Source organism: Gordonia otitidis NBRC 100426, assembly GCF_000248075.1.
GTDB lineage: Bacteria > Actinomycetota > Actinomycetes > Mycobacteriales > Mycobacteriaceae > Gordonia > Gordonia otitidis.
Window position 1 is genome coordinate 1 of record NZ_BAFB01000033.1, and the last position, 44,813, is coordinate 44,813.

At 66.2% G+C, this 44,813-nt stretch carries 40 protein-coding genes and 1 pseudogene; 30 read left to right on the forward strand and 11 right to left on the reverse strand.

The genetic code is table 11. The annotated features are described in order from the left end of the window. From GOOTI_RS03370 to GOOTI_RS03380, 3 genes are all read right to left on the reverse strand, one after another. The coding region (locus GOOTI_RS03370) for a quinone-dependent dihydroorotate dehydrogenase (protein WP_007237154.1) at window positions 1-942 on the reverse strand (942 nt) is incomplete at its 3' end. After that, entirely contained in the window at window positions 936-1,244 is a 309-nt protein-coding gene (locus GOOTI_RS03375; RefSeq protein WP_007237155.1) for a DUF5703 family protein, read from the reverse strand. The genes GOOTI_RS03375 and GOOTI_RS03370, both read right to left, overlap by 7 nt. Continuing rightward, complete coding sequence (locus tag GOOTI_RS03380) at window positions 1,244-2,365, reverse strand: YncE family protein (RefSeq protein ID WP_007237156.1); 1,122 nt, start codon at window positions 2,363-2,365, stop codon at window positions 1,244-1,246. Before GOOTI_RS03380 ends, GOOTI_RS03375 begins: the two co-directional genes overlap by 1 nt. A 148-nt stretch (window positions 2,366-2,513) precedes the next feature. Between GOOTI_RS03380 and GOOTI_RS03385 the strand changes: the two genes are divergently transcribed. From GOOTI_RS03385 to GOOTI_RS03410, 6 genes are read left to right on the forward strand one after another with little or no spacing between them, the layout of a single operon-like run. Then, window positions 2,514-3,356, forward strand: a complete 843-nt coding sequence (locus GOOTI_RS03385; RefSeq protein ID WP_007237157.1) for an undecaprenyl-diphosphate phosphatase — start codon at window positions 2,514-2,516, stop codon at window positions 3,354-3,356. 43 nt (window positions 3,357-3,399) lie between these two features. Further along, entirely contained in the window at window positions 3,400-4,290 is an 891-nt protein-coding gene (locus GOOTI_RS03390; protein WP_007237158.1) for an MSMEG_4193 family putative phosphomutase, read from the forward strand. Beyond that, window positions 4,290-4,994 (forward strand): DUF3090 domain-containing protein, encoded by a 705-nt coding sequence (locus GOOTI_RS03395; protein ID WP_007237159.1) that lies wholly within the window; start codon window positions 4,290-4,292, stop codon window positions 4,992-4,994. Before GOOTI_RS03390 ends, GOOTI_RS03395 begins: the two co-directional genes overlap by 1 nt. A 5-nt stretch (window positions 4,995-4,999) precedes the next feature. Further along, window positions 5,000-5,854: an SCO1664 family protein gene (locus GOOTI_RS03400; RefSeq protein ID WP_007237160.1), complete on the forward strand. Its 855-nt coding sequence runs from the start codon at window positions 5,000-5,002 to the stop codon at window positions 5,852-5,854. A 54-nt stretch (window positions 5,855-5,908) separates the two neighbouring features. Further along, window positions 5,909-7,162, forward strand: coding sequence for a cysteine--1-D-myo-inosityl 2-amino-2-deoxy-alpha-D-glucopyranoside ligase (gene mshC / locus GOOTI_RS03405; RefSeq protein WP_007237161.1), 1,254 nt, complete (start codon window positions 5,909-5,911; stop codon window positions 7,160-7,162). Window positions 7,163-7,210: 48 nt separating this feature from the next. Then, a complete protein-coding gene (locus GOOTI_RS03410; protein WP_005173561.1) occupies window positions 7,211-7,519 on the forward strand; it encodes a hypothetical protein in 309 nt (102 codons plus the stop codon). 10 nt (window positions 7,520-7,529) lie between these two features. Here the strand turns inward: GOOTI_RS03410 and GOOTI_RS03415 are convergent, their stop codons facing one another. Further along, window positions 7,530-8,408 carry a PAC2 family protein gene (locus GOOTI_RS03415; protein WP_007237162.1) on the reverse strand — a complete coding sequence of 293 codons (879 nt, stop codon included), beginning with the start codon at window positions 8,406-8,408 and terminating at the stop codon, window positions 7,530-7,532. A 51-nt stretch (window positions 8,409-8,459) separates the two neighbouring features. Here GOOTI_RS03415 and metH point away from each other — a divergent pair, with 51 nt between their 5' ends. After that, on the forward strand, window positions 8,460-12,071 hold the full coding sequence (gene metH / locus GOOTI_RS03420; protein WP_007237163.1) for a methionine synthase: 3,612 nt from the start codon (window positions 8,460-8,462) through the stop codon (window positions 12,069-12,071). 24 nt (window positions 12,072-12,095) lie between these two features. On the opposite strand, the gene GOOTI_RS03425 is transcribed toward metH, so the two are convergent. Beyond that, the gene (locus GOOTI_RS03425) at window positions 12,096-13,034 is read right to left on the reverse strand and encodes a manganese-dependent inorganic pyrophosphatase (RefSeq protein WP_007237164.1); all 939 of its coding nucleotides are present in this window, start codon (window positions 13,032-13,034) and stop codon (window positions 12,096-12,098) included. A 372-nt stretch (window positions 13,035-13,406) separates the two neighbouring features. On the opposite strand from GOOTI_RS03425, the gene GOOTI_RS03430 reads away from it, so the two are divergent. The 4 genes from GOOTI_RS03430 (at window position 13,407) to hisG (ending at window position 16,681) form a co-directional block, all read left to right on the forward strand. Further along, window positions 13,407-14,633, forward strand: a complete 1,227-nt coding sequence (locus GOOTI_RS03430; protein ID WP_373279011.1) for a putative hexosyltransferase — start codon at window positions 13,407-13,409, stop codon at window positions 14,631-14,633. A 138-nt stretch (window positions 14,634-14,771) separates the two neighbouring features. Further along, entirely contained in the window at window positions 14,772-15,440 is a 669-nt protein-coding gene (locus GOOTI_RS03435) for an HAD family hydrolase (protein ID WP_039993279.1), read from the forward strand. Between the two features lie 57 nt (window positions 15,441-15,497). Then, window positions 15,498-15,761: a phosphoribosyl-ATP diphosphatase gene (locus GOOTI_RS03440; protein WP_007237167.1), complete on the forward strand. Its 264-nt coding sequence runs from the start codon at window positions 15,498-15,500 to the stop codon at window positions 15,759-15,761. 74 nt (window positions 15,762-15,835) lie between these two features. Then, window positions 15,836-16,681 (forward strand): ATP phosphoribosyltransferase, encoded by an 846-nt coding sequence (hisG, locus tag GOOTI_RS03445; RefSeq protein ID WP_007237168.1) that lies wholly within the window; start codon window positions 15,836-15,838, stop codon window positions 16,679-16,681. Between the two features lie 50 nt (window positions 16,682-16,731). Here the strand turns inward: hisG and GOOTI_RS03450 are convergent, their stop codons facing one another. Next, the gene (locus GOOTI_RS03450; protein WP_039993281.1) at window positions 16,732-17,574 is read right to left on the reverse strand and encodes a thioesterase family protein; all 843 of its coding nucleotides are present in this window, start codon (window positions 17,572-17,574) and stop codon (window positions 16,732-16,734) included. Window positions 17,575-17,726: 152 nt separating this feature from the next. On the opposite strand from GOOTI_RS03450, the gene GOOTI_RS03455 reads away from it, so the two are divergent. Next, the gene (locus tag GOOTI_RS03455; RefSeq protein WP_373279010.1) at window positions 17,727-19,391 is read left to right on the forward strand and encodes an alpha/beta hydrolase family protein; all 1,665 of its coding nucleotides are present in this window, start codon (window positions 17,727-17,729) and stop codon (window positions 19,389-19,391) included. Window positions 19,392-19,423: 32 nt separating this feature from the next. Here GOOTI_RS03455 and GOOTI_RS03460 read toward each other — a convergent pair whose 3' ends face one another. Beyond that, window positions 19,424-20,425 carry a RecB family exonuclease gene (locus GOOTI_RS03460; RefSeq protein WP_007237171.1) on the reverse strand — a complete coding sequence of 334 codons (1,002 nt, stop codon included), beginning with the start codon at window positions 20,423-20,425 and terminating at the stop codon, window positions 19,424-19,426. A 114-nt stretch (window positions 20,426-20,539) separates the two neighbouring features. Here GOOTI_RS03460 and GOOTI_RS03465 point away from each other — a divergent pair, with 114 nt between their 5' ends. Beyond that, window positions 20,540-21,370 carry a tRNA (adenine-N1)-methyltransferase gene (locus tag GOOTI_RS03465; protein WP_007237172.1) on the forward strand — a complete coding sequence of 277 codons (831 nt, stop codon included), beginning with the start codon at window positions 20,540-20,542 and terminating at the stop codon, window positions 21,368-21,370. Window positions 21,371-21,539: 169 nt separating this feature from the next. Then, complete coding sequence (arc, locus tag GOOTI_RS03470; protein WP_007237173.1) at window positions 21,540-23,336, forward strand: proteasome ATPase; 1,797 nt, start codon at window positions 21,540-21,542, stop codon at window positions 23,334-23,336. Between the two features lie 72 nt (window positions 23,337-23,408). On the opposite strand, the gene glgP is transcribed toward arc, so the two are convergent. Further along, window positions 23,409-25,982: an alpha-glucan family phosphorylase gene (gene glgP, locus GOOTI_RS03475; protein ID WP_007237174.1), complete on the reverse strand. Its 2,574-nt coding sequence runs from the start codon at window positions 25,980-25,982 to the stop codon at window positions 23,409-23,411. 91 nt (window positions 25,983-26,073) lie between these two features. Between glgP and dop the strand changes: the two genes are divergently transcribed. From dop to GOOTI_RS03530, 11 genes are all read left to right on the forward strand, one after another. Further along, window positions 26,074-27,573 (forward strand): depupylase/deamidase Dop, encoded by a 1,500-nt coding sequence (gene dop, locus GOOTI_RS03480; protein ID WP_007237175.1) that lies wholly within the window; start codon window positions 26,074-26,076, stop codon window positions 27,571-27,573. A 208-nt stretch (window positions 27,574-27,781) separates the two neighbouring features. After that, window positions 27,782-27,973 (forward strand): ubiquitin-like protein Pup, encoded by a 192-nt coding sequence (locus tag GOOTI_RS03485; RefSeq protein WP_039993290.1) that lies wholly within the window; start codon window positions 27,782-27,784, stop codon window positions 27,971-27,973. Beyond that, window positions 27,970-28,851 (forward strand): proteasome subunit beta, encoded by an 882-nt coding sequence (prcB, locus tag GOOTI_RS03490; protein ID WP_007237177.1) that lies wholly within the window; start codon window positions 27,970-27,972, stop codon window positions 28,849-28,851. The genes GOOTI_RS03485 and prcB overlap by 4 nt, the downstream gene beginning before the upstream one ends. Then, entirely contained in the window at window positions 28,848-29,639 is a 792-nt protein-coding gene (gene prcA, locus GOOTI_RS03495; protein ID WP_007237178.1) for a proteasome subunit alpha, read from the forward strand. The genes prcB and prcA overlap by 4 nt, the downstream gene beginning before the upstream one ends. 44 nt (window positions 29,640-29,683) lie before the next feature. Further along, entirely contained in the window at window positions 29,684-31,042 is a 1,359-nt protein-coding gene (pafA, locus tag GOOTI_RS03500; RefSeq protein ID WP_039993282.1) for a Pup--protein ligase, read from the forward strand. A 16-nt stretch (window positions 31,043-31,058) separates the two neighbouring features. Continuing rightward, window positions 31,059-32,048, forward strand: coding sequence for a helix-turn-helix transcriptional regulator (locus tag GOOTI_RS03505; protein ID WP_007237180.1), 990 nt, complete (start codon window positions 31,059-31,061; stop codon window positions 32,046-32,048). Then, a complete protein-coding gene (locus GOOTI_RS03510) occupies window positions 32,045-33,010 on the forward strand; it encodes a helix-turn-helix transcriptional regulator (RefSeq protein WP_007237181.1) in 966 nt (321 codons plus the stop codon). Before GOOTI_RS03505 ends, GOOTI_RS03510 begins: the two co-directional genes overlap by 4 nt. A gap of 157 nt (window positions 33,011-33,167) precedes the next feature. After that, a complete protein-coding gene (gene tatA, locus GOOTI_RS03515; RefSeq protein WP_007237182.1) occupies window positions 33,168-33,458 on the forward strand; it encodes a Sec-independent protein translocase subunit TatA in 291 nt (96 codons plus the stop codon). A 20-nt stretch (window positions 33,459-33,478) separates the two neighbouring features. Continuing rightward, window positions 33,479-34,459, forward strand: a complete 981-nt coding sequence (gene tatC / locus GOOTI_RS03520; protein WP_007237183.1) for a twin-arginine translocase subunit TatC — start codon at window positions 33,479-33,481, stop codon at window positions 34,457-34,459. Window positions 34,460-34,464: 5 nt separating this feature from the next. Beyond that, window positions 34,465-37,278, forward strand: coding sequence for a DEAD/DEAH box helicase (locus tag GOOTI_RS03525; RefSeq protein WP_007237184.1), 2,814 nt, complete (start codon window positions 34,465-34,467; stop codon window positions 37,276-37,278). A 181-nt stretch (window positions 37,279-37,459) separates the two neighbouring features. Further along, window positions 37,460-38,329 carry a DUF4333 domain-containing protein gene (locus GOOTI_RS03530; RefSeq protein WP_039993283.1) on the forward strand — a complete coding sequence of 290 codons (870 nt, stop codon included), beginning with the start codon at window positions 37,460-37,462 and terminating at the stop codon, window positions 38,327-38,329. Here GOOTI_RS03530 and GOOTI_RS03535 read toward each other — a convergent pair whose 3' ends face one another. Then, a complete protein-coding gene (locus tag GOOTI_RS03535; RefSeq protein ID WP_007237187.1) occupies window positions 38,330-39,295 on the reverse strand; it encodes a 5'-3' exonuclease in 966 nt (321 codons plus the stop codon). Window positions 39,296-39,308: 13 nt separating this feature from the next. On the opposite strand from GOOTI_RS03535, the gene GOOTI_RS03540 reads away from it, so the two are divergent. Further along, window positions 39,309-40,469: a M24 family metallopeptidase gene (locus tag GOOTI_RS03540; protein ID WP_051997850.1), complete on the forward strand. Its 1,161-nt coding sequence runs from the start codon at window positions 39,309-39,311 to the stop codon at window positions 40,467-40,469. A gap of 43 nt (window positions 40,470-40,512) precedes the next feature. Here the strand turns inward: GOOTI_RS03540 and GOOTI_RS03545 are convergent, their stop codons facing one another. Further along, window positions 40,513-40,917 (reverse strand): PPOX class F420-dependent oxidoreductase, encoded by a 405-nt coding sequence (locus GOOTI_RS03545; RefSeq protein WP_007237189.1) that lies wholly within the window; start codon window positions 40,915-40,917, stop codon window positions 40,513-40,515. A gap of 79 nt (window positions 40,918-40,996) precedes the next feature. Between GOOTI_RS03545 and dprE2 the strand changes: the two genes are divergently transcribed. The 4 genes from dprE2 to GOOTI_RS03565 are packed head-to-tail and all read left to right on the forward strand — an operon-like array spanning window position 40,997 to window position 44,578. Continuing rightward, on the forward strand, window positions 40,997-41,773 hold the full coding sequence (gene dprE2, locus GOOTI_RS03550; protein WP_039993292.1) for a decaprenylphospho-beta-D-erythro-pentofuranosid-2-ulose 2-reductase: 777 nt from the start codon (window positions 40,997-40,999) through the stop codon (window positions 41,771-41,773). Next, window positions 41,770-43,002, forward strand: a complete 1,233-nt coding sequence (locus tag GOOTI_RS03555) for a bifunctional cobalt-precorrin-7 (C(5))-methyltransferase/cobalt-precorrin-6B (C(15))-methyltransferase (protein WP_007237191.1) — start codon at window positions 41,770-41,772, stop codon at window positions 43,000-43,002. The genes dprE2 and GOOTI_RS03555 overlap by 4 nt, the downstream gene beginning before the upstream one ends. Then, window positions 42,999-43,820 carry a precorrin-4 C(11)-methyltransferase gene (gene cobM, locus GOOTI_RS03560; protein ID WP_007237192.1) on the forward strand — a complete coding sequence of 274 codons (822 nt, stop codon included), beginning with the start codon at window positions 42,999-43,001 and terminating at the stop codon, window positions 43,818-43,820. Before GOOTI_RS03555 ends, cobM begins: the two co-directional genes overlap by 4 nt. Then, window positions 43,817-44,578 carry a cobalt-precorrin-6A reductase gene (locus GOOTI_RS03565; RefSeq protein WP_007237193.1) on the forward strand — a complete coding sequence of 254 codons (762 nt, stop codon included), beginning with the start codon at window positions 43,817-43,819 and terminating at the stop codon, window positions 44,576-44,578. Before cobM ends, GOOTI_RS03565 begins: the two co-directional genes overlap by 4 nt. On the opposite strand, the pseudogene GOOTI_RS03570 reads toward GOOTI_RS03565, so the two are convergent. Next, window positions 44,566-44,813, reverse strand: a pseudogene (locus GOOTI_RS03570) (ATP-binding protein); the annotation flags it as partial. The gene GOOTI_RS03565 and the pseudogene GOOTI_RS03570 sit on opposite strands and share 13 nt — an antisense overlap.

The following is a 44,813-nucleotide window of genomic DNA, read 5'->3' on the forward strand; positions in this document are numbered from 1 at the left end:
CCATGCCTGATCAGTCGTCTCGATACCGCCGACACTGATCAGAGCCAGTTTGCCGCCGACACGAGAGTACAAGCGCCGGAGCACCTCCAGCGACCGATCTGCCAGCGGAGCGCCGGACAGTCCGCCCGCACCCATGGCAGCCACCTCGTCGGCGGGTGTGCGTAGTCCCTCGCGTGAGATCGTCGTGTTCGTGGCGACGATGCCCGCGAGTCCCAACTCGACCGCCAGGTCGGCAACCGCGTCGATGTCGTCGTCGGCCAGGTCGGGTGCGATCTTGACGAGCACGGGTACGGAGACCTCGTCGAGCACCGCCGAGAGAATGGGCCGCAGCGAGTCGACTGCCTGTAGGTCTCGCAGACCGGGTGTGTTGGGTGAACTCACGTTGACGACGACGAAATCGGCGTGCGGGCCGAGCAGGCGCGCAGACGTGCGGTAGTCCTCGACGGCACCGTCGAGCGGGACCACCTTGGTCTTGCCGATGTTGGCGCCTATCGGGACCGTGATGCCACGCGCACGCGACGCCGCGAGGTTGTCGGCGGCGGCACGCGCACCGGGATTGTTGAAGCCCATGCGGTTGATCAGCGCATGGTCGGCCGGTAGCCGGAACAGTCTCGGCGGCGGATTGCCCGGCTGCGGCTGACCGGTCACCGTTCCGACCTCGGCGTACCCGAAGCCCAGTAGTCCCCAGGCATCGGCCGCCGCAGCTGACTTGTCGAAGCCTGCCGCGAGACCGAGGGGCGCCGGGAAATCGACCCCGAAGACCTTGTGACGCAACACCGGATCACGATCGACGAACAGTCGTGCGCACAGCGCTCGGGTGAGGCCGACTCTCGTCGCCGCCCGGATCGACGCCATGATGATGGAGTGGATACGTTCCGGGTCGAGCAGGAACATCGCTCTCAGCGCGAGCGGATACACCGCTCGATTCACTCGGGTCAGCACGCCTGCGCACTCCCGTCGGCCAGGTGGTCGCCTCCGCGCCGGCGTGGCGGTTTCTTGCGGCGCAGCAACACCTTTCGCGTTCCATCGGAATAGAGCCGCACCCGAGAGAGTTCCCAACCACCGAACTCTGCCTCGAGTGACAGGCGCATCGACGCGGTGACCCGGGTGACGTCGGGCGGGAGCTTGATCAACATCGATTCGTAGTCCTCCGACGACACCTCCCATCCGCGTGGGTATCGAGCCCCGATGCGGGCACTGGTGCGGTGATGCTGGGGTAGGCGGTGATGACCGGGCACTGACATCAGCGGCCCCCCTCGCCGACCGTCGGAGACGGACTGCTCACAGGATTCCCCCCGGTGTACGGCGGTTCGACGACCTGGACGCCGCCGTCTCTGGTCGACAGGACGTAGACGGCTCCGGTCGTGTCGTCGACGGCGAGCGCATCGGGCTGGGCGACAGCCGCGAAGCGATGCTTCTCGACGGGCTCTCCACCGGCAAGGTCATACGCCACCACCTCGTTGTTCGCCGTCGTCGACACCCACAGGAGGTTGCGGGTGTCGTCGTAGTCTACGGCGTAGGGCCCGTGGGGCACGGGATAGCGAAAGCGCATCACCAGCGGGGATCCGAAGAATCCGATGATCTCGTCGTCGCGGGTGTTCGACACCAGGATTCGTCCGTAGTGGTCGACGGTGGCCTCGGTCGCACCGTTGCCCGCGCGCAGCGCAGCGCCGAATTCGCCGTTCGAGATGTCGACCGGCGTGACCGACGATTGCGCCTTGTCGAGGACGACGACCTGCTCGCCGGGCAGATCGGCTCCGGCGGGGGAGACCGTGATGTCATCGACGCCCACGAACCCGCCGATGTCACGGATCTGCTTGAAATCCTGGCCGAAGACGACGAGGTGACCGTTGCCGGCACCGACGAGGATCTGACCGGAATGCGTCCGGGCCAGCGCTGTCGGCTCCGCGACCGACGTCGGGGAAGTGGAGACGACGCCGTCTGCCCCGATCCGCACCAACGTCTCGGGTCCTGCGCCGACGAATCCGCCGTCGCCCACCCCGATGATCCTCGTCAACCGGGGTGTGCGGATCGTCGTCGATTCGCCGCCGATCGCATCGGTCGACAACTGCAACACCGACGTTCCGTCCGCACCGAGGACGGCCAGAGACTTGCCCGAGTGCGCGAGGACTGTGCTCCGCGCTGGAGTCGGGACGACGGATCCCGCCGGCGGGGCGGCGGGGCCGGCGGGCGCCGCACTGGCGGTCGCAGGGGCGACGGTCTCGGCCTTCTGTGCCGCGTCGTCCTTCGACGACCCACAGCCGACCAGCGACATCGTCGTGGCCAGCGCGACGACGATGACACCGAGCGTCACCGGGTGGCGGCGACCATCGGTCGTGTTCTCGGAGAGCCGGGGTGAGCGCATGTGACCATCTTGCGGGACGGACATCCGACGTCCGCCGAGAGGTCGGCGTCGTCGTTCATCACATCACAGTCCCTCGGCGACACGCGGTCGTGCTGCACGGAGCATCGTCGCCAGCCCACGGCCGGACGGGGCGGTAGCATCGTCGCCCGTGACCGAGACCATGACCTGGGCCCAATCGATCGTGCTGGGTGTCATCCAGGGCCTCACCGAGTTCCTTCCCATCTCGTCGTCGGCGCACCTGCGCATCGCATCGGAGTTGATGTTCGGTGGCGACGCGGGAGCGTCGTTCACGGCGGTGATCCAGCTCGGGACCGAGGCGGCGGTGCTGGTGTTCTTCGCCAAGGACATAGCCAGGATCATCACCGCATGGTTCCGGGGGTTGTTCAACGAACACGAACGCAACCTGGATTACCGGATCGGTTGGTACGTGATCTTCGCGACCATCCCGATCGGCATCATCGGCTTCTTGCTGAAGGACGAGATCCGCACCGCGGCACGCAACCTGTGGGTGACCGCGATCGTGTTGATCGTGTTCTCGGGGGTGTTCTGGCTCGCCGAACGCGTCGCGACACAGTCGCGCTCGATCGAGCAGCTCACGCTGCGCGACGGGCTGGTCATGGGCCTGGCCCAGTGCCTGGCACTCGTGCCCGGCGTGTCACGCTCGGGCGCCACGGCCAGCGCAGGCCTGTTCCTCGGGCTGGAGCGCGAAGCCGCGTTCCGTTTCTCGTTCCTGCTCGCGATCCCTGCCGTGCTCGCCTCGGGACTTTTCAGTCTCCCCGACGCCTTTCACCCCTCGGGCGACGGCATGGAGGCGACCGGAGCGCAACTGGCGGTGGCCACGCTGATCTCCTTCGTCGTCGGCTACATCTCCATCGCGTGGTTGTTGCGTTTCGTCAGCGGTCACTCGCTGAACTGGTTCGGCGTCTACCGCGTTGCCCTCGGACTCGTCGTGATCGCGCTGCTGTCAGCCGGCGTCATCAGCGCGACCTGACCTGCGCTGTGCCCCGGCGGGTGCAAGTGCCTATGGTTGAGGGATGACCGTGATCCTGGTTCGCCATGGCCGGTCGGTTGCCAATACCTCGGGCGTACTCGCCGGCCGCACGCCGGGTGTCGCCCTCGACGACAAGGGACGCGCACAGGCGGCGGAACTGGTGCATCGGCTCGGCTCGGCCGCCGCGCAGATCACCGCGGTGGCCCGCTCACCGTTGCAGCGGTGCGGCGAAACGGTCGCACCGTTGCTCGCCGCCATCGCCGAGCAGACCGGCCGTCAGGTCCCCGAGGTGATCGTCGACGATCTCGCAGAGGTCGACTACGGCAGTTGGACCAACCGATCGATCAAAGACCTGCTTTCCGAACCGCTGTGGAAGGTCGTGCAACAGCACCCCTCCGCCGCGGTCTTTCCCGACGGGGAGGGTCTGTCGCAGGTGCAGGCCCGCGCGGTGGCCGCGATTCGCAGACTCGACCGAGAACTCGGCGGGCCGGACGGATCCGGGGTGTGGGTGGCCTGCTCGCACGGCGACGTGATCAAGTCGATCATCTCCGATGCGATGGGTGCCCACCTCGACACCTTCCAACGAATCGTCATCGAGCCCGCGTCGATCAGCATCGTCCGCTACGGCGCCACTCGTCCGTACGTCCAGACCGTCAACAACACCGCGGTGATCTCCATACCCGCGCCCCCGCCGAAGAAGAGCGACGATGACGCGACCGTAGGCGGCGACAGGGGAGTCGACGATCCGACAGCCGCCACACCGGCCACACCGGGTACCCCCGCCTCTGACAACCCGCCCGTAGAGGGCGTGTCGGCGACGGCCACCACCGCCGAATCCGACCGCGACCGTCGACGGCAACGTGCCGAGACCAGCAACTTCTGCGCAGGCTCCGGTCGGGCGCGGATAATGAACACACGAGAAAAGGAGGTGTGATGTCTCGAGCGATCCATGTGTTCCGCAGCCCGGACCGGTTTGTCGCCGGTACCGTCGGGCAACCGGGCGACCGGACGTTCTACCTCCAGGCAGTCCACGAGGCCCGCATCATCAGCGTTCTCCTCGAAAAGCAGCAGGTGCAGATCCTCGCCGACCGAATCGGTGCTCTCCTCGAGGAGATACACCGCCGTTTCGGCACCCCGATTCCGCCGCCGTCGGACCGTGTCGGCGACCTCAGCCCGCTGGTGATGCCCGTCGACGCCGAGTTCCGCGTCGGAACGATGGGGCTCGGATGGGACGCGGAATCCGAGGCCGTCGTCGTCGAGTTGCTCGCGATCACCGAGGGTGAATTCGACGAGAGCGTCGTCCTCGACGACACCGACGAAGGTCCCGACGCGGTCCGCGTGTTCCTCACCACCGAGGCCGCACGCGAGTTCGCTGCGCACTCGTCACGCGTCATTTCCGCAGGCAGGCCGCCATGCCCCCTGTGCGCTGAACCGCTCGATCCCGCAGGCCACCTCTGTGTTCGCACGAACGGTTACAAGCGTGACGCGGAACTGAGCAAGTCGATCGAATTCGTCGACCCCGAGGTGTTCCGCGATCTGTCGCTCGGGGACGACAGCGGCCTCTACGACTCCGACGCCGAGGGAGAGGGACCCGATACCGACGACGGACCGGAACCCGACGGACCGGGACGGGACTGACGGGTATGTCGGCGGGGGAAGCCGCTGAGGTGCCCGAGGGGAGCGGCGCCGCGTCCGACGAGGTCATTCGCGACGGCGACCTGGTGATCGTGGGACGCATCCCGACGGCGAGCAACGCGACGCTCGTGTGCGACGCGACGCTCGGCGACACCGAGGTGCGGTGCGTGTACAAGCCGATCCGTGGAGAGGTGCCACTCTGGGATTTCCCGGACGGCACCCTGGCGGGCCGCGAGGTGGCCGCGTACCTGGTGTCCGAGGCGCTCGGGTGGCACACGATCCCCACCACGGTCATGCGTGACGGCCCGCTCGGACCCGGAATGGTCCAGCGGTGGATCGACACGCCCGATCCCGACCCGGGAGACCTTCCCGTGGCTCGGATCGACCTCGTCGACCTCTGCCCTCCCGATGCCGTGCCCGAGAACTATCGGCGCATCCTGCGGGCACTCGACCCCGTGGGCGACCAGGTGGTCCTCGTGCACGCCGACGATCCACGCCTGCTGCGCATGGCGGTGCTCGACGTCATCCTCAACAACGCCGACCGCAAGGGCGGGCACGTTCTCGAAGGACTCGACGGCAACGTATACGGAGTCGACCACGGTATCTGCCTGCACTCCGACGACAAGCTGCGCACCGTGCTGTGGGGATGGGCCGGCGAACCGGTGCCCGGTCATCTGATCGCCGACATAGTCGGGCTGGCCGAGGCGTTGGAGTCCGACGATTCGCAGTTGCGGCAGGCGCTCGCGGATCACATCACCGACGACGAGATCGACGCACTCGAGCTACGAGCCATCATCCTGGCGGAGTCGGGGCGGCTGCCGCTTCCGCCACCTCACCGTCCCATCCCGTGGCCCCCGTTCTGACGGCGCGCAACCCCTGTTCGGTTGGCATCCATACGGGCCAATACAGTGGGAGACATGCAATCGTGGCCTGAACCGGCTGTGCCCACCGTCGAGGGATCCGGACCTGCACTCCGCCTCTACGACACCTCGAGCCGCGCCGTGCGACCTGTCTCGCCCGGCAAGATCGCGACCATGTACGTCTGCGGCATCACGCCTTATGACGCAACACATCTGGGTCACGCGGCCACCTACCTCACCTTCGATGTCGTCAATCGGGTGTTGCGCGATCAGGGCCACGACGTGCACTACGTACAGAACATCACCGACGTCGACGACCCGCTCTTCGAGCGTGCCGCACGCGACGGTGTCGACTGGCGTGCACTCGGCTCGGAGCAGATCCAGCTCTTCCGCGACGACATGACCGCACTGCGCGTCCTACCACCGCGTGACTACATCGGAGCGATGGAGTCGGTCGACGAGGTCGTCGAGATGGTGGGCAAGCTGCTGGCATCGGGTGCGGCGTACGTCGTCGACGACCAGGAGTTCCCCGACGTCTACTTCCGCGCCGACGCCACCGAACAGTTCGGCTACGAGTCGGGCTACGACCGGGAGACGATGGAGCGGTTTTTCGCCGAACGGGGCGGCGACCCGGACCGGCCGGGCAAGCGTGATCGACTCGATCCGGTGCTGTGGCGGGCCAAGCGTCCGGACGAGCCGTCGTGGGAGTCGCCGTTCGGACCGGGACGTCCCGGCTGGCACGTCGAATGCTCGGCTATCGCCCTCAACCGTCTCGGCATCGAGTTCGACATCCAGGGCGGCGGAAACGACCTGATCTTCCCGCACCACGAATTCTCTGCGGCGCATGGTGAGGCGTACACCGGTGAGCGACGCTTCGCGCGCCACTATGTGCACACCGGCATGGTCGGACTCTACGGCGAGAAGATGTCGAAGAGTCGGGGGAACCTGGTGTTCGTGTCGGTCCTACGTCGCGCCGGCGAGAACCCGGCCGCCATCCGGTTGGCGTTGCTCGCCGAGCACTATCGCGCCGACCGCATGTGGAGCGACGCGGTTCTCGACGAGGGACGAGCCCGTCTGGGTCGCTGGCAGGCGGCCACGTCGGCCGAGACCGGACCCGACGCCGCACCGGTCATCGCTCGTGTGCGTGAGCATCTCGCCGACGACCTCGATACACCGAAGGCACTCGCGGCGGTCGACGGATGGTGTCGGGATGTCGAACAGGGGATCGGCTCGTCGACGTCGGCTCCCGGCGCCATCGACGATGCCGTCACGGCGCTGCTCGGCGTCGAATTACGCGACCGGACACGATGATCCGACTCGATTCGAACACCCGCGGCGACGCTTAGTAGAGTTCTCCGGGTGGCCCGCGTTCAGGAGATCCGACCCAGCACCGAATCCGGCGTGTACACCGTGATCACCCGGACCTCGACGTATCTGCTCGACTTCAACGACATGACTCTGCTGCGAGCTCCCGGAGTGGGTGGCACCGACAGCGAGGAGTGGGCGGTCAGCAGATTACGGCGCGACTCCGAGGACATCCCGTTGCTGGGCGTGAAGTCGTGCCGGGTGGGTGAGTCCGCCCAGTTCTGGGTACGAGCCGCCGACGATCCCGACGTGCGCACCTGGCGCATCACGACCCCGGTCGTCTCCATCGAACGGATCGACTGACGGCAGTGGGTCAGGCCCCGAAGGGTCCCGGCCGACGTCGCTTGAGGTAGCGCTCGAACTCGGCGGCCAGCGCGTCGCCGTCGATCTTCGCCATCGCCTCGTCCGTGTCGAGTTCGGCGTCGCCGCGCTCCTCGAGACCGCGAACGTACTCGGCGATCTCCTCGTCGTCCTCGGTCATCTCGGTGACCGCCTGCTCCCACTCCTCGGCCTGCTCCGGCAATGTGCCGAGCGGAACCTCGATGTCGAGGACCTCTTCGACCCTGTTCAACAGAGCGACCGTCGCCTTCGGATTCGGCGGAGTCGAGACGTAGTGGGGCACCGCGGCCCAGAACGAGACCGCGGGGAGTCCGGCCTGCACGAACAGATCCTGCAGCACGCCGGTGATCCCGGTCGGTCCCTCGTAGCGGCTCTCGGCCAGGTTGTATCTCTCCGCCGCGTCGCTGCTGTACGCACTGCCGGTGACCGGCACGGGTCGGGTGTGGGGGGTGTCGGCGAGCAGAGCACCGAGCATCACCGTGGTCTCCACACCGAGCTCGTGCGCGAGGTCGACGATCTCCGCGCAGAAGGCGCGCCAGCGCATGTTGGGTTCGATGCCGCGCACGAGTACGATGTCACGGTCAGCGCCCTCAGGGCTGCAGTAGGAGATCGACGTCGTCGGCCAGTCGATGCGACGGGTCACACCGTCGATCTGCTTCACCGTGGGCCGATTGACCTGGAAGTCGTAGTAGTCGTCGGCGTCGATGTCGACAAGGGGGCGTGCATCCCAGGTCAGCGCGAGGTGCTCGACAGCACTGCTGGCCGCATCTCCTGCGTCGTTCCAGCCCTCGAAGGCAGCCAGCAGGATCGGCCGGCGCAACCGGGGAAGGTTCGACAACTGCTCTGCGTTCACCGAACCAGCCTACGACCTGACCACAACAGAGAGCGAACTACGCTGAGAACCATGTCCGACCCCACCCGCACCGACAGCGACTTCGACACGACGTTCCTCACGGACATGTCGCGTCGCGTACTCATCGGCGACGGGGCCATGGGCACCATGTTGCAGGCCGCGGATCTCACGCTCGACGATTTCAACAACCTCGAGGGCTGCAACGAGATCCTCAACGACACGCGCCCCGATGTGCTCGCAGACATCCACCGCGCGTACTTCGAGGCCGGAGCCGACGCGGTCGAGACCAACACGTTCGGGTGCAATCTCTCGAACCTCGGCGACTACGACATCGCCGACCGCATTCGCGAGCTCTCGTTCAAGGGCACGTCCATCGCCCGCGGCGTCGCCGACGAGATGGGTCCGTCGAGCGACGGGACCGGGCGCTATGTACTCGGTTCCATCGGTCCCGGTACCAAGCTGCCGAGTCTGCGCCACACCACGTTCGACGTCATCCGCGACGCCTACTTCGAATGTGTCGCAGGCATGCTCGACGGCGGAGCCGACGCGATACTCGTGGAGACGTCGCAGGATCTGCTGCAGGTCAAGGCCGCGGTCGTGGCTGCGAAGCGCGCGATGGCTGAGCTCGGTCGTCGCATCCCGATCATCTCGCACGTCACCGTCGAGACGACGGGCACCATGCTGCTCGGCTCCGAGATCGGCGCAGCACTGACCGCGATCGAACCACTCGGTGTCGACATGATCGGCCTCAACTGCGCTACCGGTCCCGCGGAGATGAGCGAGCATCTGCGGTATCTGTCGCGTCATGCCCGTATTCCCGTGTCGGTCATGCCCAATGCCGGTCTGCCGGAACTAGGTCCCAACGGCGCCGTCTACCCGCTGCAGCCACACGAGCTCGCGGAGTCGTTGGCGACCTTCGTCGGCGAGTTCGGCCTGTCGTTCGTCGGCGGATGTTGCGGTACGACGCCCGATCACATCCGCGAGGTCGCCGCCGCGGTCTCCGAGGTGACGAAGGCCAGGCGGACGCCGCAACACGAATCCGAGACGTCGTCGCTGTACACGGCTGTGCCGTTCGATCAGGATGCCAGCTTCCTGGTCATCGGTGAGCGGACCAACTCCAATGGATCCAAGGCGTTCCGGGAGGCGATGATCGCCGAGGACTACCAGCGCTGCCTCGACATCGCCAAGGACCAGACCCGCGACGGCGCGCACATGCTCGACCTGAACGTCGACTACGTCGGTCGGGACGGTTCTGCCGACATGACCGCACTCGCCAGTCGCTTCGCGACGTCGTCGACGCTGCCGATCATGCTCGACTCGACCGAACCGGAGGTGATCCGGGCAGGTCTGGAGACCCTCGGTGGTCGCTGCGCGGTCAACTCGGTGAACTACGAGGACGGCGATGGACCCGACTCGCGGTTCGCGCGCATCATGCGACTCGTCGTCGAACACGGGGCCGCGGTGGTCGCGCTGACCATCGACGAGGAAGGTCAGGCGCGTACCGCCGACTGGAAGGTCCGTGTGGCGGAACGCCTCATCGCCGACATCACCGGCAACTGGGGACTCTCCGAAGAGGACATCATCCTCGACACGTTGACCTTCCCGATCTCGACAGGCCAGGAAGAAGTCCGCAAGGACGGGATCGAGACCATCGAGGCGATCCGTCGTCTGCACGAGTCCCACCCGGACGTGCACTTCACCCTCGGTATCTCCAACATCTCCTTCGGCCTCAATCCCGCTGCGCGCCAGGTGCTCAACTCGGTGTTCCTGCACGAGTGTGTTCAGGCAGGTCTTGATACCGCGATCGTCCATGCGTCGAAGATCCTGCCGATGGCGCGCATCCCGGAGGAACAGCGTGAGGTTGCACTCGACCTCGTCTACGACCGCCGACGACCGCGCGGGACGAACGGGGAGGACGACCCGGGATACGATCCGCTCCAGAAGCTCATGGAGCTGTTCGAAGGCGTCTCGGCGGCGTCGGCGCGCGAGTCGCGTGCAGCCGAGCTGGCGAAGCTACCACTGTTCGAGCGGCTCGAGCGGCGCATCGTCGACGGTGAACGCAATGGGCTCGAGGCCGACCTCGACGAGGCGATGACGCAGAAGCCGCCACTGGAGATCATCAACGAGACCCTGCTGTCGGGCATGAAGACCGTCGGCGAGCTCTTCGGTTCCGGCCAGATGCAGTTGCCGTTCGTGCTGCAATCCGCAGAGGTGATGAAAACCGCTGTCGCGCATCTCGAACCACACATGGAGGCAACGGGCGAGGACGGCAAGGGTCGTATCGTGCTCGCGACCGTGAAGGGCGACGTCCACGACATCGGCAAGAATCTCGTCGACATCATCCTGAGCAACAACGGGTACGAGGTCGTCAACATCGGTATCAAGCAACCGATCTCGACAATCCTCGAAGTGGCCGAGGACAAGCGCGCCGATGTGATCGGCATGTCCGGTCTACTCGTGAAGTCGACGGTCGTGATGAAGGAGAACCTCGAGGAGATCAACGCCCGAGGACTCGCCGACAACTATCCGGTGCTGCTCGGCGGAGCGGCTCTGACGCGCTCCTACGTCGAGAACGATCTCTCGGACACCTACGAGGGCGACGTGCACTATGCGCGAGACGCCTTCGAGGGTCTGCGGTTGATGGATGACATCATGGCGCTCAAACGCGGCGGGGGATCGGTGCCGGAGAGCGCCGACTCGATTGCAGCCGCCCAGAAGGCCGCCGAACGCAAGGCACGCCACGAACGCTCGAAGCGCATCGCCGCCAAACGCAAGGCCGCCGAGACGCCCGTTGAGATACCCGCACGCTCCGACGTGGCCGCCGACAACGATGTCCCGACCCCGCCGTTCTGGGGGACGCGCATCATCAAGGGCGTGCCGGTCGCCGACTACCGCCAGCTGCTCGACGAGCGTGCACTCTTCCTCGGTCAGTGGGGATTGCGTGGCGCGCGCGGCGGCAACGGGCCGTCGTACGAGGAACTCGTCGAGACCGAAGGCCGGCCCAGGCTGCGGTACTGGATCGACAGGCTCTCGACGGAGGGGATCCTCCAGCACGCCGCCGTCGTCTACGGGTACTTCCCGGCCGTCAGCGAGGGCGACACCGTACATGTATTGACCGAGCCGCGTCCGGATGTGCCTGTCCGGCACAGCTTTTCGTTTCCTCGTCAGCAGCGGCCGAAGTTCCTGTGCATCGCCGACTTCATCCGCTCGCGTGAGGACGCGATCACCACAGGACAGGTCGACGTCCTGCCGTTCCAGCTCGTCACGATGGGACAGCCGATCGCCGACTTCGCCAACAAGCTCTTCGCCGACGACGCCTACCGCGACTACCTCGAGGTACACGGAATCGGCGTGCAGCTGACCGAGGCGCTGGCCGAATACTGGCACCAGCGGGTGCGCAGCGAACTGATGGTGGGCGACCGGTCACTGGGTACCGAGGACCCCGACGCCGCGCAGGGCTTCTTCGACCTCGAATACCGCGGAGCGCGTTTCTCGTTCGGTTACGGCGCCTGCCCGAATCTCGAGGACCGCGCGACGATGATGGAACTGCTCGAGCCGGAGCGGATCGGGGTCGAACTGTCGGAGGAGTTGCAGTTGCATCCCGAGCAGTCGACAGACGCGTTCGTGCTGCATCACCCGGAGGCGAAGTACTTCAACGTGTGAGTGCGCTCAGGCTGACCATCGGCGCTACGTGGCGCGCAGTACCTCGGTCAGCTGCGGGACGATCTGCTTCTTCCTGGACACGATCCCGGGCGCTTTGGCGTGGCCGTCGTGAACCGTCACGCCGAGCGCCTTCTCCACGGCGTCTACGGGTGCGCCGACGACGAGCAGGTCGGAGTCGACCTTCAGCACGTCGGTGAGGAGCAGGAGGAACAGGTCGTATCCCTCGTGCTGCGCTTCGGTGTTCATCGCGGCGAGGAACTCGTCGCGGCGGGCGAGCAGGGCGTCGACGTCGACGGTGTTGATCTGTGCCACACGGACGGTCGTCGACCCCATGGTGTAACTCTTCGCATCGCGGTCGATGAGTTCGGCTGCCGACGCGTCCCCGACGTCGGAGCCCGCGCGCAGCAGCTCGGTGCCGTAGGTGTCGAGATCGATCCCTGCGCGGTCGGCGAGTGCTGTGGCCGCGCGGCGGTCGAGGTCGGTGGTGGTGGGCGAGTGCAGCAGCAGCGTGTCGGAGATGATCGCCGACACCATCAACCCGGCGATGTCCGGGGGCGGCTGCAAAGAGTTCTCGCCGAACATGCGGGACAGGATGGTGCAGGTGCAGCCGACGGGTTCAGCCCGAAACCACAGGGGCGCTGCGGTCTCGAAATTGGCGATCCGGTGGTGATCGACGACCTTGGTGATGGTGACGTCGTCGATGTCTGCCACGCTCTGCTGGCGTTCGTTGTGGTCGACGAGGATGACCTCATCCACGTCGGGCCGCGCGCGCTCGATCACGCGCGGCGCCACCACACCGAAACGGTCCAGTGCGTGACGGGTTTCGGCCCCCGGTGAGCCGAGCGCCACCGCTTCGATGTCGAGCGCGGAATCGAGTGAGCGTTCGAGATGCGCCATCGTGATGGCCGAGGCGATGGCATCGGTGTCGGGGTTACGGTGACCGAAGACGAAGACCTTCGACATGGTTCCTCCTGGTCTACTCGGTGTGCCGCCCTCGACACTACGGCCTCGTGAGCCCCCGGGTCCCGCGATCACGCGCCACATCCGACCGGGAAGAAGCGACATCGCGGCCCGGTACGACTACGGCATGGTCATCTCGGCCGAATCCGACAGCGCGCTCCCACCGGCTTCCCAGGTTCGCCGAGCATCGTTGTCGTCGTGTCGTTGACTCTCACTCCTGCAGGCCCAGACCGCTCAGTCCCGGACACCGCCCTCGATGTCGAGCATTCGCGAGGTACCCGCCGCCCGACGCCGCGATGGGCGCGGTGGGCGATCCTCACGCTCGTGTTCATCGTTGGTCTCGGCGTGCGGTGGTACTTCCTCGACCGTCAGACAATGGACTATCCGAACTTTCTGAGCCGGTGGTACGACACCCTCGACCAGCGAGGATTCGGAGCCTTTCGTGAGCAGTTCGCCGACTACAACTATCCGTATCTGTATCTGATCTGGGGCCTCACGATCCTTCATGTGCCATCCCTGATCGGCATCAAGGCGCTCTCGATCACCTTCGACGTCGTGCTGGCGGCGCTCGCATACCGGATCGTTGCTCTCCGCACCGACCGATTCTCGTTGCGCGCGTTGGCCTTCGGCATCGTGTTTCTCCTGCCGTCGGTGATCATGAACAGCGCCTGGTGGGGTCAGGCCGACGCCATCTACACCGCATGCGTGGTGGCCGGGATCTACTTCCTGCTCCGAGCGCAGTCCGGCGGGGCCCGGCGCGGCGAGCCAGGCCATCGTGCCTATGTGTGGAACTTTGTCTTCGCGTGCGCCTGCTTCGGACTCGCACTCGGGTTCAAGCTCCAGGCGGTGTTTGTGTTCCCGGTACTGCTGTGGTTGCTGATCCGTCGTCGACTTCCGTGGTCTTCGTTGCTCGCTGTCCCCGTCGTGTATCTGCTGCTCGACGTGCCCGCGGTACTCGCCGGAGCATCGTGGTCCACGGCGTTGTCGGTGTATCTGAATCAGGCGGGCTCCTACAAGCAACTCACGCTCGGTGCGGCTAATCTCTATCAGCTCATTCCGATCTCCGGCGATGCCACGTGGCTGGCTCACCTCGGTGTCGGACTGGCAGCACTGGTGGTGGTCGGGTTCCTTGTGTGGTCGGTGTGGCGGAAGCCTTCCGTCACCCCCACGTCGATTCTCGTGGTGGCGACGGCGAGCGCAGCGATCGTGCCCTTCCTGCTACCCGCCATGCACGACCGCTATTTCTTCACCGTCGAGATCCTCAGCGTCGTTGCCGCGTTCTTCCTACCGCTGTGGTTCGTCGCGATTCCGGTGCTGATCCAGGCGTCGGCCATCGGTGTCTACCACTCGTCGCTCACCGGCGACCAGGGTCGGGGCATGGGGTTCGGCGGACAGCACGGGTTCGGGGGACGACAAGATGACGCGGGCGCGCCGAGCGGTGGCCCGGGCGGCCACGGCGGTCGGGGAGCCGACGGCTACACCTCGGGACGCGGCGATGCCGCACTGACCGTGTACGCATCCTTCATGGCTGGAGCCGTCATGGGCCTGATCTACACGGCTGTGCGCGTCGTCGGTGTTCGGCCCGGCAATCGCGCGCACTGACCCTCGATGGTCACTCCCACCGACTCCGCCGACCGTGTCGGGGCGCCTCGCGCGCCAGTGGGCCGCGGGTGCGTGCGGGGGAGTGAGCCGCCTCACCCGGATTCGCACTCGGCAGGCGCGGTCGGGAATGATGCCCATGTGACGAGCCAACCCGTTTTGCCTGCTGCGGTCCTCTGGGATATGGACGGCACCCTGCTCGATTCCGAGAAGCTGTGGGATGTGGCCGTCGCCGAACTCTCGGACCGGCACGGGTACGCGATGACCCCGGAACTGAGGGAGTCGACACTCGGCAACTCGATGACCGACGCGCTGACCAAGGTCTTCGACGCCTCCGGTGTCCCGCTCGACGCACGCGACTACGCCGCCGACGAGCGGTGGTTGCTCGACCGCGTCGCCGAACTGTTCGCCGACGACCTGCCCTGGCGACCGGGTGCGCAGGAGGCGTTGACCACGATCGCCGACGCGGGTATCCCGATGGCGCTGGTCACCAACACCGTTCGCGAGCTCACCGACCAGGCGCTCGACACCATCGGGCGGCACTTCTTCGCGGTCACCGTGTGCGGCGACGAGGTCGAACACGGCAAACCGGCACCCGACCCGTATCTGCGCGCCGCACGACTGCTCGGCGTCGACGCGAGTAGGTGTGTCGCCGTGGAGGATTCACCCACGGGCACCCAGTCGGCCACCGCGGCGGGCTGCACGGCGATCGTCGTGCCATCGGCCGCCGACGTTCCGCTGGGCCGTCGTCGTCAGTTCCGGGACAGCCTCGACGGCCTGACACTCGGTGATCTCGGAATAGGGGAATAGGCCGTTGCGCGGTCCCGTGACACGAACGTCCGGCGACACATGGGAGGATGGACACCCGTGAAGACCTTCGATGAGTTGTTCGCGGAGTTGACCGACAAAGCGGCCACACGTCCCGCAGGCAGTGGCACCGTCGCAGCGCTCGACGCCGGCGTCCACACATTGGGCAAGAAGATCATCGAAGAGGCCGGCGAGGTGTGGTTGGCCGCCGAGTACGAATCCGACGAATCGCTCGGCGAGGAGATCTCGCAGCTTCTCTACTGGCTGCAGGTGATGATGATCAAACGGGGCCTGTCACTCGAGGATGTCTACCGCCATCTGTAGGCCGTGACCGCATCGGTCGCGGCCCGACGATCCCGCCCACAGACATCTCTCACCAACACATCTACGGAGTGACCATGCTGCGTGTCGCAGTCCCCAACAAAGGCGCCCTGTCCGAGTCCGCGGCCGCCGTTCTGGCCGAGGCCGGCTACCGCAAACGATCCGACTCGAAGGATCTCACCGTCCTCGACATCGCCAACGACGTCGAGTTCTTCTTCCTGCGACCGAAGGACGTCGCGATCTACGTCGGCGCAGGAACACTCGATCTCGGTATCACCGGTCGCGACCTGGCCCGCGACTCCGGCGCCCAGGTCGACGAGGAACTCGCGATGGGCTTCGGATCGTCGACGTTCCGCTACGCGGCACCGGCCGGACAGAAGTGGACCGTCGCCGACCTCGCAGGCAAACGGATCGCGACGTCGTATCCGAACCTCGTGCGCGAGGACCTCGCATCGCGCGGGATGACAGCCGAGATCATCCGACTCGACGGTGCCGTGGAGATCTCGATCCAGCTCGGCGTCGCCGATGCGATCGCCGACGTCGTCGGCTCCGGACGCACATTGCGACAGCACGATCTCGAGGCTTTCGGCGAATCCCTCTGCGACTCCGAAGGGGTCCTGATCAGCCGCGCGGGCGTCGATCCCGACAAGAAGGCGACCCAGTTCATCAAGCGGGTGCAGGGCGTGGTTTTCGGACAGCAGTACGTGATGATCGACTACGACTGCCCGCGATCACTGCTGGATCAGGCAACCGCGATCACCCCCGGACTGGAATCGCCGACGGTGGCACCCATGGCGGATCCGGAGTGGGCGGCGGTACGAGCCATGGTTCCCCGCCGCGACCACCAGAACCTCATGGACGAACTGTCCGAGCTGGGTGCCCGGGCGATCCTCGCCTCCGACATCCGTTCCTGCCGCTTCTGATCCGCCTTCGAGTCCTCGAACCTCGCGGCGACAGGTTGCGTGCCCGATGATCAGCGGGGGCCGAGGAGAACGGTCTGCGCTGAGCGCCCCAGGAAACCGCTGACGTCGTAGAGGTCGGCGAAGGTCGCCCCGTAGCCGTGCCTACCCGAGGCCATGTCCGCGTCGATACCCAGCCACGACGTCGTGGGCTGACCAACGAGGTGCGCGGTGGTGTCGGTGTTCATCCATGTCCACTCGTCGGGCCGCAGAGTCGTGCCAAGGCCGTTGGCGACGTCGAGGACTGTGAAGATGGATTCCAGGTTCGACATGGTCTCACCCTCGACCAGGTCGAGGGCGGGCCGAATCCAGACGGCCGGGGTGGAACCGTGTAGTCCCGGCGTCGTCGCGGTCTCGGTCGTCCCGATGAATCCGAGCGTGCCCCAGTCGACCCCGAGGTCACTGTCGGCGGTGACACCGCGGACGACGGGAAGCGAGTCCGGAGAGGGCAACGGCTCTCTCGGGGCGCGGGTGATCGTCGTCGAATCCGTCGTACGCATCCGCCACCCGACGCTCTGTGCGGCGAGTCGATACGTTCCGTCGGGTTGCCTGACCTCGAGATCGGCCTCGATCAGTGCAATCTGCCGCCCGGGTCGAACGGTCCTGGCGCGGACCCGGTTCAGACCCAGCCCGATGGGTCCGAGTATCTCGGTGGTCACTCGAGTGAACTGCTGCCCGGGATCCGGCGCGCAGCGCAGCATGCCACGCATCAGCAGTCCCGCGGGTGGTCCACCGTGCTGAATGTCGGAGGCCCACACGCTCAGCGTCGCATCCGTCGGTGAGAAGTACTCGAAATCGTCGGCGTCGTCATCGGTGATCGGAATGTCGTCGACTCGTTCGTAGTAGCAGGTCTCCACGGGCTGACCATAGTTCACGTCGTGGCCGGGAGCCGCGACAGGTTCTATGTCGTACGAACGAACGGTTTGGCTACTCCGTTCGGATCAATCCGAAGCGTTTCTGTGGGCTTGTACCTGATCAAACGTCCAGAATGATCCTGTTCACGTCGACAATGACCAGCGTTAGCATCGCAAAGTCGACGTCGAACGCGATCTTCGAGGCCGTCTCGTCCGAGGCGGCCACGTCTTGTGAGGTGAACGTGTCTCGATTCCGGAAGTCCGTCGGCAGTGCAGCCGTCGGGTGCGCCCTCTGCATGGGAACGGTGGTGCCCCTCGCACTCTCGTCGACATCCGCGCACGCCGGCACTCCGTCGGCTGTCGAAACCCAGCACACCGTGGACGGACTCGCTGCCGCCGGTGTCTTCCGTCCCACGGAGCCCGACGACGGCACCGGCCAGGACTGGCTGAGCGGAACGATCGGGCCACATGCCGGCGATCTCCTCATCGTCGTCACACCAGGAACCGACGATGGAACGCTCTACCCGCGCATCAGAGACTTCCGCACCGGTGATCGGCCGACCTACATCATCGACTATCCCGAGGCGATCGGGCCGTTCATCGCCGGGCGCTCGGGCGCCGCCCTGCCGTTCCTCGCGCCGACGTATGACAAGTCGCGTGACGTCGCCGTCGCGAAGAACATGACGGCGATGAGAGCGTTCGCGACGCAGCAGGGTGAGAACCCCTTCGTGGTCTACACCGGCTACTCGCAGGGTGCCGAGGCACTGGGCAACGCTGCAGAGCAGGCGGTTGCGGGCAACGGGGACGGAACCGCGGTCGACGCGGACCGGTCGCACATCATGCTGATCTCGGATCCGCGTAGCCCGTGGGGTCTCAAGGCCTGGGCGGCCGATCATCCCGCGATCGGCGGACTGATGGGGCTGTTCGGCGCCGAGTCCAACGGTGCCCGCGACCCCGGGGCCACCGGCGAACTGCCTGTCACGTCGGTGATCGTGGTCGGCGATCCCGTCGCCAACTTCCAATGGGTGTGGTATCGACCGGTGAGTTCGTTGCTGGTCGACGCAGCCGGATTCATCACCATCCATTCCGGCCTCGGCGAACAGAACTACGGCAACCTCATCGACTACAGCCAGGAGCCGACAATCCTGCGCAGCAGAGACGGAAACACCACCTACCTCGTCTACACGCCGAAACAGCATCCGCTGACAGCTCTCGCGGTGCTCGTCAACAGCCGTCTCGGGATCCCTTTCGACGCCGACGACGTGGAGCGGTGGGACGAGGTGAACAACGCGTTCTACCCGCTGCAGGCGCCCGGTGTGGACAACGCGGCCGTCGGCGTCGTCGAACCACAGGCCACTGAGTCGACGCCCTCGACCCCGCCCCTGACTGCGCAGTCTCGTGCGATACCGGACAAGGTCGCCGACACCACCAGCCAGCCCGCTTCGCCCGCGATTGCATCGAACACAACGTCGCAGGTCCCAGAGCAGCACGCCGACGGTGTCGATGCGTCGACTCCGACGCCGTCCACCGGTCGCCACCGCGCACCCGAGGCCGCGCCGGACACCGCGCCCGCACCCTCGACGACAACGACCGCGTCTGATCCGAAGACCCCACAGCCGCCTGCGGAGACCGCGCCACCTGTGCAGGAGTCCTCGCCCGATCAGTCGGAGTCCGACGACGCCTCCACCGGCGGCAGGCACCGGGTAACCGGGCAGGGGCGCCACGCCGCGGACAGTGGCGACGCAGGCAGTCACGCCGAAGGCAGTGGCGACGCGATGGGGACGGCACCTGCGGGGACCGCGACGGCGGCTGCCGCGTAGCTGCCTCGAGTGTCGGGTCCTGTGCGGTCCGATCAGGCCGCGAAGCCGGGCGGGGGACCTGGGTAGACCGGGATCTCGCCGCCGAACTCCGGGCAGCGGGTCTTGTGTTCGCACATCCGACAGAGGCCGGACCGCCGAGGGCGGAAATCGCCGGAGGCCACCGCCTCCCGTATCGCGCGCCAGATGGCGGAGAGTGTGCGACCGAAACGCTCTAGTTCGTCGCGGTCAGGGGTATAGCTCAGCACCTGCCCGTCGGAGAGATACATGAGCTGCAGACGATGCGGCACAACACCCCGGATGCGGAGCACCGCCAGCGCATAGAACTTCATCTGGAACAGTGCCTTGGCCTCGAAGCCCTCACTCGGCGCCCTGCCGGTCTTGTAATCGACGATGCGGATCTCGCCGGTCGGGGCGACGTCGATGCGGTCGATGAAGCCGCGCATCAGGACGTCGTCCGATTCGATCTCCACGTGCTCCTCGACGGCCTCGGGAGTGAACGCGGTCGGATTCTCCAACCGGTAGTAGTTGCCGATCAGTGCGAACGCCTTGCTCAGGAACTTCTCCTCCTCGCCGTCGAGAAGAGCAGCAAGTGACGGGTCGGCCTCGCACATCGCAGCCCAGGCGCCCTCGACGAGAAACTCCGCCGATTCGCGGGTGCGTAGTGCGGCGGGTAACTCGAAGAGATTCTCGAGTGCCGCGTGCACCACCGTGCCGCGCGTCTGCGCCTGGGTCGGGGTCTCGGGAAACCGGTCGATCGCCCGGTACCGGTAGAGCAGCGGACACTGCTTGAAATCGGCTGCCCTCGACGGCGACAACGCGAGGGGTCGCCCGACGAGCCCCCGTGCACCCGTAGCCGTGCCTGACGGCGCAGTGCCGGGCGCTACCGTCTCTGCTGCCGACGTCTCTGCCCCCGACGTCTCTGCCGCTGACGTGACGGCTGCCGATGTGTTTGCCGCTGCCGTGGCGGCGTCGGCCGGACGGGCCGTGGCGTCGATGGTGTCGGTGGTGGACCCGGGGTACGCAGTCGTGCTCACATTTGGCAGGGTAAGTCGCGGCAGTGACACAACTGTTGCCCGACATGCGCAGGCTGATCTCGAAAAATTCTCATCGGTCACATGCGTCACATCAGTCTCGAGAGGAAACACACAATGGCGTCGAGTGGCGTGTTCGTCGAAGGCGATCGGGTCCAGCTCACCGATGCCAAGGGTCGCAAGTTCACGGTCAATCTCGAAGCGGGCAAGCAGTTTCACACCCATCGCGGCGCCATCGAACACGACGACCTCATCGGGTCACCGGAGGGAAGCATCGTCTCGGCGACCAGCGGCACCGAGTATCTGGCGCTGCGACCACTGCTCGTCGACTTCGTCCTGTCGATGCCGCGAGGTGCGCAGGTCATCTACCCCAAGGACTCCGCCCAGATCGTCACCGAGGGCGACATCTTCCCGGGCGCACGGGTTCTCGAGGCCGGCGCGGGCTCCGGCGCACTGACGTGTTCGCTGTTGCGTGCCGTCGGATCCGACGGTGAGGTCGTGTCGTATGAGATCCGTGAGGATCACGCCGACTACGCCAGACGCAACGTCGACACGTTCTTCGGCGGGGCCCCCGCCAACTGGTCGTTGATAGTCGCAGACCTCGCCGACGTCGACCGGACCGAGCGATTCGATCGCGTCATTCTCGACATGCTCGCACCGTGGGAGCCCCTCGATGTCGTTCGATCGGTGTTGAAACCAGGCGGGGTTTTGACGGTTTATGTGGCAACGGTCACTCAGTTGTCCCGTGTCGTGGAAGCGCTCCGCGAACAGGAGTGCTGGACCGAACCGCATGCGTGGGAATCGCTGGTGCGTGACTGGAGCGCGGTGGGACTCGCCGTGCGCCCGGAGCACAAAATGCAAGGACACACGGCGTTTCTGATCACTGCGCGACGCCTGGCCGACGGCGTGACGACCCTGCGTCCGCAGCGCCGCCCGACCAAAGGGTGAACAAAGCACCGTTCACCCGAATAAACATGGCGAATACGTTGCGAAGACGCACATTTAACATGCCGTCAACACCACGTATCGTGCGGTGCGCGGCGATATTTGCCGCCTCCCGGTAGCGTGGTGTTACGGCGCAACCCACTGGGGTCGTAGCCGGGGAGAGGAGTCAGCAATGACCGAATCTGATCGCCATGAAGCCTCCGGTGAGAATATGGCCAACGAATCCGAACGCCATGGCCTCCATTCGTCCGGGGAACAATTCACTCCTGCCTACACGCCTCCCTTGCGGGCGGACACCGACCGTCCGTCTTTCGGGCGACCGACGGATTCCTCGGAACTCCAGGACCGTGTCGACAACCTGACCGCGCGCAACGCCAAGCTCCTCGAGACGCTGAAAGAAGCACGGCAGCAGCTCGTTGCGCTCCGTGAGGAGGTCGACCGTCTCGGCCAGCCACCCAGTGGATACGGGGTGCTCCTCGAGATCTACCCGGACCAGACCGTCGACGTCTTCACGTCAGGTCGCAAGATGCGACTGACCTGCTCACCCAACATCGACCTCGACGCGCTGCGGAAGGGCCAGACCCTTCGCCTCAACGAGGCACTGACCATCGTCGAGGCGTGCGAGTTCGACTCGGTCGGCGAGATCAGCACCCTCCGTGAGGTTCTAGGCGACGGTCATCGCGCACTCGTCGTCGGACACGCCGACGAGGAGCGAGTCGTGTGGCTCGCCGAACCGCTTCTCGGCGAGGTCGACGGAGAAGACGGTCATCGGCGCAAACTGCGTCCCGGCGATTCGCTCCTCATCGACACCAAGGCCGGATTCGCGTTCGAGCGCGTGCCCAAGGCCGAGGTCGAGGATCTCGTGCTCGAAGAGGTGCCCGATGTCGGCTACGAGGACATCGGTGGTCTGGGTCGCCAGATCGAGCAGATCCGCGACGCCGTCGAGCTCCCGTTCCTACACAAGGACTTGTTCCGCGATTACGCGCTGCGTCCGCCCAAGGGCGTCCTGCTGTACGGGCCACCCGGATGCGGTAAGACGCTGATCGCCAAGGCCGTCGCCAACTCGTTGGCCAAGAAGATCGCGCTGGCACGCGGCGACAACGCGCAGGAAGCCAAGTCGTACTTCCTGAACATCAAGGGTCCCGAACTGCTGAACAAGTTCGTCGGCGAGACCGAGCGTCATATCCGACTGATCTTCCAGCGGGCGCGCGAGAAGGCATCGGAGGGCACGCCCGTCATCGTCTTCTTCGACGAGATGGATTCGATCTTCCGCACCCGCGGCTCCGGTGTCTCCTCCGACGTCGAGACAACGGTGGTTCCGCAGCTGCTCAGCGAGATCGACGGTGTCGAGGGGCTCGAGAACGTGATCGTGATCGGCGCCTCGAACCGCGAGGACATGATCGATCCGGCGATCCTGCGACCTGGCCGTCTCGACGTGAAGATCAAGATCGAGCGTCCCGATGCCGAATCGGCGATCGACATCTTCTCCAAGTACCTGGTCGAGGAACTGCCGGTCCATGCCGACGATCTCAACGAGTTCGGCGGCGACCGGACCGCATGTGTCAACGCCATGATCGAGAAGGTCGTCGAGCGGATGTACGCCGAGAGCGATGAGAATCGCTTCCTCGAGGTCACCTACGCCAACGGCGACAAGGAGATCATGTACTTCAAGGACTTCAACTCCGGCGCGATGATCCAGAATGTCGTTGACCGGGCGAAGAAGTACGCGATCAAGTCGCAGTTGGAGACCGGTGCACCCGGCCTGCGGGTCCAGCACCTGTTCGACTCGATCCTCGACGAGTTCGCCGAGAACGAGGACCTGCCGAACACCACCAACCCCGACGACTGGGCGCGTATCTCCGGCAAGAAGGGCGAGCGCATCGTCTACATCCGCACGCTGGTCACCGGAAAGAGTTCCGGCGCGAGCCGCGCGATCGACACGGAGACCAACACGGGTCAGTATCTGTAAGTCCTCCACCCACACAACTGCGGTCGACTCCTCTCGGGAGTCGACCGCAGTTGCGTGAGGAGCCCGCGGTTGTCAGGAAGGCATCGCGGGGGGCTCGCCCGTCGACGCCGGATAGCGCACGAGGCCGAGTTCGGCATCGTCGGTGAGCAGCGGGTGTCTGGGGAGCACCCGGGCGGTGTAGCCGAGCACCCCCGACCGGTACGGCGTGACCGCGGCCCGGTAGCGCGTTCGACCCGACGGGTCGGTCCCTTCGACAGGTTCCATCGGCGCGTGCACCGAGTCGTAGAGGTCGCCGTCGTCGGTCACGCGCCCGAGTACGGCCTGAACCGTCACCTCGTCCGGCGCGAGCTCACCGAGGGAGACGTGGGCGGTGAGGTCGAGTTCGTCGTCGGGTGTGGTCTCCTCATCGATCCCGGCGATCGCCACCGACTTCCACGACGACGAGAGTGTCGAGCGGTAGGCGGCGAGTGATCTGGCCTCCGCATAATCATCGGCACACGCCTCCTGATACGAGATCCCCGCAGGCACATAGAGTTTTAGCGTGTAGTCACGCACCATCCGCGACGCGAGCACCTTGGGGCCCAGGATCGCGAGCGTGTGCCGGACCATCTCCACCCACCGTGTGGGGACGCCGTCGTCACGCGAGTAGAAGAGTGGTACCACGGTTTCCTCGAGTAGCGAGTAGAGCGCCTCGGCCTCCAGGTCGTCGCGGCGGTTCTCGTCCCCGACACCCTCCGCGGACGGAATCGCCCAGCCGTTCTCACCATCGGCCATCTCGTCCCACCACCCGTCGAGGATCGACAGGTTCAAGCCGCCGTTGAGCGCCGACTTCATGCCCGACGTTCCGCACGCCTCCATCGGACGCACCGGGTTGTTGAGCCACACGTCGCAGCCCGCGTAGATGTGTCGCGCCATCGAGATGTCGTAGTCGGGCAGGAAGACGATGCGATCACGGAGTTCGGGATCCTCGGTGAATTTCACGATCTGCTGGATCAGTGCCTTGCCGCCGTCGTCTGCCGGATGTGCCTTACCGGCGACGACGAGCTGCACAGGCCGTTCCGGGTCGGTGAGGATCCGACGCATGCGGTCGGGATCGCGCAGCATCAGGGTGAGTCGTTTGTACGTCGCCGCGCGTCGGGCGAATCCGATCGTCAGCGAGTCGGGATCGAACAGGTCGGCGGTCCAACCGAGTTCGGCGTCGGTGAAGTCGCGGTCGCGGCCGCTGGCGTATGCGCGTCGACGCACCTCGTCGACGAGCCCGGCGCGCAGTTCCGAGCGAATTGCCCACAGGTCGGACGCGGGCATCGCCTCGTACACCGCGGGCGCTGCGTCCTCGTTGCCCGCGCTGAGGTCCTGCCAGCGCCGTGCGACCCACGTCGGACCGTGCACGCCGTTGGTGACGGCGCCGATCGGCACCTCGTCAGCGTCGAAGCCCGGCCACAGGTCGGCGAACATCTCGCGACTGACAGCGCCGTGGAGCTGCGAGACACCGTTGGACCGCTGGCCCAGTCGAAAACCCATGTGCGCCATGTTGAACACGCCTGGATCGGCCTCGTCGCCGAGTTCGAGCACCGTGGTCGACGACAATCCGGGAAGCAGATTCGACGAACCGTCGGGTCCCGGATCGAGGTAGAAGCGGACAAGGTCGTCCGGGAAGCGGTCGATTCCCGCGGGGACGGGTGTGTGCGTCGTGAAGATGGTCGACGCGCGGACGACGGACTCCGCGGAGTCGAAGTCGAGTCCCGATGCGTCGACGAGTTCGCGAATTCGCTCCACACCGAGGAAGCCGGCGTGACCCTCGTTCATGTGGAAGACCGTCGGCTGGGCGCGGTTCTCGATGCGGACATACTCTCGCAGTGCGCGGACCCCGCCGATACCGAGCAGGATCTCCTGCTTGATGCGGTGGTCCTGATCACCGCCGTAGAGGCGATCGGTGATGCCCCGCAACTCGTCGTCGTTCGCCGCGATATCGGAATCGAGCAGCAGCAACGGGATTCGTCCCACGGTGGCCACCCACACCTGGGCGTGCAGGGTCCGCCCGCCGGGCATCGAGATCTCGATGATGACCGGCTTGTCGGCGGCGTCGACGAGCAGGGTGAGCGGTAGTGCGCCGGGATCGTTGACCGGATACCGTTCGATCTGCCAGCCGTCGTGCGACAGGCTCTGTCGAAAGTATCCGCAGCGATAGAACAATCCGACCCCGATGAGCGGCAGACCGAGATCCGACGCCGCCTTGAGATGATCACCGGCGAGGATGCCGAGACCACCCGAGTAGATCGGCAGCACCTCCGAGATACCGAATTCCATGGAGAAGTAGGCGATTCCCTCCGGCATCGGATTGCCCGACGCGGCGTGGTCGCCGTACCACTGTGGCGCCGTGCAGTACTCGTCGAGGTCGGCGCGCAGCGCGGTGAGTCGGGCCAGGAATTCCGTATCGGTGGACAACTCGGCGAGTCGTTCCGGCGACACCTCGGCGAGCAACCGAAGGGGATCGCCGGTCGTCTCCCAGCGGTCGGGGTCGACGAGGGCGAACAGATCCTGGGTGGGCGCGTGCCACACCCAGCGCAGGTTGTGGGCGAGAACTGCGAGATCGGACAGGGGAGCGGGCAGCGGAACCCGAACGGTGAACCGGCGGAATGCTTTCACGTGTAGAAGGTCCCACAGGAGCGACGCCGGTGCGACCGCTGCGCGGTGGTGGGTCCGACCTTTCATCCGACCGACATCTAGTCTCAATACCATGCAGCGAATCATCGGCACCGAGGTCGAGTACGGGATCTCCGCACCCGGCGACCCGACCGCGAATCCGATCATGACGTCGACACAGGCGGTGCTCGCCTACGCGGCGGCGGCCGGGGTGCCGCGCGCCAAACGCACCCGCTGGGACTACGAGGTCGAATCACCCCTTCGCGATGCCCGCGGCTTCGACCTCGGTCGCGGCACAGGACCTGCGCCGATCATCGATGCCGACGAGATCGGTGCCGCCAACATGATCCTCACGAACGGCGCGCGTCTCTACGTCGATCACGCCCACCCCGAGTATTCGGCACCCGAGGTCACCGACCCCCTCGACGCCGTGATCTGGGACAAGGCAGGGGAGCGCGTGATGGAGGCCGCCGCCAGGCACGTCGCGAGCGTGCCCGGTGCACCACGCCTCCAGCTCTACAAGAACAACATCGACGGCAAGGGCGCGTCCTACGGCACGCACGAGAACTATCTGATGAGCCGCGACACCCCGTTCACCGCGGTCATCGGTGGCCTCACCACGTTCTTCGCCTCGCGTCAGATCATCACCGGATCGGGGCGCGTGGGCATCGGCCAGGCCGGCGACGAAGCCGGATACCAACTGTCGCAGCGGTCGGATTACATCGAGGTCGAGGTGGGACTCGAGACCACGCTCAAGCGCGGCATCATCAACACCCGCGACGAACCCCACGCCGATCCCGAGCGCTACCGCCGACTCCACGTGATCATCGGCGACGCCAACCTCGCCGAAACCGCCACCTACCTCAAGGTCGGCACGACCTCGCTTGTGCTCGATCTCATCGAGGCCGGCGTCGACTTCTCCGACATCGAGTTGGCACGTCCGGTGTCGGCCGTACATGCGATCAGCCACGATCCGACACTGCAGGCGACCGTCGCATTGACCGACGGTCGAGAGGTCACGGCACTCGCGCTGCAGCGCGAGTACCTCGAGCGCTGCGCGAAGTTCCACGAACGCGAGAACTCCGACGATGCGCGTGCCATGGATGTGCTCAGCACGTGGGCTGATGTCCTCGATCGTCTCGAGCGCGATCCGATGGAATGTGCAGACATCCTCGACTGGCCCGCCAAGCTACGCATCCTGGAGGGCTTCCGACAGCGCGAGGGACTCGGGTGGTCGGCCCCACGTCTCCAGCTTATCGACCTGCAGTACTCCGACGTGCGACTCGACAAGGGCCTCTACAACCGCCTGGTGGCACGCGGCTCGATGAAGCGGCTCGTCGACGAGGCAGACGTGACGCGCGCGATCACGGAGCCTCCCGAGAACACGCGCGCCTATTTCCGTGGCGAATGCCTGCGCCGTTTCGGCGCCGACGTGGCGGCCGCGAGCTGGGATTCGGTGATCTTCGACCTGGGCGGCGACTCGCTGGTGCGGATTCCGACCCTCGAACCCCTGCGGGGGAGCAGGGCACACGTCGGCAAACTCCTCGACTCGGTGCACTCCGCATCCGAGCTGGTCGATCAGCTCACCACCTGATCGGATCCCGACGCGACACGTGTTCAACCTCCTTTTCGCAGTCCGCACCGGTAGTGTGGGTTCACGAGCTGGATTTGTCTGCGCCGCACCGCGATGCAGCTGAACGCGACACGCGAGTCCGACGAACGTCGTCGCTGATGTGCACGAGCGGTGAGCAGCGACGCAGGCACGCGGAGCGTGAGGCTTCGTGACGAACAAGGGAGTGCAGATGGCGCAGGAACAGACCAAGCGCGGCGGTGGTGGCGACGACGACGAACTCGGCTCCGACGGCGGTGCGGGCCAGGAACGTCGAGAGAAGCTCGCCGAGGACACCGATGATCTGCTCGACGAGATCGATGATGTGCTCGAGGAGAATGCCGAAGACTTCGTGCGCGCGTACGTGCAGAAGGGCGGCCAGTGAGCGAGACGTTCAGTTCACTGTCCCCGTCCGGTCCCACAAGGAGTTCCCACCCCACATTCGGCGTCGACATCTCGTCGTTCACCGACTTCCTCCGGGTTCATGCCCCCGATCAGTTGCCGCAGGCACGGGCTGAGCGCATGGGCACCTTCACCTCGACCACCGACACCTCCGAGATCCCGCATGGCACGACGATCGTTGCGGTGAGCTTTCCCGGTGGTGTGGTGCTCGCGGGCGATCGACGCGCGACGATGGGCAACATCATCGCCACCCGCGACGTGCAGAAGGTCTACATCACCGACGAGTACTCGGCCGCCGGGATCGCAGGCACCGCAGGCATCGCGATCGAGATGGTCAGACTGTTCACGGTCGAACTCGAGCACTACGAGAAGATCGAGGGAGTTCCACTCACACTCGACGGCAAGGTCAGCAGGCTGGCCTCGATGGTGCGCGGCAATCTTGGTGCTGCGATGCAGGGGTTGGCCGCCATCCCGCTGCTCGTCGGCTACGACATCGACCACGACAGTCCGACCGAGCGTGGCCGCATCTTCTCCTTCGATGTGGCCGGTGACCGGCACGAGGAGTTCGGCGGCTACCAGGCGATCGGCTCGGGCTCGGTGTTCGCCAAGTCGTCGCTGAAGAAGCTCTACCGCTCGGATCTCGACGCCGATTCGGCTCTGGCGATCGCCGTCGAATCCCTCTACGACGCCGCCGACGACGATTCGGCGACCGGCGGTCCGGACATCGTCCGCAAGATCTTCCCGACAGCGGTCATCGTGAGCGCGGAGGGCGCGCGGGAAGTGGCCCCCGCTGACATCGAGACGGCAGCACGCGCGATCATCGAGCGTCGTGCAGCTGAGCATGAGGAGGCACCGCGATGACCTTCCCGTACTACGCAAGTGCCGAGCAGATCATGCGCGATCGCTCGGAACTCGCGCGCAAGGGAATCGCTCGTGGTCGCAGTGTGGTGATCCTGACCTACGCCGACGGCGTGCTGTTCGTCGCGGAGAACCCGTCGAACACGCTACGGAAGACGAGTGAGATCTACGATCGGATCGGGTTCGCAGCCGTCGGCAAGTACAACGAGTTCGAAAGCCTGCGCAAGGCGGGTATCCAGCTCGCCGACATGCGCGGCTACTCCTACGACCGCGCAGACGTGTCCGCACTGTCGTTGGCCAACACCTATGCGAACGCCCTGGGTTCGGTGTTCACCGAGCAGGCAAAACCGTACGAGGTCGAGTTGTGTGTGGCCGAGGTGGCCCGCTACGGCAAGCCGAAGCCGTCGCAACTGTTCCGGATCAGCTACGACGGGTCCATCGCGGACGAGACACGCTTCATCGTCATGGGTGGTGCGACGGACGCCATCTCCGCGGCGCTCAAGGACAGCTACGAACCGGATCTTCCGCTCGCAGATGCTCTGAAGATCGCTGTGGAGGCGTTGTCGGCACCGACCGAGGGCACAAACGGATCGCCAACGGCGCCACGCGAACTCAACCCCGGCGATCTCGAAGTGGCAATCCTCGACCGCAATCGCCCACGTCGTGCGTTCCGACGGTTGACCGCCGCATCCGTCGCCGACCTGCTGCCGGCACCCGCTGGCGAGTCGACCGCCTCCACCAACGGGGGAGACGAGGGCAGCGACGCCTCCACGGATTCGAGCGCGTCCTGATCGCGCAACCGGTCTGCGTCGGACTCCGCGGGTAGGGTTGAGGAGTGCAACGTCGAATCATGGGCATCGAGACTGAATTCGGTGTCACCTGCACCTTCCACGGCCACCGCCGACTGAGTCCCGACGAGGTCGCCCGATACCTGTTCCGCCGGGTCGTGTCGTGGGGGCGCTCATCGAATGTGTTCCTCCAGAACGGAGCGCGGCTCTACCTCGACGTAGGGTCGCATCCGGAGTACGCGACTGCCGAGTGCGACAGTCTCATCCAGCTCATCAACCACGATCGCGCGGGAGAGCTGGTGCTCGAGGACCTTCTCGTCGACGCCGAACAGCGCCTCGCCGACGAGGGCATCGGCGGCGACATCTACCTGTTCAAGAACAACACCGACTCTGCGGGCAACTCCTACGGGTGTCACGAGAACTATCTCGTGGTCCGGGCGGGCGAGTTCTCGCGGATCTCCGACGTCTTGCTGCCGTTCCTGGTCACACGACAGTTGATCTGCGGCGCCGGAAAGGTTCTCGCCACGCCGAAGGCGGCGACGTTCTGCCTCTCCCAGCGCGCGGAGCACATCTGGGAGGGTGTGTCGTCCGCGACGACCCGCTCCCGCCCCATCATCAACACCCGCGACGAACCGCACGCCGATGCCGAGAAGTACCGACGACTGCACGTCATCGTCGGCGACTCCAACATGTCGGAGATGACGACGCTCCTCAAAGTCGGGTCGGCAGCGCTCGTCCTGGAGATGATCGAGGCCGGTGTCGCGTTCCGCGACTTCGCGCTCGACAATCCGATCCGGGCGATCCGTGAGGTCAGCCACGACCCCACGGGCCGACGCCCGGTCCGCCTCGCGGGCGGTCGTCAGGCCACGGCGCTGGAGATCCAGCGTGAATATCACGCGCGAGCCGTGGAGCATCTGGTCAATCGCGCGCCCGACCCCGAGATGGACATGGTGGTCGATCTGTGGGGGCGCATGCTGGACGCCGTCGAGAGCGACGATTTCTCCAAGGTCGACACCGAGATCGACTGGGTCATCAAGCGCAAGCTGTTCCAGCGCTATCAGGACAAGTATTCGATGGAATTGTCGGACCCGAAGATCGCGCAGCTCGACCTCGCCTACCACGACATCAAGCGCGGGCGCGGCGTGTTCGACCTGCTGTCGCGCAAGGGACTCGTCACCCGCGCGACGACGGATGAGGCGATCAAGACCGCGGTCAACGAGCCTCCCCAGACGACGCGGGCCAAGCTGCGCGGTGATTTCATCTCGGCTGCGCAGAAGGCCGGCCGCGACTTCACCGTCGACTGGGTGCATCTGAAGCTCAACGACCAGGCCCAGCGCACGGTGTTGTGCAAGGACCCCTTCCGCAGCGTCGACGAGCGCGTCGATCGCTTGATCGCGTCCATGTAGTCGTAAGCTGCAGGGCGTGGTTACGTCGAAAGTCGAGCGTCAGATCAACCTCGTGATCTGTCTGCTCTCGACCAAGCAGTACGTCACCGCCGAGTACATCCGCCGCAACGTGTTCGGCTACCAGGACCAGGACCGTTCGGCCGAGGCCTTCAACCGGATGTTCGAGCGTGACAAGAACGATCTGCGCGATCTCGGTGTGCCGCTGGTGACCGGTCCGTCGCCGGAAAGCGGCGTCGAGGGGTACCGCATCGATCCCGAGACGTATTCGTTGCCCGACATCACGCTCGACCGGGAGGAGGCTGCGGCGATTGCGATGGCCGCAGCTCTCTGGGACAACTCCGATGTCTCGACCATCTCACAGACGGCCGTTCTCAAACTCCAGGCGGCTGGGATCGATGTCCGTGCCGACGACGAGATCGGTGTGGCAGCGGTTTCTCAGCGTTCACTGGGCGGCGAGCACTCGCTTGCTCCGACGCTGGCGGCCATCGACGCCGGGCAGGCCATCACATTCACCTACCGGGCGGGTTCGACGTCGTCCGGCGAGACCCGCACACTCGAGCCGTGGGGTGTGGTGACACACCGGGGTCGGTGGTATGTCGTGGGCCATGATCGCGACCGCGACGCGACGCGCACGTTCAGGCTCAGCCGGATCAGCGATGTCGCGACCGCTGGTCCGGTCGGCGCAGTGCACCGACCCGACCACACCGACCTGCAGCAGATCGTGGCCGATGCCGTCGACGCCGCGTCGGGTTCGGACGGCCGGGCTGCACGCGTCTGGGTCGCGCAGGGCCGCGCAGCGGGCCTCCGACGTCTCGCTTCGTCGACCACGCCGGCCGTCTTCGACGGCGAGCCGGGCGACGACCTCGTCATCGACATCAGATCGCTGGGCACACTGGCGAGGATGATCCTGGGCGCGGGCCCCGACGCCGTTGTTAGGGAGCCGACGGAGTTGCGCGACCTCGTGGTGGCGGGGCTCGACCGGATCGTCGGGGTGAACGCCTCATGACGAGTGCGCAATCGCGCCGGTTGAATCGACTGCTTGCGCTGGTCCCGTACTTCTCCTCCCGCGGTGGCATCTCGGTGGCACAGGCTGCCGGGGACCTCGGCGTAACCGAGACCCAACTCCGCAAAGACCTCGAGCAACTGTTCGTGTGCGGTCTGCCGGGGTATTACCCCGACGATCTGATCGAGCTCGAGTTCTACGAGGGCTATGTCAACGTCGGGTTCACCGCAGGGATGGATCGTCCGCTGAGATTGACGGGTGCCGAGGCGAGCGTGCTGCTGGTCGCGCTTCAAGCGCTGGTCGACATGGCTGGTGTCCTCGACCATCAGGCTGCGCGGCGCGCGATCGCCAAGATCGAACAGGCCGTCGGCAAGTCGCTTCCGGCCGTCGCAACGGTGACCGATGACGATGACGCTGAGGAGAATCCGACATATGCCGCGGTACGCACCGCTGTCGCACAGAAGCGAGCACTCGACCTGACGTACTACTCCGCTACCCGTGACACGGTCAGCGAGCGAGTGGTCGACCCGATCCGCCTGCAGGGACTGAACTCCAACACCTACCTCGAGGCGTGGTGTCGAGGCAGCGAGGGTGTGCGTCTGTTCCGGTTCGACCGGATCGAGGCCGCGCAGCTGCGCGACGAACCGTCGACACCACCGGTCTCCGCGGAGGTGACGCAGCAGTCGGCGGTACTCGGTGACCATCCCGACCATCGGTCGGTCGATATCGACATCGATCCCGAGCAGGCGTGGGTACTCGACTACTACCGGATCGAGCAGCTCGACGACGTGTCCGCCGACCGCAACCCAACCGCACCGGTCAGGGGTCGCCTCGCATACGGCTCGCCCGAGTGGCTGACCCGGTTCCTCCTGGGATTCGGCGGTACTGTGCGCGCCGTCGGGGATGAACGGGTCGACGACGCGGTGACCGGCGCCGCGCAGGCAGCCCTCGCGCGGTACCGGTGAGCCTGCAGCCGCCGAGACCTGCGGGGTCCGCTGACACGCCACGATCCGGCAGGCTCATCACTGCGAGGGTAGGGTGCGTCGGGGGCCGGATCTCGGAGCTCGCCCTGGGCTGGCATCGCGGTACGATGGCTGAGAATACAAGCGGAAGGTTGTTCTGATGGGTGCAATGTCGTGGTGGCACTGGCTGATCGTGCTGGTGGTGGTGCTGCTGCTGTTCGGCTCCAAGAAGCTTCCCGATGCGGCGCGTGGTCTCGGTCAGTCGCTGCGTATCTTCAAGAGCGAAGTCCAGGAGATGCAGCGCGACGGCGACAACACGGCGCCCGCCGCTCCGGAGTCGCCCGACGAGGCTACGCCCCAACGCGAGCTGCCCCGGTCGGAGACTGGGACCACCGATACCGGTACCGCCGCAACGCAACCCACCCCGGATCAGACCAAGAAGTCGGCGTAGCCGCGTACCGGGACACCTGAGTGCGGATTCCATTCGACCCGAGGTACCGCAAGCGCAAACTCAACCCCGACGGCACGATGCCGTTGGTGGAGCATCTGTTCGAGCTGCGTACCCGTCTGCTCATCTCGATGGCCGCGATCGTCGTCACGACGATCCTCGGCTTCGTCTGGTACTCCTACGGGATCTTCGGACTGCCCACCCTCGGTGATCTGCTCCGCGAGCCGTACTGTTCGCTGCCCGCGTCCTCGCGAGCCACGTTGACCGCGGACGACTCGTGCCGGTTGCTCGCGACAGGCCCGTTCGACCAGTTCATGCTGCGGCTCAAGGTCGCGCTGACCGCGGGAGTCGTGCTGGCTTGCCCGGTGTGGCTCTACCAGATCTGGCAGTTCGTCACTCCGGGTCTGCTCGACAAGGAACGTAAGTACGCGATCTCGTTCGTGTCGGCGGCCGCTGTGCTGTTCGTGGCGGGCGCCGTACTCGCATACCTCGTGGTCGCGAAAGCCTTCCACTTCTTGCTGACTGTCGGAAACAACGTGCAGGTCACAGCGTTGGCAGGCGACCAGTACTTCGGCTTCATGATCCATCTGCTGATCATCTTCGGGGTGAGCTTCGAGTTGCCTCTGCTCATCGTCGCCCTGAACACCGTTGGCGTGCTGCGTTATCCGCGGCTCAAGGCCTGGCGTCGCGGGTTGATCTTCGCACTGTTCGTGTTCGCTGCCGTCGTGACTCCCGGTCAGGATCCGTTCACCATGCTCGCCCTTGCGTTGGCCCTTACCGTGCTGCTCGAGGTGGCCATCCAGTTCTCCAGGATCAACGACCGCCGACGTGCACGCAACGAGCCCGATTGGGCGTCCATCCCCGACGATCAGGCCAGCCCGCTGCCGGACGTGTCGCCGCGTCCCCGGCCGTCATCGGTCGCCGGGGCGTCGCCGGTGGCCACCGTGCCGGCGACGGGTCGTACCTCGGTACGCGACGCATCGACCTTCGACGACGTCCTCTGACCGTGATGTCCGCTGAGCACACGGAGTTCGACCGCTTCGCGGAAGGACTGTCGTTCCATCTCGACGACTTCCAACGTGTGGCCTGCCACGCGCTCGAGGACGGGCGCGGCGTCCTGGTGTGTGCACCGACCGGCGCCGGCAAGACGATCGTCGGCGAGTTCGCGGTGCACCTGGCCCTGGCCGGCGGAACCAAGTGCTTCTACACGACGCCGATCAAGGCACTGAGCAACCAGAAGTACGCCGATCTCGTTGCGGTGCACGGCAAGCAAGCGGTCGGGCTCCTGACCGGCGACAGCTCGATCAATTCCGACGCTCCTGTGGTCGTGATGACCACGGAAGTGGTCCGCAATATGATCTACGCCAATTCGCCGGCACTGCAAGGCCTGTCGCACGTCGTGATGGACGAGGTCCACTTCCTCGCGGATCGCTTCCGGGGCGCGGTGTGGGAAGAGGTGATCCTGGGTCTAGACCCGTCGGTGCGCGTGGTGAGCCTGTCGGCGACTGTCAGCAACGCCGAGGAGTTCGGTGACTGGATTCAGACGGTCCGGGGCGAGGTCACGGTCATCGTCGACGAGCACCGGCCGGTTCCGCTCCAACAGCACATGCTCGTCGGCTCGCAGATGTTCGATCTGTTCGACCCGCACTGGCAGGGCGGAGGCAAACCGCAGGTCAACCCCGAGCTCAAACGCTACATCCGGCACAGGATGTTGCTCGCCGACGAGCGGGAGGGTGCTCGTGGACGTGACCGGCGATCAGGGCGGGGCCGAACACGGTCGCCGGCGCGGGGTCGTGGACCGGGAGCACTGGCACGCCCGCAGCTCGTCGCCCGTCTCGACCGCGAGGGGTTGCTGCCGGCGATCGGTTTCATCTTCTCCCGCGTCGGATGCGATGCCGCGTTGGCGCAGTGTCTTCGATCAGGGTTGACGCTGCTGACCCCTGAGGAGTCAAGCGCGGTCGACGAGGTCGTCGACCGCCACATCACCGAGATCGCGCCGGGAGATGCCGACGTGCTCGGAGTCGACGAGTGGCGGGCGGGTCTGCGCCGTGGGTTCGCCGCGCACCACGCAGGCCTTCTCCCAACCTTCCGGCACACGGTGGAAGAGCTCTTCGTCAAGGGCCTGGTGCGGATGGTGTTCGCGACCGAGACACTCGCTCTGGGCATCAACATGCCTGCGCGATCGGTCGTGCTCGAGCGCTTGGTCAAGTTCAACGGCGAATCGCACGTCGACCTGACACCGGGGGAGTTCACCCAGCTGACCGGTCGCGCGGGACGTCGAGGAATCGACGTCGAGGGGCACGCCGTCGTGGTGTGGACGCCGGAGCTCGTACCCGAGCAGGTCGCCGGCCTGGCGGGGGCGCGGACCTTCCCCCTGCGCAGTTCCTTCGCGCCCGAGTACAACATGGCGGTCAACCTGATCGGTCGGCGGGGACTCGCCGGATCGCGTGAGCTGCTGAACCGGTCGTTCGCACAGTTCCAGGCCGACCGCTCCGTCGTCGGACAGTCCCGCAAGGTCGACGACATGTACCGCAGGTTGCGCAAACTCGATGTCGAACTCGCGGGCGCGGCGACGAAACGGGGGATCGAGCCGGGCAGTATCACCGGACTCGACGACGACAGCACCGACGCCGACCCCCGGGATCCGTATCGCGGCTTCCTCGGTTACGTGACGCTTCGTGAGGAGATCCGCAGGCGAGAACGTGACCTCAAGTTCCGCAGCCGCGTCGCCTCCCAGGAGTCGACGGTCGCCGACCTCGCTGCGCTCAAGCGCGGACATGTCATCGGCGTGCCGGGCGGCCGCCATCGCGGACTCGCGGTCGTGCTGGAACCGGCGACCCAGTCGGCCGACCCCAAACCGCTGGTACTCAGCGAGGACGCCTGGTGCGGTCGAGTGGGTACGCGCGATTTCGTCAATCCGCCCGAGGTCCTCGGTCACATGAGGTTGCCCAAGAATCCCGATCGCCGGACGGGACGTGGTCGGCGCGACCTGGCATCGGCGCTGCGGTCGACCGGCATCGAAATGCCGCGCGGTCGACAGAAGAAGAGAGCGTTGGCCGCCGACGACACCGAGTTGGCTCGTCTGCGCCACGAACTGCGCGCACACCCTGCGCACCAGATCGCCAACGGTGACGACCTGTTCCGACTCGCCGAGCAACGTAATCGACTGATCCGTGAGATCGTCTCGGCCGAACGCGCGATCGACGAGCGCACGTCGACGCTCGGCGTGACCTTCGACAGGATCGTGGGCGTGCTGATGGAGTTCGGTTACCTCGAGAAGGTTCGTAACGAGGTCGAGGTCACGCCGACCGGGCACCTCCTCAGTCGTATTTACAGCGAGAGTGACCTGCTGGTGACGGAGTGCATCCGCGCCGGGATCTGGGACACGCTCGGGCCGGCAGAGCTCTCGGCCGTCGTCGCCGCGATGGTCTTCGAGTCGCGACGCGACAGCCACGCGGGCGCCGATGCCATGCCGGGCAACACGGCGTTGCGCACTGCGATCGCCGAAACCGTCGACATCTGGCATCAGGTCACCGATGTGGAACGCCGACACGGTGTGTCGCCGACACGCGAACCGGACACCGGGTTCTCGATCGCGGTCTCGCTCTGGGCTTCAGGACGGTCACTCACGGAATCGCTGGCTGCTGCGGGGGAACGCGGCCAATTGCTCTCACCCGGTGACTTCGTACGTTGGAACCGGCAGGTCGTCGACCTGCTGGAACAGATTCGACTAGGCGTCGGCGACGACGCGCCGCTCGCTCGCTCGGCTCGCTCGGCGGTAGGCGCAATCCGTCGCGGTGTGGTGGCCGCGGAGCTCGGCTGAGGTCACAGGGAACTCGCTGCCACAGGCTGTACCGCCTGAACGACCACGAGGATCCGCTGCGGTAACCTTCACTTCGCATAAGGGTCGGCGGCGACGTCACGGGAGACATACGTCAGGCCGCGGAACCGGATCGTTCGACATGCCCACCGGCACCACTGCCGGCTGATCGGAAGAGAGACGTATGAGCCAGCCGTACGAGCCCGAAACTCCAGGCGACAAGTCCCCGGCCGACAGCCAGTCACATCAGGGTGGTCACCCCGGTGAGCAGCAGCCCGGTCAGGGTCAGCCCGGCCAGGGCCAGGCTCCGCAGTACGGTCAGCCCCAGTACGGTCAGCCGCAGTACGGGCAGGGTCAGCCTCCGCAGTACGGTCAGCCGCAGTATGGGCAGGGTCAGCCTCCCCAGTACGGGCAGCCCCAGTACGGTCAGCCCCAGTACGGACAGGGCCAGCCTCCCCAATACGGGCAACCCCAGTACGGTCAGCCGCAGTACGGGCAGGGCCAGCCTCCCCAGTACGGGCAGCCCCAGTACGGACAGGGCCAGGCTCCCCAGTACGGGCAGCCCCAGTACGGGCAGCCCCAGTACGGTCAGCCCCAGTACGGACAGGATCAGTCCCCCCAGTACGGCCAGCCGGTCTCCCAGGGTGAAGCGGCAACGCAGCCGGGTCAGGTCGGTCAGCCAGGCCAGCCCGGCGATCAGTTCTCTTCGATGACAGTCAAGTCCGGTTCCTCGAAGCGCACGCGGACGGCGATATTCGGGGGCATCGGAGCTCTCGTCGTCATCGCTGCGATCATCCTGATCACGGCATTCGCATGGCCCGGTTGGGCGCCGAAGTCATTGGACCAGAACGCGGTACAGGACGGCGTCAAGCAGGTTCTGACGAAGGACTACCAGGCGACCAACGTCACGGACGTGTCGTGCCCGTCGGGACAGAGCGTCGAGAAGGGCCACTCGTTCACCTGCACGGCAATGGTCGGCGGGCAGAAGCAGCAGGTGAAGGTGACAATCCTCGATGACGACGGCAAGTACGAGGTCTCACGCCCCACGAGCTGATCAGCGCACGCGCAACTCCCAGCCGAGTGCATCGGCGAGCCTGCCGACCGACGCTCCTATGCGCAACTCTTCGATCAGGTTCGCAAGCCTGTCGGGATCCGCTGGTGCACTCGGCAGATGGTCGTCCGGTCGGCTCTCGACGGTCGGCGCGTCGGTCCGTACCGTCACGACGGTGCGAGCGGCGCGCAGATACCCGGTGGAATCGCGAAGTGATGAGCGCACCCGCGGCGTGAGAGTGCTCGACGTGTCGAGCGCCGCCTCCTCCAGCGCGTCGAGGTCGCCGTACGCGGTGATCAGCTTCGCCGCGGTCTTCTCGCCGATTCCCGGTACTCCGGGCAGGCCGTCGGACGGGTCGCCGCGCAGCATGGACATTTCCGCGTACGCGGTTCCCGCGCGTTCGACCGGTACCCCGTAACGGTCGGCGACCTCGGTCGGTCCCATCAATTCCGCCTTGGCCAATCCGCGTCCCACGTAGAGGACTCGGACAGGCACGGGATCGTCGGCGACCACCTGCAATAGGTCGCGATCGCCACTGACGACAATCACCTCGTCCTCGGACTCAGCGGCGGCGAGCGTCCCGATCACATCGTCCGCCTCGCACCCTGTCGCACCCGAGGTCGTTAGGCCCGCGGCGGCGAGCACGTCGAGGATCATGGCAACCTGCGGGGTGAGGGTGTCGGGAACCTCCTCGACATCCACGTCTTCCGCGTCGTCGGTGCCCGTGTGTGGTACCTCCTGCGCCACCCGATGTGCCTTGTAGGACGGCAACAGCTCCGTCCGGAACGTCGGTCGCCAGTCGAGGTCGAGGCACACGACGAGTCGAGTCGGCTGATGTGCTGCGACAAGTGAGGCGATCGTGTCGACGAAGCCTCGGACCGCGTTGACCGGCCGCCCATCGGCTGCGGTCAGTTTCTCGGGCAGCGCGTGAAACGAGCGGAACCACAGGCTTGCGCCGTCGAGCAGCATTACAGATCCGGCCATGTCCCAACTCTGCCATCCGCGTAGGCTTCGACTCGTGACCGCCACTGCAGAAGAGCGTTTCGACGCGGAAGTCTATCGGCGCCGTCTCGCGCGCGCCGCTGTGCTGACCGGTAAGGCAGGGCTCGACGCGCTCATCGTCGCTCCGGGACCGGACCTGCGCTACCTGACAGGTTCGCGCGCCGACACGTTCGAACGTCTCACCGCTCTGGTCATCCCCGCTGCAGGCACAGCTCGGCTCGTGATCGCACGTCTCGAACTCGCTTCCGTCCGCGATTCCGCAATCGGTGAACTCGACGTCGACGTCGTCGACTGGGTCGATGGCGACGACGCCCACGCTCTTGCGCTCGAGGGGTTGCCGACGCCATCGGCGGTCGCGGTGTCCGAATCGATGCCCGCCCTGCACCTGGTGCCGATCGCCGATCGGTTGGGAGCCACACCGACATTGGCCACCCCGGTCCTGCGCCAGCTGCGAATGATCAAGGACGACAACGAGATCGCAGCCTTGAGGCGAGCCGGCGCCGCGATCGACCGCGTGCATGCACGGATGGGCGAGTGGTTACGCCCGGGACGTACCGAGGCCGACGTCGCCGCAGACATCGCCGAGGCCATCGTCGCGGAGGGCCATACCGAGCCGGAGTTCATCATCGTCGGGTCGGGTCCGAACGGCGCCGACCCCCATCATGAGCAGTCGGATCGGGTGATCGAAGCCGATGACATCGTCGTGATCGACATCGGCGGCCCGGTCGAACCGGGCTACAACTCCGACTCCACCCGCACCTACTGTTTCGGGCCGCCGTCCGATGACACCGCACGTGCCTATGCCGCACTCGAACTCGCCCAGCGCACAGCGGTCGCCGCGGTGCGGCCCGGCGTGACAGCCGAGGAGGTCGATGCCGCTGCCCGTGACGTTCTCGTCGACGCCGGATTCGGTGAGAACTTCATCCACCGAACCGGCCACGGCATCGGATTGTCGGTTCACGAGGAGCCGTACATCGTGAGCGGCAACGGCCTCGTACTCGAAGCGGGCATGGCGTTCTCGATCGAGCCCGGCGTGTATTTCCCCGGACGCTGGGGCGCGCGCATCGAGGACATCGTGATCGTGACCGACGACGGTTGCGAGCCCGTCAATGTGCGCCCCCACGAATTGCTGGTGCTCTGAACCGATCCGAATGCGGTCCGGTGAACTGACGCGTCCCGCCGGCTCAACCGTCGAGCAGTGAATGTGAACCGAGCACGCGGCGCACGTCGATCTCGATGACGACCCGCTCCGGATTCGGCTTCGGCTCCCGATACCGCTCGGCGTAGCGTCGTTCGGCCTCTCCGACGTGACCGCGGTCCCGATACACCGTCGCCGGTCCCTCGAGCGTCAACCATCGCGGACCGTCGACGTTGGTCACCGAGGCGTAGCCGGCCCGCTCGCAGTTGCGGACTTTCTGGGAGCCGGAGCGCGTGATGACGCGAGCTATCCCGCTGGCGGGATCGTAGGTGAATCCGACGGCGACGACGTGCGGGGTGCCGTCGGGTCTCAGAGTCGCGAGTGTCGCGAGGTGTCGTTCGCCCAGGAACTCGAGCGCTGCAGGACCGAGGTCGTCGGGAGTACGCGGCATGTGGGCAACGATAGTCACCGCCGTGATTCGGCCGGACACCGATGTCGGTGCCGCGGCCACCGGTGGAATACTTCGTGTCATGGCGCGCAACAACGCACACGACGTTCCCGGGACGGTTGTCCTCTTCGGTGGACGGAGCGAAATCGGCATCGCCCTCGCTAGGCGACTCGTCGGCGGCCGCACTGTGGTCCTCGCGGCGCGCAGATCCGCCGACCTCCACGACGAGACGGCCGCGATGCGCGCAGCAGGCGCAGTCGACGTCGTGACGCTCGAGTTCGATGCCGACGCGACCGACACCCATCCCGCGCTCATCGAGACCATCACCGCGGAGCACGGGCCGGTGGCCATTGCGATCGTCGCGTTCGGCATCCTCGGTGACCAACACCGCGCCGAGGTCGACGCGGCACATGCACTCGCGATCGCCGAGACGGACTACGTCGGCCAGATCAGTGTGTTGACGCCCCTGGCCAACGCGCTGCGCAGTCAGGGGTCGGGAACGATGATCGTCTTCTCGTCGATCGCGGGCGTGCGGGTACGGCGCGGCAACTATGTGTACGGGTCGGCGAAGGCGGGACTCGACGGCTTCGCCAGCGGCCTGTCCGACGCGCTATACGGATCCGGTGTCCGCCTGCTGCTCGCACGTCCGGGATTCGTCATCGGCAACATGACCGCGGAGCTCATGGCAGCCGGCACCAAACCCGCACCGATGTCGGTCGATGCCGACCAGGTCGCTGACGCGGTGGCGCAGGCGTACCGCCGCGGGCGCTGGGAGGTGTGGATCCCCGCGCCACTGCGTCTCGTCGGATTCGCGATGCGCTTCGTGCCACGTGCGATCTGGCGCAGGTTGCCCCGATGACAACTGCCTCCGCCGAGGTGGATTCCGCACCGCAGTTCGTCGTCGTCGGTATCGGAGCCGACGGATGGACCGGGCTGACCGACCGGGCGCGTGACGAATTGCGAACTGCGACCGTGGTGTACGGCTCCTCTCGCCAGCTCGACCTCCTTCCCGGACTCGACGCCACCACTGTGGCATGGCAATCCCCGATGTCCGATCATCTCGGTGCGGTGCTGTCGGCCGCAGTACCCCGCGTCGTGCACATCCTCGCGAGTGGGGATCCGATGTTCCACGGCGTCGGATCGACAATCGTGAAAGCCGTGGGGCGCAGCAGAGTCCGCGTGCTTCCTGCGGTGTCGTCCGCGAGTCTGGCGTGCGCAGAGCTCGGCTGGGACCTATCGAGAACACAAGTGGTCAGCACGCTGCGCGCCGACGCCGAAGCCGTGGTTCCCACTCTCACCGACGGACGACGACTCCTGGTGCTCAGTCGGGGCGCCGCCACACCGTCCGAGATCGCAGATGTGCTCGTACGCACCGGGTTCGGGTGGTCGACGATGACCATTCTCGAACAGCTCGGCGGTCCGCGGCAACGCATCGTCGACTGTCTTGCACGGTCGTACAGACCACAGTCGCACGATGCGCTCAACATCGTCGCGATCGACTGCGTCGGTCCGCGCTCGACACGGGCGCCGGGACTGCCCGACGACGAGTACGAGCACGACGGGCAGCTCACCAAGGCTGCGGCGCGTGCGCTGACCGTCGCGGCCCTGGCGCCGGGCGGGCAGGCGTTGCTGTGGGATGTCGGCTCCGGGTCGGGGAGTGTCGCGATCGAATGGTTGCGCGCGGACCCGGACGGGACTGCGATCGCATTCGAACGCGACGCCACCCGTGCCGAACGGATCATGCGCAACGCCCGCCGTCACGGTGTGCGAGCCGCACTGACCGTCGCGGGCGCGGCGCCGGCGGCGCTGACCGTCGCGCCCGATCCCGATGCCGTATTCATCGGTGGTGGTCTCGACGAGTCGGTCATGGACATCGTGTGGCGCGCGCTGCTGCCGGGAGGCCGACTGGTCGCCAATGCCGTCACGATCGAGACACAGGCGGTGCTCGCCGACTGGCACCGTCGCGTCGGGGGCACGCTCCGGCGGCTGTCGATCGAGACCGTGGAGCCGCTGGGTTCGATGACCACGTGGCGCCCGGCATTGCCCCTCGTGCAGTGGGTCGTCACGCGAGAGCTCGACGAGCCATGACCGTCTACTTCGTCGGCTCGGGGCCGGGCGCACCAGACCTCATCACCCTGCGCGGCGCGCGAATCCTCGGGCAGTGCGCCACCTGCCTCTACGCCGGCTCGCTGGTCCCGCGAGAGCTTCTCGAACTCTGCCCGCCCGGGGCGACGCTGATCGACACGGCGCGCATGCCGCTCACCGAGATCGTCGGATACATGGTCGATGCGCACGCCTCCGGCGGCGATGTGGCTCGTCTTCATTCCGGCGACATCTCGCTCTACTCGGCGTTCACCGAACAGCACCGCGAACTCACACGTCTGGGCATCGACGTCGAGATCGTGCCGGGTGTACCGGCTTTCGCGGCAGCCGCCGCCGCGCTCGGCGCGGAGCTCACCGTCCCGGCTGTCGGGCAGAGTCTTCTGATCACGCGCGTGTCGACACTGTCGACTGACATGCCGGACGGCGAGGAACTCGACCGTCTGGCACAGACCGGCGTGACCCTGGCGCTCCATCTCGCCGCGCACCGGGCAACCCAGATCGTTGCGACCCTCGTTCCGCACTACGGGTCGCAGTGCCCCACGGCGACAGTGGCTTTCGCATCGCGTGACGACGAAGTCGTGCTCAGGTGTCCGCTGTCGGAGCTCGCACAACAACTCGCCGATCACGGCATCCGCCGTACCGCGGTCATCTTCGTCGGCCGGGTACTCGATCCGACGTCGGCCGCGACACCCAGCGACAGCTACCTCTATTCGCAGGCCCGCATGACCAAACTGCGCGATGTCGGTCATGCTGACGGCCACCACGGTCGAGACGGTGGTGGCGGCCGGGATCGGTTGGCATGACCGACGGTCCCGCCGTCCTGATACTCGGGGGCACCGGAGAGGCCCGCGAACTCGCAGCGATGCTTCACGCCGAGGGCATTCCGGCCGTCAGTTCCCTTGCAGGCCGGGTGAGTAGACCACGACTACCCGAGGGTGCGGTGCGGGTCGGTGGATTCGGGGGAGCGGCCGGACTACGACAATGGCTACGCGACAACGGAATTCGGGTCGTCATCGACGCGACCCACCCCTTCGCGAGCGGAATCAGCGCCAACGCGGCGGCCGCCACTCGAGCGGGCGGCCCACCGTTGTTGCGTCTGTGCCGCGCGCCGTGGTCGCCGGGTGTCGACGACGCGTGGTTCCGGTTCACACACATTGCCGATGCCGCGCGGCATCTCGACGGTCGACGGGCCCGCGTGTTCCTGACCACCGGGAGACAGGATGTCGACGTCTTCGCCGACATCTCGTCGGCATGGTTCCTCATTCGCGTCGTCGATCCACCGCGGACCCGTATGCCTCCCGCGCACACCATCCTGCGGTCCCGCGGACCCTACCGTCTCGCCGACGAATTGGACCTGATGCGCGAACACCGGATCGACGTACTCGTGACGAAGAACAGCGGCGGCGACATGACACGCGCAAAGCTTGATGCGGCAAGAGAACTCGGCATCGAAGTCGTGATGGTCGATCGGCCGGAGGAGCCGGACGTCCCCGCGGTGGCCGACGTGCGAACAGCCCTCGATCGGGTACGCGGTCTACTCGACGACGGTCAGCCGCTGTGATGGCGTGGCGTGAAGACCAGCCGACCCGCGGCCCGCTCGGCCACGGTGGTCGTCGACGACCCGATGATCAGCATCGTGCGCATGTCGACGACCGTCGGGTCGAAGGCGCCGACGGTGGTCACCGACACGGACTCCTCCGGCCCGCCGACGTCGCGCCCGATGATCATCACGCGATCACTCGGCACCATCTCCGACAACATCTCGTGTAACCGCGGGACCTGCCAGGTCCGGCTCT

What these genes read in the sequence shown, in the direction of transcription:
- GOOTI_RS03375 (WP_007237155.1), bottom strand. Translation starts at nt 1,244, where the DNA reads ATGTCAGTGCCCGGTCATCACCGCCTACCCCAGCATCACCGCACCAGT.
- GOOTI_RS03380 (WP_007237156.1), bottom strand. Translation starts at nt 2,365, where the DNA reads ATGCGCTCACCCCGGCTCTCCGAGAACACGACCGATGGTCGCCGCCAC.
- GOOTI_RS03390 (WP_007237158.1), top strand. Translation starts at nt 3,400, where the DNA reads ATGACCGTGATCCTGGTTCGCCATGGCCGGTCGGTTGCCAATACCTCG.
- GOOTI_RS03395 (WP_007237159.1), top strand. Translation starts at nt 4,290, where the DNA reads ATGTCTCGAGCGATCCATGTGTTCCGCAGCCCGGACCGGTTTGTCGCC.
- GOOTI_RS03400 (WP_007237160.1), top strand. Translation starts at nt 5,000, where the DNA reads ATGTCGGCGGGGGAAGCCGCTGAGGTGCCCGAGGGGAGCGGCGCCGCG.
- mshC (WP_007237161.1), top strand. Translation starts at nt 5,909, where the DNA reads ATGCAATCGTGGCCTGAACCGGCTGTGCCCACCGTCGAGGGATCCGGA.
- metH (WP_007237163.1), top strand. Translation starts at nt 8,460, where the DNA reads ATGTCCGACCCCACCCGCACCGACAGCGACTTCGACACGACGTTCCTC.
- GOOTI_RS03425 (WP_007237164.1), bottom strand. Translation starts at nt 13,034, where the DNA reads ATGTCGAAGGTCTTCGTCTTCGGTCACCGTAACCCCGACACCGATGCC.
- GOOTI_RS03430 (WP_373279011.1), top strand. Translation starts at nt 13,407, where the DNA reads ATGGACTATCCGAACTTTCTGAGCCGGTGGTACGACACCCTCGACCAG.
- hisG (WP_007237168.1), top strand. Translation starts at nt 15,836, where the DNA reads ATGCTGCGTGTCGCAGTCCCCAACAAAGGCGCCCTGTCCGAGTCCGCG.
- GOOTI_RS03455 (WP_373279010.1), top strand. Translation starts at nt 17,727, where the DNA reads ATGACCAGCGTTAGCATCGCAAAGTCGACGTCGAACGCGATCTTCGAG.
- GOOTI_RS03465 (WP_007237172.1), top strand. Translation starts at nt 20,540, where the DNA reads ATGGCGTCGAGTGGCGTGTTCGTCGAAGGCGATCGGGTCCAGCTCACC.
- arc (WP_007237173.1), top strand. Translation starts at nt 21,540, where the DNA reads ATGACCGAATCTGATCGCCATGAAGCCTCCGGTGAGAATATGGCCAAC.
- dop (WP_007237175.1), top strand. Translation starts at nt 26,074, where the DNA reads ATGCAGCGAATCATCGGCACCGAGGTCGAGTACGGGATCTCCGCACCC.
- GOOTI_RS03485 (WP_039993290.1), top strand. Translation starts at nt 27,782, where the DNA reads ATGGCGCAGGAACAGACCAAGCGCGGCGGTGGTGGCGACGACGACGAA.
- prcA (WP_007237178.1), top strand. Translation starts at nt 28,848, where the DNA reads ATGACCTTCCCGTACTACGCAAGTGCCGAGCAGATCATGCGCGATCGC.
- GOOTI_RS03510 (WP_007237181.1), top strand. Translation starts at nt 32,045, where the DNA reads ATGACGAGTGCGCAATCGCGCCGGTTGAATCGACTGCTTGCGCTGGTC.
- tatA (WP_007237182.1), top strand. Translation starts at nt 33,168, where the DNA reads ATGGGTGCAATGTCGTGGTGGCACTGGCTGATCGTGCTGGTGGTGGTG.
- GOOTI_RS03525 (WP_007237184.1), top strand. Translation starts at nt 34,465, where the DNA reads ATGTCCGCTGAGCACACGGAGTTCGACCGCTTCGCGGAAGGACTGTCG.
- GOOTI_RS03530 (WP_039993283.1), top strand. Translation starts at nt 37,460, where the DNA reads ATGAGCCAGCCGTACGAGCCCGAAACTCCAGGCGACAAGTCCCCGGCC.
- GOOTI_RS03535 (WP_007237187.1), bottom strand. Translation starts at nt 39,295, where the DNA reads ATGCTGCTCGACGGCGCAAGCCTGTGGTTCCGCTCGTTTCACGCGCTG.
- GOOTI_RS03540 (WP_051997850.1), top strand. Translation starts at nt 39,309, where the DNA reads ATGTCCCAACTCTGCCATCCGCGTAGGCTTCGACTCGTGACCGCCACT.
- GOOTI_RS03545 (WP_007237189.1), bottom strand. Translation starts at nt 40,917, where the DNA reads ATGCCGCGTACTCCCGACGACCTCGGTCCTGCAGCGCTCGAGTTCCTG.
- dprE2 (WP_039993292.1), top strand. Translation starts at nt 40,997, where the DNA reads ATGGCGCGCAACAACGCACACGACGTTCCCGGGACGGTTGTCCTCTTC.
- GOOTI_RS03555 (WP_007237191.1), top strand. Translation starts at nt 41,770, where the DNA reads ATGACAACTGCCTCCGCCGAGGTGGATTCCGCACCGCAGTTCGTCGTC.
- cobM (WP_007237192.1), top strand. Translation starts at nt 42,999, where the DNA reads ATGACCGTCTACTTCGTCGGCTCGGGGCCGGGCGCACCAGACCTCATC.
- GOOTI_RS03565 (WP_007237193.1), top strand. Translation starts at nt 43,817, where the DNA reads ATGACCGACGGTCCCGCCGTCCTGATACTCGGGGGCACCGGAGAGGCC.